This is a genomic window from Mucilaginibacter sp. P4_G9 (genome assembly GCF_056400985.1).
In genome coordinates this window covers 1-40,415 of the sequence record NZ_JBFUKF010000010.1, presented here as the reverse complement: position 1 = coordinate 40,415, position 40,415 = coordinate 1, and the positions used below count along the sequence as shown (strand labels likewise).

Genomic DNA, 40,415 nt, shown 5'->3' with positions numbered 1-40,415 from the left:
GCTTTGTACTGCGAAACAAGCTCATTTTTCATTACTTATTAGCTTCGGCATACTTTTTAAAGTTGTCAAGAATTGCCTGCCATCCTCCCTGCTGCATTTCTATGGGGTTAGTAGTTTCGGGCTCAAATGTTTCTATCAGCCGGGTTGTACCATCCTGGCTAATAAAGTCAACTTTTACTTTCCGGCCATCATCCATCGTGTATGCAATCAGGCTGTATTCCTTTACGTTGGTATAAACACCTCCAAAATCAAAACTGAAACTACCATCTTTGGCGGCCATGGTGGTTTTAAACTTACCATCCTTGCGCAGGTCATTGTCGGCATAAGGGGCATGCCAATCGTCAGATGCATTGCACCACTTAGTAATATGCTCTGGCTTTGCCCAAAAATCCCAAACTTTTTCAACAGGAGCGTTTACTGTACACTCAACTGTGATGGCTGTTTTATTTAGCGTTTCCATTTTTCAATTTATTAAGATGATTTTCCTTTGATAAAATTAGGGCAATTTTTCAAAGTATTAAAGTGCAAATGCGACATTTTTGGGGTGTAAGCCCCCTCTAAATCTCCCCCGGTAGGKGAGACTTTTTGACCTTCAATGTTTTAAAAGATTTGTCATCCTGAACGCAGTGAAGGATCTACTCGCAGACTGTACAGGGCGAATAAGCATGGCGAATAATAGATGCTTCACTACGTTCAGCATGACAAAAGAGTTTCTTGTCCCCTCGGGGTCTCTCGCAGAGGACCCTGAGGTATCGTAATCACCTCACATAAACGCGGCTTTCGCGAACAATACGGGCTTGTACAACCGCAGGGTCCTCTTTGAGAGACCCTGCGGAGACGGAACATATTTTACTAAAAAAGCCGCCTGTAAATACAAGCGGCTTTCTAATTTTATAAGCAGGTACTGTTTAATCCTCGTTTACAAACGAACGCAGCATCCAGGTATTTTTTTCGTTAAACTGCATAAAACGGTTCACCATATCGTTGGTACCATCGTCGCCTGCTTCGGCGGTAATGTCCAGTATTTCTCTTTCTTTAGCAATTAAAGCAGCCAGGTCTTCAATAATGGCTTTAACCATCAGGGTATCTTTTAAACCTATTGTTTGTATTTCTTTAATCTGCGAGGTTGTGATATAATCTTTAAAAGTGCTATAAGGTGGTTTACCTAACGACAGGATCCGCTCGGCCAGCTCATCAATGGTAAGCAGCGCGGCAGTGTACAACTCTTCAAACTTAATGTGCAGGGTAAAAAAGCTTGAGCCTTTAACATTCCAATGGCAGCCACGCAGTTTTTGATAATGGATATGATAATTGGCTAACAGGTCGTTAAGATGGTCAACAACAGGTTTTACTTTTACTTCTTCTAAGCTTATTTCTTCGGCGTTCATATGAATAGTGATTTTAGTTTTTTTAACACAGGATTGATAGCATTGTTTGGTAAAATTAAACAGTTTGAATATAATAAATCATATTTGTAAACTTTATGACAAAGCTGCTACCATTCATTCAACACCAATGCAAGTACGCCATATGGCGCATGGAAATTGATGAAATAAGCAACATTATATTCCTGGAGGTACGCAGCAGCGAAGATAAAAAAGTGACTTTCACCTCGATAGAACTCACCAGCGGAGCCCTGAACTTTAGCAACCTGAGCACACCCGAAAGATGGCTCACCGGCATCGAGGCGGCTTTTAACGGCGTACTGCTCATCCACAATTATCAATCAGAAACCGGGCCTGCACATAAAGGCCTGGTGGCCATTGATGGTGTTAACGGGCAAATACTTTGGAGCAATTATACCCTGGCTTTTGACCGCCTCACAGTAAACGGACCGGTAGTTTACAACGCACAAATTCAGCCTAAGAAATTATTACTGGCCGATATAAAAACCGGGACTGCTTTAAGGGCCTATCAGTCGGTTATTGATACAGAATTGGATAACCATATTGTAAGCGCGCAAATACTCCCTGCCCAATTTTTAAAACATGTTGCTGTGCCCGCAGATCCTTTCGGAAATACGGTACATTACATGGAGCACAATAATTATAGAATTGTATCTTTGCACACATTTTTGGCCGAACAAATGGAGCAGCATCTTTATATTTTTAATGATGAAAACGCTGTTGTTTACCACGATTTGTTGCAAACCAATATACAAAAATTGCAACCCGAGGCGTTTGTAGTACATAAGAATAAACTGATCTACCTTAAAAACAGGTCAGCGTTAATAGTTTTAAATTTATAAAACACTGTATTGTAACTTATTATGAAATTAAAGATCCTTTTATTGATCGCCCCCTTACTCACATTTTCTATATCGCTTTTTGCAAATACCGCTGTTGATTCTATCGGCGTTGAAAACCAGAACGGCAAAAAAGTTATTATTCACAAACTTGATCCAAAAGACAACTATTACTCTATTGGCAGGCGCTATAATGTAAGCCCCAAAGTAATTATACAGTTTAATAACAATGCCCCGCTAAGAATTGGAAGTACTATTAAAGTGCCCACCGAGCAGCCATTTGCCGAAACAACCGCGCAAACAGCGGCACCTGTACAACAAACCAAACCAACAGTTCAACCGCCAGTTGTACAGCAAAAACCACAGGTACAACCGCCAGCTACCAAGCCACAGGCACAACAACCGGTATCACAACAGCCGGTAACACAGCAACCAGTTGCCCAACAGGCAACACCTGCCGTACAACAACCCGTAACCAGTACACCAAAACCAACTACGCCTGCTCCTCAGCAAACTGCTGAGGTTAATCAGGATAATGTTCAACAGTACAAAGTATCGGCCGGGGAAACGTTATTTTCAATAGCCAAGCGCTTTAATACTTCGGTTGAAGATATCAGGAACCTTAACAGCTTAAGCACTGATGATCTTAAACCCAGCCAGATCATTAAAGTGCGCAGCGGCATGCCTCCCGAAGACAGGACAGTAGCCAAGCAGGATGCGCTAAAAACCGATTCATCAACCATGGCCATTGACAGCGCTGATGCCAAATTTAAAGCCAATCGTTTTGGTTTGTATGAAAAAAACGAAAAGGGTGTAGCCACATGGGTTGATGATACCAGCCTTGACCCTAAAAAAGAATTGGTTTTACACCGTACAGCCCCTATTGGTACCGTTATTAAAATCACTAACCCCATGAACAACCATACCACCTATGCAAAAGTAGTTGGCAGGTTTACCGATAACGAAGCCAACAAAAACGTGCTTATTGTAATGACCAAGAACACTGCCGATGCTTTAGGTGCTTTGGATAAACGTATAAATGTGAACATCAGCTACGGCAGCCCTAATGAATAAACCTTATATTATTGGAATTGCCGGCGGAAGTGGCTCTGGCAAAACCTTTTTTTTGAAGTGTTTCCTGGAGCATTTTACGCCCGATGAGGTATGCCTGGTATCACAGGATGATTATTACATCCCGGTGGCCCATAACATGACCAAAGAGGAGAACAAACTGTATAACTTCGATTTGCCGGATACCATTGATCATCAGCATTTCCAGGAGGATATCAGTAAGCTTTTAAATAAGGAAGCCATTCTTAAGCACGAATATACTTTTAATAACCCCGACGCCATTCCCAGGGTACTTGAAATTAAGCCCGCGCCCATTTTAATAGTAGAAGGCCTGTTCATTCTGCATTTTAAAGAGATTTCTGAACTGCTGGATATGAAGGTATTTATTGATGCCGATGAAGATATAGCCCTGCAGCGCCGCCTTAAACGCGACCTGATAGAACGGGGTTATTCGCATGACGATGTGATGTATAAATGGCTGAACCATGTAGTACCCGCATATAAAGAATACTTATTGCCCTACAAGGATGAATGTGACCAGATAATCACCAATAACAATCATGTTGCCGATGACATTATAAGCGTAACAGAGGAGATATCTGCAAAATTGAGAACGAAGCTATTTTAATTTGAAGATTTGGTAATTTGAAGATTTGAAAATGCTTTTCTGCTTTAATTTTCAAATCAGCACATATTCAAATTTTCAAATTCATTAATTGCCTATAATTTTCCGGGTTTGGTCATAGTAGTCGGCCTTGGTAATTACACCGGCGTTAAACAGGTTTTGTAATTTGAGCAATTCGGCTTCCACTTTAGGGCAGCAATCAGATGTACCTAACCTGTAACTTTTTAAAGGGTCTTTTACCGTTTTAAGTCCCCATACCAGCGAAACTATCCAACCGATGATGGTCCATCCTAAAAAGATGTTGAGTAACAATACCGACCTGTAATTACATTTTTCGCAAGCTAATATTGACGGCAGAAAATATATGGGTGTTGCAATTACTAAAAATATAAAAAGCAGTATTAGTTCGGGAAGACCTATCATATAATTTAATTAAACTAAGAACTTATACGCAATATAACAATTAAATGACACATATATTATAAAAAAAACCTCAGAATTTTCATTTTTTTTGATATTAGAGCGTAATCTCCGGTATCTCTCCTTCCACAATCAGCTTCCCGGATGTTGCCTTTATTATTTCCTCTACGGTTACGCCGGGGGCGCGTTCCAATAGTTTAAAGCCACCTTCGGGCAACACATCAAAAACGCCCAGTTCAGTCACAATTTTTTTCACGCAATGAACACCTGTTAAAGGCAAACTACATTGAGCCAGTAGTTTGGACTCCCCTGCTTTGTTTACGTGCTGCATAGCTACAATAATGTTTTCGGCCGATGCCACCAGGTCCATAGCGCCGCCCATACCTTTTACCATTTTACCGGGAATTTTCCAGTTGGCTATATTGCCATTTTCGGATACCTCCATAGCGCCCAGGATGGTGAGGTTAACCTTCCGGGCCCTGATCATCCCAAAACTCATAGCCGAATCAAAAGTGGCTGATCCGGGCAACATGGTGATGGTTTGCTTACCCGCGTTGATCAAATCCGCATCTTCCTCACCTTCAAAAGGGAATGGCCCCATCCCCAGTAAACCATTTTCTGATTGTAATACCACATCCATCGTTTCGGGTATGTAATTGGCCACCAGTGTAGGGATCCCTATCCCCAGGTTAACATAATAACCGTCTTTTATTTCTTTAGCAATCCGTTTTGCTATTCCTTGTTTGTCTAACATCTATTTGATTTGAAAATTTCTCAACCCGTCATTGCGAGGTACGAAGCAATCCCCGACTTACAGGCCGATCTGCATAGTTTGGGATTGCTTCGTACCTCGCAATGACGGCATTTATGGTTTCTTTTATCCTTGTTCCTTCATCCTTCAATCCTTATTACTTTGACCTCACTGTCCTGTGCTCTATCCGCTTCTCATAATCTTTCCCCTGGAAAATCCTGTGTACGTAAATCCCGGGCGTGTGGATATGATCTGGCTCTAACTCACCCGGCTCAACAAGTTCCTCTACCTCGGCTATGGTTATTTTACCGGCCATGGCCATTACAGGGTTAAAGTTGCGGGCGGTTGATTTGTAAACAAGATTACCCATGGTATCTCCCTTCCAGGCCTTTACAATAGCAAAATCGGCATCAAAGGCCATTTCCATCAGGTAGTCCTTGCCATTAAAATTACGCACTTCTTTACCTATAGCCACTTCGGTACCTACTCCGGCCGGTGTAAAAACAGCGGGCATGCCATAACCGGCAGCCATACAACGGGTAGCCAGGGTACCTTGCGGTATCAGGTCTACCTCCAGTTCGCCGCTCAGCAACTGGCGTTCAAATTCGGCGTTTTCGCCTACATAGGATGAGATCATTTTTTTTACTTGCCTTTGCTTCAGCATCAGGCCGATGCCAAAATCATCGACCCCGGCATTGTTGGATATACAGGTGAGTTGCTTTACCCCTTTTTTAACAAGGGCTGCTATACAATTCTCGGGCAAACCGCACAAACCAAAGCCACCCAGCATCAGGGTCATACCATCCTCAATATCGCGGATGGCCTCGTCGGCACCACTAACTACTTTATTCATGTTCAATAATTGGTTACTCAAAACTACTAATAAGAAAGATAAAAGATGGAAGGATAAAGGATAAAAGACGAATTGGTTATCGGCTTTTTTAATGCAGTTGGGCTCGGTTTATGCTTTAATAAACTAAACAATCTAAAACAATTGGAAAAATACGGCATTATATTATATATCAACTTATAAAAACCTATGGTACTAAACGACAAAGAGTTTTTGGATGAAGATAAAAACCATTCGGAACCACAGGAAAACAACGAGCCCAATGCTTACCGCGTAGACGATGATAATTTAACGGAGGACGACCTGCAACATGGCTTCCCTGCATCAAAAAACGATATGAAAAAACAGGATGCCCCCGGAATGGAAGGCCATGGCATGGGCGGGCAAAACTTTGAAGAGAACAGCCTCACTCCTTCTGGCGATGATGAGGCAAATCCATTGCTAAACATTGCGTATATCAATGCTCATTTCAAACAAACCCAACCCGCTGAAGAGCACCTGGAGAATAGTCATTTTAAAGATCCGGACCAGCCGGACCAATCAAGCGATGACGCCGCTGCAGTTGCGTTAGCAAACAGACGACCTGATGAAGGCAGCGATGGCACTACAAACATCTGCCGGCAACCTTACAAGGAAGGCACTACCGATAACGATGGCAATAATAATGGGTGAAAAATGGGGCCAGATAAAGGATAAGCAGATAAAAATCTTGTCTATCACGCCTAATCCTTAAATCGTGTTACCACTTCACCGTTTTATCCATGAAGGCTATCAGATCATCGGCCATAACCTGTTGCTCTTTAGCGCTTGGGTGGCCACCGGTATTTTTGTAGGGGATCATATGGGTATAAATGGCTTTATCATTTAAGCCGGCAACAGCCTTTTCGATGTATCCCGGCCACGGCGATCCTTCTTTGGTAGCATCCATACTCCCCAGGATACAAAGAATCTGCGCTTTGGGATATTTTTTCCGGATGTTTTTTACCATTTCGCGATAGGCTTTCACAATTTGCTCTTCTTCTGGCTTTTTTGTGCCAAAACGTTCTTTAAACTGTGGGTTATCGGGCAATTTCACTATCCACGAATCATTTTGGAACAGGTTGATTACTACCACATCCGGTGTATACCTGGTAAAATCCCATAAACTCGTCGGATCGGTTGGGTCCAATCGGTTATACATCTCGGGCATAATGAGCGGGAACCAGCTTACCAGTACGCCTATGCCACTTTTAGCGGTGCAAACATACGAGGCATCATAATGGCGCGCGGTTATGGCTGCATAGCTTATATAACCATTTTCGTAAGGTGCGCTCCCCCTATCCTGCCCGGTGGTATCCTCTACAGCGTAACCGCAGGTAATGGAGTTACCAAAAAATTCGATCTTATGTTTTTTAACCGGCGGCGTAGCCAATACAGAAGCACCTTTATCTAAAGCAAACTGGTAAAAAGTGGTTTTACCCATCTCCCATTCGGTACGTTTAAATATCTCCAGGCTATGCGGACCGACAGGTAATCCCTGGGCCAGTGTATAGGTTTTCTTTACATTTTCAAGGTGAATTGTACTGCTTACTTTACCATCCAATACAACGGTAAAATAATTATCACCACGTTCGTCCTGTAAAATAACAGATGCCCCGGTACCATCAAAATTAATCTTCGCTGACGAACCTGTCCAGTAAAATTCGGCAGCTTCATCGGTCATGTTGATACGACCGGTATAGCGGATGTGTGCATCCTTGCTTTTGAGTACTAAACTTTGGGCGTTACAGGCAGAAAACGCTCCTGCCGAAAGCAGGAACAAAACAATAATGTATAATTTACGCATTTTAAAAACGGGTTTATCCCTCTAAATTTATGAAACTTAATACCACAAAACAAATCACCTGTAACATCCCCGTGAACCACCTATAACATCCTTGCCGACTACCAATGATATCTCTCCGAACCACCTATAACAACCCTTACCGACCAATAGCTAATGACAGCGGAGCAAAATGACCAATGACTAATGACCATTGACTAATGACTATTGACTAATCAACCGGTGTACCAAATTGCAGCAGGTAACCATTATAATCGTAAACAGCAAATTCGCGCATGCCATAATTAAAGGTTTTGATAGGATAACAAACTACGGCGTGGTCTTTTAACTCTTTCCAGATCTCATCAACCTTGTCTGTACGGATGTACAACGACCCGGTGAATTTTGGCATACCAAATGGCTCATGTTCATTTGGCAAAGCAAACATAAGCTCCACATCATCGCGGCTTACGGTTGCCCATCCCCAGTTATCATCATATCCTACACAGGTAAAACCAAAGCTGTTAATATAAAAATCAACACTTTCCCTAACCTGCCGGGTATATAACATTGGCGTAATGCTTTTTAAAGCCATATGATAATATTTTTTTATTTTAAATATACATAAGTTATTCCATCTCCGCCTCTATCGGCATGCTCGTCTTCCATGCGGTCAACCTGGTCGTACTTTTTAAGGTATTGCCTTATCATTTTGCGTAAAATCCCATCACCCTTGCCATGAATTATCTTCAGGTTATTAAAACCCATCATCAGGGCGCGGTCAAACAGCTTTTCAATGGCGTGCAGGGCATCTTCGGTACGCTGGCCGCGTACATCAATCTCCGGACTAAAATTAGCAAAGTCGCTGGTATGCGAATTCATGGTCCGCCTCACCTCTTTAGGCACTGATGATTTGCTCACTTTTTCTACCCGCTTCTTTTTGGCCACCGTTCGCAAATCGCCAATGGCAATTACCACGTTATCCTTTATCAGTTCAATCACCTGGCCTGTAGTTTCAGAATCAATTAGCTTCACCCAATCGCCGGGCTTCAGTTCCTCATCAACAGTTGCCGGGTTTGGTTTTGCAGGTTCAACTTTAACGGTATTCTTTTTAAGTTCTATATTCAGGTTCTCGCGCAGGTTACGGGTGGTTTCCTTATCGGCATTGCTGCTTTTTATTTCGGATATGGTATTTTCAACCAGCTTATTGGCATTCAGGATTATATTTTTAGCCTGGTCTTTTGCATCCCTTATTAACGCTTTTTTATTTTCTTCAAGATAGCTTTTCAGTTTTTCATTCTCGGCCTGCAGCTCGTTCACGCGGCGTTGCTGTTTATCCAGCTTTTGTTTGGTCTCAAATATCTCTCGTTTTTCGCGTTCCAGGTCAACCAGCAGGGTATCAACCTTTTTTTGTCCCTCGCTTATTTTGTTTTTGGCAAGGTTAAGCACATTCGCGGGCAAGCCAATCTTCTGGGCTATCTCAAACGCGTATGAGCTGCCCGGTTTACCAACTTCAAGCCGGTAAAGCGGCTTCATCTCCACATTGTTAAACAGCATCGATGCATTCTCAATCCCTTCGGTATTGCTGGCAAATATTTTAAGGTTGGAGTAGTGGGTGGTTACCATACCCTTTACCTTTTTATGGTTAAGCGATTCCAGCACGGCTTCGGCAATCGGACCGCCAAATTGCGGGTCGGTACCGGTACCAAACTCATCTATCAACACCAGGGTTTTACCATTAGCCTGCTCCACAAAATTTTTCATTTTAGATAGATGGGCGCTGTAAGTACTCAGGTCACTTTCAATCGACTGGTCATCGCCAATATCAACAAACAACTGCTTAAACACACCTACCACGCTGGCTTCGGCTGCGGGTATCAATAAGCCCGCCTGCACCATCATTTGCAACAGGCCGACCGTTTTCATACAAACAGATTTACCACCCGCGTTGGGCCCCGATACTACAATAATACGGGTACCCTCATCAATTTGCACATTTAGCGGCACAACCACTTTTTGCTCCTTTTTAAAATTGAGGAACAGCAACGGATGCCGGGCATTAAATAATTTAAGCCTGGGCTCGTTTACCACTTGCGGCATTTCGCCCTCTACATCAATGGCAAACAAGGCCTTGGCGCGCACAAAATCAAGTTTGGTTAGCAGACTGTGGTACGATAGCAATAACGGCGCATAAGGCCGCAATTCGGTTGTTAAGGCGGTTAATATTTTTACTATCTCGCGGCGGCGTTCAAATTCAAGGTCGCGCACGCGATTATTAAGGGTGAATACCTCCTCGGGCTCCATGTAAACTGTTTGGCCCGATGCAGATTCATCATGAATAAAGCCCTTGAGCTTGCGCTTGTTTTCGGCCAACAACGGGATACACAGCCTGCCATCGCGCACGGTTAGCGAGCCATCCGCAGTCCAGCCGCTGGATGAGGCATTTTTAAAAATCTGGTCAATCTTTTTACGTGCTTCCTGCTCGGCTTTGGCAATGCCCGATGTTATTTCTAACAGATCGCGCGATGCATTGGGCCTTATTTTTCCCTTGGCATCAATTACTAAATCTATTTTTTTAAGAATAGCCTTTTCTATAGGCAGGTGTTCAAACAGCGCCTCCAGGTTGGGGTATAATCCTTCGCGTTCGCTAAAATAAGCAATAACGGCAAACACCGTTTGCAGCGAGGCCTGCACCTGGTAAAATTCCTCCTCACTTAAAAAAACACCCTCAATACGGGCTTTATTGGCGAGTGACTTGATATCGAAAAAATGATGAATAGGCAGGGCGGCATCATTTACCAGGATATTTTTAAACTCGTTTGCCTGGCTTAAAAATTTGGCTATCTGGTCAAAATTGCTCATCACCTGGATCTTATCGACCATTTGCCGGCCCATATCACTCAGGCAATGTGCTTTTATTAACTCCTTAACTTCGGTAAACCCAAGCTTATCAACACTATTTAATGGGTACAGCATTAGGTTTTGGTCTATGTTTTAACTTTTTAAAAGAATCTATTTTTAATAGGATCCGCTGTTTTGCTTTTGCGTCTTTAACTGAATCGGCCTTTTGAATAGCAGTTTTTGGTTTAAGATTTGCTTTCCTGGCAGAATCGGTCTTTAATGAGTCGGCCTTGCGAACGGCAGCATTCTTTTGGGTTTGAATCCGGTTTACCGAATCGCTAAGGGCTTTAATCTGCAGATCAACCTTATCATATATGGCCATTAACTTATCAGGCTCTTCGCTGTAATAATCCATACTTTTCCTGAACTGTGCCGAATCGGTACCAAATTTTTTAAATACAGCCAGGTATTTGCCCATACCATATTTATACAAACTATCGGGCACTTGTGTATTATTGTATAATGAGCCATCTACCACGTGAATTTGCACCAGCAAACGTGCCATAACATTGGGCTGAATAAATTTATTGGGGACACTATCGCTTTTACAACCGCACCAAAAAAGCGTAACTGAAAAAAACAAGATTAAATATTTATGCATTCTGTAATTTAGCGGCTAATTAATTAAGCAAATTTACGGATAAATGAGCATTGCAGATAACATCAAAAGCTTAAAAAAAGAAACGGAGGCCAACAAGGTTATATTGTTAGCTGTATCAAAAACAAAACCGGCCGCCGACCTGCAGCAAGCCTACGACGCCGGGCAGCGTTTATTTGGCGAAAACCAGGTACAGGAACTGGTTGAAAAATATGAGCAATTACCTAAAGATATTGAATGGCACCTGATAGGGCACCTGCAAAGCAATAAGGTAAAATATATTGCCCCGTTTGTGAGCATGATACAGTCTGTTGATAGTATTAAGCTGCTCCAGGAAATAAACAAGCATGCCCTTAAGGCAAACCGGGTAATTGATTGCCTGCTGCAAATTTACATTGCCGATGAGGAAACCAAGTTTGGACTGGGTTTTGATGAGGCCATCGAACTGTTGAGATCAGAAGAATTTGCCACCTTCAAAAACATCCGCATCCGCGGTTTAATGGGCATTGCCACCAATACCGATAACGAAAAGCAGGTAAAAGAAGAATATTACGAACTGAAGACCTTTTTTGACGGAATTAAGATGAGCTATTTCAGAAAAGATGATAGTTTTAACATTTTATCGATGGGCATGTCTGCCGACTATAAACTTGCCATTGAACAGGGCAGCAACATGGTGCGCCTGGGCAGTACAATTTTTGGTACCCGGGTGATAAAGCATTGGAAGAATAACTGAGTTGGTGAGTGGTGAGTGGTGAGTGGTGAATAGTGAGTGGTGCATAGTGATTAACAGAATTAAGAAATTTACAGAATTGGAAAACGATCAAATAACAAACCAAACCAATCAAAAGCTCCCCCTTCAGGGGGCGGCGGGGGCTGAACTTCGCGTTGCCACTATTGAAGATTGTCCGCGGTTGATGGAACTGGTAAGTGAGCTGGCCCTATATGAAAAGGCGCCGGAGGAAGTTACCGTTACTTTAGATGAATTTATAAATGCCGGTTTTGGCGATAACCCGGTATGGAAGGCTTTTGTGGCCGAGGTTGACGGGGTAATTGTAGGCTTCGCGGTTTATTATATCCGCTACTCTACCTGGAAAGGTAATCGTATGTACCTGGAAGACCTGGTTGTGACCGAGGAATATCGTGGCAAAAAAATCGGCAGGCTATTGTTTGATCGTTTGATCCGGGAAGCCAAAGAACTGGGCTTTAGCGGCATGGTTTGGCAGGTTTTGGACTGGAACGAACCGGCTATTAACTTTTACAACAAATACGGAGCTACTATTGAAGCCGGATGGCTTAACGCATCGTTATCAAAAGAGCAGCTTCAGAACTTTTAGTTGTTTGAAATAAAACAAGCTGTAATTGTAAAACCCGGGAGACGTTGGAAGAGGGAAATGACGTTTTGAAAGATTTGTCATCCTGAACGGAGTAAAGGATCTATTCGCAGTCCGTACAGGGCGAAGAAGCATGGTGGAGAGTAGATCCTTCACTCCGTTCAGGATGACAAAATGTTTTTTTACAATATCTGGATAGAATAGACAGGAAGCTATGACGCGCTTCATTTAAGTTTCATAAACGGGTAAAATTTAAACAGCTTACAAGCATGAAAAATATCATTAGGCCCTGTTTTATTTTTGTTGCTTTTGCATTTGCATCGTGCCAGTGGGGTGTTCCGCCAAGAAAAATGGATGAAACGGTAAAGGATACGCTTACCTACACCTACAAAACCATTCATGAGCGTGCGGCAGATTGCGGCAGCAAACCGGATAATGGTTGTACCGTAGTGAAAATTAGTTACCCGGTTTTTGATAGTGCCAAAACATTAAATAATTTAATTGCCGGCAACCTTGCCAACTTATTTCCTGTAGATAAGAAGGCCGACAGCACCGTTGGGCAAATGACCAAAAACTTCCTGCGGTCATATGCTGACTTCAGGAACAGCGACCCAAAATCGGCCATGTTTTACACGCTGAATAGTTATGCAAAAGTAATTTACCAGGATTCGGGCCTTACAACGCTCGAAATTGGCGGCTATATTTTCCAGGGCGGCGCGCACGGCAGCTCGTTAACCACCTTTGTAAACTGGGATATTGACGCCAAAAAGAACCTTAAGCTTGATGATATTTTTGCTGCCGGTTATCATGATGAGCTTAACACTATTGCCGAAAATATCTTCAGGAAGAGTGAAAAACTGAGCGATACAGCATCGCTGGCCCGCGATTATTTTTTTAAAGATGGCAAATTCGCGCTCAATAATAATTTTTCGGTTACACCTATAGGTATCAGGTTCTTATACAACCAATACGAGATTAAACCTTATGCTGCCGGCATTACCGGCCTGTTTATCCCCTATTCATCCATTAAACATTTACTACGGCCAAATACCGTAATTAGTCAATATATTAAATAAATGCTTGTATTTAAATTCGGAGGGGCATCGGTTAAGGATGCCGATGGTATCATTAACCTGGCCAGTGTTGTTAAAAAATATGCAGGTGAGCAGTTACTCATCGTGGTATCGGCTATGGGGAAAACCACCAACGCGCTCGAAAAGCTTACCAAAGCCTATATAGACCGGGCTGATGATATGCATGAAATTTTTGATGAGATCAAACAATACCATTTTGATATTTTACACGGCTTGTTTGAAGCCGGTCACCCGGTATTTGATGATATCGCTAATACTTTTGTGGAGATTGATTGGGCCATTGAAGACGACCCCCAGGATAGCTACGACTTTATTTACGACCAGATTGTATCCATAGGCGAGTTGGTATCTACCCGCATTRTTACGGCGTATTTAAATAAAGCCGGTATAAAAAGCCAGTGGCTTGATGTACGCAGTTATATCCATACCGATAATACCTACCGCGAAGGCATAGTGCAATGGGATAAAACCAGGGCAAGTATCAGCGCCGATATCCCTTCCATGCTGCTTAAAGGCATCGTAGTAACCCAGGGGTTTTTAGGCGGCACATCCGAAAACTTCACCACCACTTTAGGGAGGGAGGGATCTGATTATACAGCATCCATATTTGCGGCGTGTTTGGGTGCCGAATCGGTAACCACCTGGAAAGACGTGCCCGGTATCCTCAACGCCGACCCTAAGTTTTTCGCGGATACCGTAAAGTTTGATGAGCTATCCTATTCCGAAGCTATCGAAATGACCTATTACGGCGCAAGCGTTATTCACCCTAAAACTATCAAACCGCTGCAAAACGCCAATATACCACTGCTGGTAAAGCCCTTTACCGATCCTGGCGCTCCCGGAACGGTGATTAAAGAAGATGGTGTAAACAGGTTTGAAAAGCCGGTCATTATACTAAAACAAAACCAGGTACTTTTATCTGTCTCCACAAAGGATTATTCCTTTATTACTGAGGACCATTTGAGCGAAATCTTTCGCCTGTTTGCCCAAAGCCAGGTAAAGGTGAATGTTATGCAAACATCGGCCCTTAGCTTTTCGGTTTGTTTTGATTTTTATGAAGAACGCTTTGAAAAGCTATTAACCAACCTGCAACAGGAGTTTAAAGTAAAATACAACAGCGGCCTTACATTGATCACCATAAGGCATTACAACCAAAATTCGTTGAAAGAATTAATAGCCGGTAAAACGGTGTTACTGGAGCAACTAAGCAGAAATACGGCGCAGATGGTGGTGAAGCAGGAAAGTTTTCGCTAAATATAACATGTAGAAACTTACGAAGCTTTAAACGGCGAAGCCCTTCAACGAGGCCAAAAACAATATCATCCAGTTAAAGCTTCGTAAGTTTAGTCCTGATTATCGCCCTGTATAAGCTATACGCTCATCAGGCTTTTAAATCATCTGTTTTTTCGACAAAATACCGCCAAACAACTGCGGCTATTATGCTTCCTAAAATCGGGGCAGCTATAAAAAGCCATAATTGCGAAATTGCAACTCCGCCTGCAAATATTGCCGGCCCTATACTTCTGGCAGGGTTAACAGAAACCCCTGTTACAGGTATACCAACTATGTGAATTAATACCAGGCTTAAACCTATAGCCAAACCGGCAAAACCACCATGAATATTTTTTGTTGAGGTAGAGCCAAAAATCACCAGCAGGAATATGGCTGTAAAAACCGTTTCGGCAATAAAACCCGATAGCAGCGAGTACTTTTGGGGCGATGCCATATCATAGCCGTTTTGGCCCAACCCGTTTGCAATATCAAAACCCGGCTTACCACTTGCAATAACGAATAAAATACCCGCACCTGCTACGGCTCCTAAAACCTGGGCAATAATGTAACCAAAGCTTTCTTTGGCTTTCATTCTTCCGGCCACTACCATACCAATAGTTATTGCCGGGTTAATATGGCAGCCAGAAATGTGACCTATAGCATAGGCCATAGCCACTACTGATAACCCGAAAGCAAAAGAAATACCCAAAAGCCCAACTCCGGTTGTTCCGTTGGCCCCCGCTATTACCGCGCTGCCGCAACCCATTAAAACAAGCACCATTGTTCCAATAAATTCTGCTAAGAATTTGTGATAGTTATTATTTTCCATGTTTTGATATTTTTAATAAAAATGGCTTAAAATATTCATAAAGCATAAAAAAAATAAAGATATTTTCCTTAAAATTAGACTATTAATCGTTTGCGAATTAAATAGATCAGCAGGAATGCTGCGGGAATGTTAATAGCCCTCCCGCTATGCTTCGGCAGGCTGCCGATGACAAGTTGTAGAAAAAGCCTTTTGTCATGCTGAGTTGTGGCTGTTGTTGGGTTAATTGATTGAATATTGCATCCTCAATCCACCACCAAAACCCCGTCAGCCATAATTTCGATATCCTTTTTTGGCTGGGTGATCTTTGCTATCTCGTTTTTGCTTTTGCCTGCATCAGCAGCGTAGTGCTGCAGTTTGGCTACCGATGTTTCATTCACATTGGCTTTACCTTCAACAACCACGGTTTTGCCAACAATATTTTGCGGCATAAAGTAGGCATAGTCTGTAAACCTCACCATTATTGGGTTGCCGGTTTGGCGGGCAATTTTCATAAAGCACCCTTTTTTGGTGCAAACCTCAACCACCTTGCCTGTCACCCTTCCATTATAAACAGAATCTGTAGTTAAAGCATCATTAAGGGCGGTAACATCTATAGCTTTATCGGCAGTAATGGCTTTGCCATAAGTTACGCCAGGTGCCGCCGGGGTAATTTTTGTTTGGGCAAAACTTATAACAGAGATGAATAATGCGGCTGTTAAAAGGATGAGTGCTTTCATGGTTTTAATGTAATAAATTAAGTGATGGTTACAAAATTAACAAACAAAACGGCCTTTTGCCTGCATCCCGCGGGATTTATATGCCCGTTTTTAGCCGGGATAAATTATATTTGGGCATGAAGGCAATGAAGATCATAAAAGACTCAACAACTATCGGGATAGGAATTTTATCGGCCGGGTTTGGCCTCAAAGGCTTTTTATTATCCAGCCATTTTATTGATGGCGGCGTAACAGGTGTATCTATGCTTATTGCCGATCTGTCGCCCATCCCTATTTCGGCACTTATTTTTGTTATCAATGTTCCTTTTTTATGGCTCGGTTACAAAAAACTGGGGTTTCCGTTTGCCTTAAAAAGCACACTGGCTATTGGCTTATTGGCCATTTGCCTGGCGGTTATCAAATTTCCGGATGTTACGCACGATAAGTTACTTACCGCCATATTTGGCGGGGTATTTATAGGCACCGGCAGCGGCCTGGCCATACGCGGCGGAGCCGTACTTGACGGTACCGAAGTGGCGGCTGTGCTGGTGAGTAAAAAAACACAGCTACTTAAGGTGAGTGATTTTATTTTGCTGCTGAATGTATTAATTTTTGGCCTGGCGGCATCTTTCCTGGGTGTTGAACGTGCCATGTACTCCATACTAACCTATATGGCTGCCGCCAAAATGATAGATTTTATATTGAATGGTATTGAGCAATACTCGGGCATTACGGTTATATCTACTCATAGCGAGGCTATCCGCCGGGCTATTACCATTACCCTTGGCCGTGGTGTAACTATTTACCAGGGCAAAAGCGGTTACGGTAAAGATGGCCATGTGAATGATCCGCGCGATATTGTTTTCACCGTGGCTACCCGTTTAGAGATCCCTTCATTAAAGCAAACTATCCTGCGCATTGATCCTAAAGCATTTATTGTTCAGCAGAGTGTGGAAGACACCACCGGCGGATTACTAAAACGCAAAGGGCTTCATTAATATTGATCCGTATGAGCAAACTAACACCTTTTCATGTTGCAGTACCGGTTTATGACCTGGAAGAAGCACGCAAATTCTATCGTGAAGTGCTGGGCTGCAGCGAAGGACGAAGCGATACCAATTGGACCGACTTTAACTTATACGGCCACCAGTTTGTGATCCACCTGAAACCTAAACCGGCAACAGCGGCTAAACACCATTTTAACCCTGTAGACGGGCATGATGTACCTGTGCCGCACTTTGGCGTTGTACTGGAATGGGACGACTGGACCAACCTGGAAACCAGGCTAAAAAAGCATAACGTTAAATTTGTAATTGGGCCCTACATCCGCTTTAAAGGCCTGCCCGGCGAACAAGCCACCATGTTCCTTCTTGATCCTTCGGGGAACGCGCTGGAGTTTAAGGCTTTTAAAGATATGGGGCAGTTGTTCGCGGTATAATTACCCGGGAAAGCCGTAATTCTTTTTCACAGCTTTAATCCATTCCCTGGCTATCAATTCGTGCCCGGCAGGCATTGGATGTACGCCGTCCCACATCCAGAACCCGGCGGGTGCTTTTTTGAGCGCCGCATTAAAGATGGCCTGCAAAGGAACAAAAACGGCATTGTGTTTTTGCGCCAGTTGTTTAGCCACCAATTGTCGCGGAGTTATTTCATCCTGCCAGCGTTTTAAATCGCTATTCACCTGGCCAACAGGCAAAATAAACGGCTCGCAAATCACAAGTTTAATATCGGGTAGCGCCGCTTTAGTTTGATTAAGCAGGTAATCGTAGTCGTCCCTAAACTGATCAACGGTAGTTGCATTGTTGTTGTGGATTACGTGGTGCACATCGTTTACACCGATCAGTATGCTCAGAACGTCGGGCTTTAAATCTAACGTGTCTTTTTGCCAGCGGGCTTGCAGGTCCCGTACAGTATGGCCGCTGATGCCACGATTTAAAAACATCATTTGCTGATCGGGATGATCAAACCAAAGCCTGGCTGATATGAGGTACGGAAAACTTTGGCCCATGATGTGGTTCCAATCTTTGTCATATGACCGCCCGCCATCGGTTATCGAATCGCCCTGAAAAAGGATGGTTTTGATACCGCTGCCATCTTTAAACAAGTTTGATAAAGGCGCCGCAAAAACATGAGGTACAGCAATGGTGCTTAATGCGGTTAAGGCAGCCTTTTTTATAAAGTCGCGTCGTTGGTTCGTTTTATTTTGGGTCATTCCGCAGTATGTTTCAGCAGTAAGTAAGTTGCCGTTCCTGGTTTCGATAAAGCTGATTAAATTTTTGAGCCTGTTATTTTATACAACATCCCTTTTTTAGTATTAAAACTGGTTAAATAGCCGTTAGCTGTTTTAACCGACCGGGCTTGTAGCCCGATAATTTTTACCGGTACGTGCGTGCGCAGTTTACATGTGCCACCGGTTACTGATAAAACCGACGCGGTAACTATCTGCTTGTTTTTCCAGTTCATGGCTATCTCGAAATTGCCACGTGCTTTTAAACCCGAAATATTCCCTTCGGCCCAGGCATCGGGGATGGCGGGTAGCAGGCTAATCTCGCCCGATTGGCTTTGAACCAGCATTTCGCACATGCCGGATAATGCCCCAAAGTTGCCATCTATCTGGAACGGCGGGTGGGCATCAAAAAGGTTGGCGTATGAACCGCCGCCATTGGCATAATTGGTTTTTGACGACCCGGTGAGCTTTAACAGGTAATGTATCATTTTATAGGCATGGTTGCCATCCAGCAATCGTGCCCAAAAGTTAATTTTCCAGGCCAGACTCCACCCCGTGCCGGCATCCCCTCTAAGCTCCAAAGTTTTTTTTGCTGCTGCCGCCAGTTCCGGGGTCTCGATAGGAGAGATCTCGTGGCCGGGAAATACGGTGAATAAATGTGATACGTGCCTATGGTGCGGATCTGTATCTTCCCAATCCTTATACCATTCCTGCAGGTTTCCTTTTTTACCAATGTGTAAGGGGTACAATTGCTGGCGATAAGCAACCACCGAATCGCGAAAAGCCTTATCGGTGCCTAACTCACCTGCGGCATCTATAACGTTGGTAAACAAATCCCAGATGATGGCTATATCCATGGTAGTGGCTACAGATACGGTGCCTTGTTTGCCTTTATCGTCAATAAAACTATTTTCTGGCGATAGCGAAGGAGCTGTTACCAGGTACCCTTTGTAAGGAACTAAAAAATCCATGCAAAAATGAGCGGCGCCTTTCATGAGCGGATAAGCGGTATTCCTGAGATAGACCTTATCATTTGTAAACTGGTAATGCCACCATAAATGTTGCGATAGCCATGGCGATCCCATTGTCCAGTTGGCCCACATCGGGTCGCCGTGCCCTAAATCGCCAACCGGGTTTGATAAGGCCCAGATATCGCTGTTATGGTGCACCGCCCAGCCCCGGGTATGGTAAAATTCTTTGGCTGTAACCTGTCCCGTAACTGCGGCGTTTTTAATAAAGTTTATAAAAGGTAATTGCATTTCCGACAGATTAGCTGCCTCGGCGGGCCAATAATTCATTTGCACATTGATATTAGTGGTGTAATTTGAGCTCCATGGCGGTCGGATCTCCTTATTCCAGATGCCCTGCAAATTGGCCGCCGGTCCGCCCGGGCGCGAGCAGGAAATCAGCAAATACCTGCTGAACTGAAAGTACAATGTTTCAAATGAAGGGTCTTTAACCCCTTCCGAATAATTAAACAGGCGCTCATCTGTTGGCACCAATGCGTTTTTGTCACCGGCAGGGGCCGCAAGGTTAAATGATACCCGGTTAAAATATTTATGGTAATCGGCATAATGATGTTGCAATAACTCCGGCCAGTTATATTTTATGGCTTTATCTAAATAATCCGCTGCTAATTTGTGCTCGTCTTTACCTTCGTTATCGGGACATTTATCAAAGCCGTTAAAGCTGGTTGCCGCCGATAAAAAAATAGTTACATCAGTAGCGTTCTTCACCGTAATGCCGTTGGTATCGGCGCTTACCGTTCCGTCTTTATTAACCGCTTTTACCTGTAATTCATAGCGCATTCCACGGCAACCGGGTTTGTCATTTAGGGCAAGCGTATCTTTCAAGTTGACATAACTGGGCTGTAGGTGTGATGGGGCTTGCCCTTTCATTAAAATTTGGTTGTTGGATACAACAACGTTCTGATATTTTAACTCATTACCGGTACCTAAGGTGAAATTTAGCCGGCCTTTTTTATTTGCCGTAAAACGGATAATGATTACCTGGTCGGGGGCCGAGCTAATGATCTGCCTGGTATATTCTACGCCATCGATTGTGTAACGGGTTGTGGCAATGGCGTTCCTGATATCCAAATCGCGATAGTAGGTTGTCGGGATAGTATCTTTCAGCTGCTGGGTGATAGTAAGATTGCCCAACGGCAGATAGGATTCTGAAAAATAGCCCTGCATTTTTTTTGCATACTCATTGGCCTGGGCATAATCTTCGTTTTTTAGCAGTGCTTCCCTTGCCAGCAGCAAATTGTCATAAGCTTTAGGGTTTACGTTGGTACGTACGGGGCCGCCGGTCCACAGGGTGGCCTCGTTTAGCTGGATCAGTTCGCGGCCTACGCGGCCAAATACCATAGCACCCAGTCGTCCGTTGCCTAATGGCAGGGCCTCTGTCCAAACTTTTGCGGGTTGTTTATACCAAAGTTTTAAGTTTTGCTGGCAAAAGGCCGTCAGGGGTGCCAGCGCAATCAATAAGGTTGCTAATTTTTTATCCATAAAGCCAATGTGTAGATTTATAGCAGCTAAATTATAAAACTTAATTGGCTTTAAATATGCAATGTTATGAGCGCTATTAACTAAAGGCTTACCCTGTTAATCCACAACTTTTACAGGGTGCTTATGCTCATCAATTGCTACAAAGGTAAATGTACCGGTGATGGCCTTTTCGCGTACAAAGGAGTACATCTCTTCAATAAAGATCTCTACCAGTACTTTCATACTGGTATTGCCAATGTGCGATACAGTGCCCACCAGTTCGATGATGGTTCCTGAGGGGATGGGTTTGTTAAAATCTATCCTGTCGGATGATACGGTTACCATTTTTTTACGGGTAAAACGGGTAGCGGTTATAAAAGCCACTTCATCCATCATAGCCATTGCCGAGCCGCCAAAAAGCGTATCGTAATGGTTGGTATTATTGGGGAATACGGTTTTAAAGATCCGCGTTTCTGATGCTTTGATTCTTTCTTCTGTGGTCATTTGATAGTGTTGAAGGCCTAAGTCTAACAAAAACCGTCATTGCAAGGCACGAAGCAATCCCAAATTGGCAGAGCCGCTCTGTAAGCAGGGGATTGCTTCTTAATCTCGTAATGACGGTAATTTAATATTTTCTGGTTGCTTACGCTGTTCTTAACTTACCCCATTTTAACAGGGTAGCGCCCCATGAAAAGCCGGCTCCAAAGGCGGTAAATATCATGTTATCGTTGTATTTAAAGTCGTCTTTAAAATCCCAAAGGCAAAGCGGTATGGTGGCAGCGGTGGTGTTTCCGTATCTATCGATATTTACTTTAACGCGGTCTTCGGGCAGGCCCAGGTTTTCGCCTACGGCATGGATGATCCTGTAGTTGGCCTGGTGCGGTATCAGCCAGTCAACATCATTTATTGTCATGTCGTTGCGTTTCAATACCTCGGTACAGGTTTCTGTCATTCCTTTTATAGCAGCTTTAAACACTACCCTACCCTCCTGGCGAATGAAATGCTGATTTTGTGCAACAGACTCGGCTGTAGCCGGGATCTTTGAGCCACCACCCGGAACCAGCAGGTATTCCCTTCCATGTCCATCGGTTTTAAAAACACTATCTACCAAACCAACATCTTCGGTAGTTGGTTCAAGCAAAACGGCTCCGGCCCCATCTCCAAAAAGAATACAGGTATTGCGGTCCTTATAGTTGATGATAGCACTGTTTTGATCGGCGCCTACCACAATCACTTTGTTGTACCGGTTGCTTTCAACCAAACTGGCGCCCAGGGTATAGGCATATAAAAAGCCGCTGCAGGCAGCGTTAACATCAGTAGCCCAGGCATTGGTTAAACCCAGCTTATCGCAAACAATGCTGGCGGTTGATAAAAGTATATGATCGGGGGTTGAAGTAGCAATTATTAAGCAGTCAATTTCTCCCGGTTCCAGACCTGCATTTTCTAATAAGTTTTTTACGGCATAGGTAGCCATATCTGAGGTAGCAAGTAACGGATCGTTTAAAATCCTCCTTTCCTTTATTCCTGTTCTTGATACTATCCACTCACTATTAGTATCAACCATATTTTCTAAATCACTATTACTCAATATATTATCAGGAACAAAACCACCAACACCTGTTATAACCGCGTTACTTTTTAATCTCATAAATGCAAAAAATCTGAAAAAACAGGCAATTATACACAAATTGCCTGTTTTAACGGGTCAGGATACTATTGTTTCTACAACTAACTGACGAAGTTGTTTCGCTGCCTGTACCATATTTATGAGTGCGGTCTGCGTTTCGGGCCATTTCCGGGTCTTCAATCCGCAGTCGGGGTTAACCCATAAATTACCTGCCGGCAGTAATTCTGATGCTTTCTCCAGCAAGCTTACCATTTCGCCAACCGTGGGTACCCGCGGCGAATGGATATCATAAACTCCCGGACCAATCTCGTTTGGATATTTAAAATCGGCAAAGGCCGCTAACAGCTCCATTTGCGAGCGCGAGGTTTCTATCGTGATCACATCCGCATCCATATCGGCAATGTTGCCAATGATATCGTTGAATTCGCTATAGCACATATGCGTATGGATCTGGGTTTCGTCCCTTACCCCGCTGGCCGAGATGCGGAATGCGCGTACTGCCCAGTTGAGGTAATTTTGCCAGTCCTTTTTACGCAAAGGCAAGCCTTCCCTAATGGCAGGCTCATCTATCTGAATCACTTTGATGCCGGCCGCTTCCAGCGCCACAACTTCGTCCCTGATGGCCAAAGCTATCTGGTTAGTGGTTTCGGACCGTGGCTGATCATCGCGTACAAACGACCATTGTAATATAGTTACAGGGCCGGTAAGCATGCCTTTCATTAGTTTTTGGGTGTTTTGCTGCGCAAAACTGCTCCACCTAACGGTCATATCCGCCGGGCGGCTCACATCGCCATAAATAACCGGTGGCTTTACACAGCGGCTGCCGTAGCTTTGTACCCATCCGTTTTTGGTGAACAGGAAACCATCCAAACGTTCGCCAAAGTATTCCACCATATCGTTGCGCTCAAACTCGCCATGTACCAATACATCAAGGCCTATCTCTTCCTGCCAGCGAATGGCGTCAATGGTTGTTTTTTCTATTTCGGCATCATATTGTGCAATAGTTAATTCACCTTTTTTGAATTTTGCCCTCAGCGAGCGGATATCATCAGTTTGCGGGAACGATCCTATGGTAGTTGTAGGGTACAGTGGTAATTTAAAGCGCTGCTGCTGTATTTTCTGACGGGTGATGAATCCGCTTCCACGCCGTGCGTCGGCATCGGTAATGGCAGCAACACGTTGTTTTATTTCCTGCTTATGAATAAGTTTGGAAATATTGCGGCTGGAGGTAGCACGCAGGTTATTGTGCAGCAATTCGTTATCGCCGTCAACAATAAGCGCCAGCTCATTCACTTCATTCAGTTTCTGTTTGGCAAAGGCCATCCAGTTTTTTATTTCGGGAATGATGGCAGTTTCCAGGTCAAGATCAATTGGTGTATGCAGTAACGAAGAGCTTGGCGCTACCATCACCCTATCTTTCCCCAATACGGCAATTGCTTTTTTAATATGCGTTAGTGAGCGCACATAGTCGTTTTTCCAGATGTTGCGGCCATCAACAACACCCAACGAAAGGCTAAGTTTATCGGGTATCAGCGAAAGCACTTTGTACAGCTGATCCGGCGCACGCACCAAATCAATATGAATGGCGCTTACCGGCAAAGTAACAGCCAGTTCGGTATTCTCATGCAGACTTTCAAAATAGGTAGCAAGCAGCACTTTAATATCCGGGCAGTTTTTGCTGATCTCCATATAAGCATAGGCATAAGCTTCTTTTTCTTTTGGGCTGAGATCAAGCGCCAGGAAAGGCTCATCTATCTGTACCCATTCGGCGCCATAGCTTTTCAGCCTTTTTAATACTTCTATATAAACGGGCACCAGTTTTTTAACCAGGTCGATCTTATCAAAACCAGTTTGTTTTTCTTTACCTAATAAAAGATAGGATACCGGGCCGATCAATACCGGTTTTGGTATGTTGCGGGTGTGTTGTTTGGCAAGGATAAACTCATCAAACACCTTTTCGCTAAAGAGCCTGAATTGCTGGTTCTGTACAAACTCCGGTACAATGTAATGGTAATTGGTATCAAACCATTTGGTCATTTCCATGGCAGTAACATCAAGGCCATCTTTTTGATAACCGCGGGCCATGGCAAAATACAGGTCGATCTCGGTATTGGTTTTGTTTTGGGTTAAAACCGGGGTATAACGCTCCGGGATATTGCCCAGCATCAGCGAGGTATCCAGCACCTGATCATAAAAGCTGAAATCGTTACAGGGGATAAGATCGATACCGGTATCAACCTGGGTTTGCCAGTTTTGCAAACGGAGCGTGCGGGCAACGGCAAAAAGATCATCACGGCTGATTTTACCTGCCCAGTACTGTTCACTGGCCTTTTTGAGTTCACGGTGGGCACCTACACGAGGATACCCTAAATTGTTTTTGAGCATACGCATAAAACTTTTTTGGTTAAACATTAATTTGAATTAATGCTCCTTACGGTTTTCGGTATACTTTCGGAGGAAATGGTAATAAAAGGCAAAAGCATAACATACAGGCATACGGGTGTCATGTAGGTCATTCTTTTTCTTTGACTACTGCTTCATTGCGCGAAAGCATTGTCTTTATACATTGGGGCAAGTATCCTGGCTTGTAACATTGTTGCCGTCCTTCTCAACCGTCAACCGACGATCAATGGACATTGTTAAAGGCAACAACCTTGTATGTTACTTACAGTTGCGCGACAGCCCGTGATTTACACACGGTTCCTTATTAATCCCTGTGCTTTAAACACCGGGAACCACTCTGCAGAAAAAAAGTAAAGAACTTTATTGGGCGTAAAGATGGGAATAAATGTGCAGATTTCAGATTACAAATGCGCAGATGATGTTTTTGATTTGAAAATTTGGGGATTTGAAAATGGTTTATGATTATTTCAATCACAGGACGATTAAACCAGCAATGATATTTACGTTTATCCAGAAAGAATAACCCATTCATCGACACAATCACACCACTAACCGACACTTCATAAGTTTCCTTAACCGCTACAATTACTTTTGATCAACAATCAACAGAACTTATATCATACCCCTAAATAAATAAAATCATGGAACGCAAAAACTTTTTAAAAAGCCTGATGATAGGCGCGGTGTCTACATCAGTATTGGTTGAGGCCTGCAAAAAGGAATCTACAACTACTACAACCAGCAGCACATCGGGCACAAGTTCATCATCAGGCAGTTCATCCGGGTCAAGCTCCAGCTCAGGCACTTGCAGTGTTATTGAAAGTGAAACCGAAGGGCCGTTCCCTACTAAAAGTCCGGCATCTTATGTTCGCAGTGATATTACCAGCGACCGTACCGGTTATAAGATGACTGTTAAAATTACTGTCAACAATAGTAATAACAGTTGTAACGCGCTTTCTGGTGCTTTGGTTGATATATGGCACTGCGATAAAGAGGGCAATTACTCTGAATACGGTGGCAGCGGAATGCAAACCACAGACTACACTGCAGTTCACTTTTTACGCGGCAGACAAACTACCGATTCAAACGGGTTGGTAACATTTACTTCAATTTTCCCGGGATGGTATTCGGGCAGGGCCACGCATATCCATGTGCATGTGTACAACTCGGCAGGTACATCATTAAAAGTAACCCAGATAGCTTTCCCCGAAGGTACCGGTACCGCGCTGGCAGCTGTTGCAGGTTATAGTAAAGGAATGAGCGGCTACACCTATAATGCAAGCGACAATGTGTTTAGTGATGGTTATACGCTTGAGACGGCTGCCGTAACCGGCAACACCACCGATGGCTTTGTGCTTTCAATTAGCATGAGCGTACCTGCATAATACAATTGTCCTTTTTCACCCCTATTAGTTCTATCATGCAACCAAAGGCGCTATTATATTTAGCGTCTTTATTTTTTACAATTATGAGTACCCGTATCATCACCCTGTGTTACCGAAAGATTATTGATGCAAACTCCGCTAAACAGTGGGATAAGCTGGTATTTGAAGCATCTTACCTTGAATTTAAAATGCAGGCCCAGAATTACAGCATAGGAACATCATTTACCACCTACGCCGAGCTGCTAAGGCACGTTCCAAACGCCCAGCAGCTTGCCGGCATGGTTACACCATCTGTAACCGGGTATGTACAACAATTAGCAGGCATAGTGCCCGAGATACTGAACAATGTGGGGAAACGCTTTTTGAAATTTAATAAATTTCAGCTCGAGATCATCAACTCCGATATCAACGATAAAGCAAAACATCAGCTGGCTATAAATTTTTATACCGAACCACTCCTCTGGCACGACACTGTGGAGAGCTTTTTGCTTGTATCTGACTATAAACCAGAACAAGCAGCAAACGAAGAAACGCTTACCAACCTGTTCCAGGTGCAACCATATGTAAATATATACTCACTCAAAAATCAATACTAAAATGGAAAAGATCTCACCCGGTCAAATTTACCTTGCCGACCAGCGGGGTGTAACCGAAACCAACGTTTTTAGAAGATGCTGTAGTTTTAATTACGGCGATCATTTTAATGAACACCGCGAAGCTTTTGGCAGCCTAAAAGTATTTAACGATGAGATCCTGGCAGCTAATAAGTCGGTTACCCTAACTGTTGCCCATACTTGTTATTTTGTAATTGTACCCATAACGGGCGAATTACTTGTTAAAGATACGGAGGGTAAAAGCAGTATAATAGATGTGGGTGAGGTACATATAAACTATACAAACGCAGGCGGTATTTTAGAATTGATTAACATTTACCAGGAAAATTGGGTGAACTTTTTGTACCTGCAAATAAACGCCGACGGTGATGAATTCCCTATTTTAAATGAGACATTTGGTTTTGATTTTGCTGACAGGCAGAATGAACTGATAACGATAATTCCGGCTGATCGTAAATTGCCGTTTAAGCTAAGTATTGGTCAGTTTACAGGGCGAAAGGATGCACTTTATCATTTAAAAAATATCAATTCTTTGCTTTTCGCCTTTAATATAACCGGGGCGTTTGAGCTACAGGGCCGCTTAATGCATGAGCGTGACGGGCTGGCTTTATGGAACCTGGAGGAAGCCGATATGGAAGCACTAAGTAATGATGCGGTGATATTGATATTAGAGATGACCGACTAAATTTTAAACTATATATACAATAAAACAGGCTCCCTGGTTGTCCATCCCGGGAGCCTGTTTTTTATTCTTTAACGGCTGGTTCGTTATTAACCTTACCGTCGTTAAATGCTTTTATCCCCTGGCCCATACCGCGCATTAACTCGGGAATTTTTTTGCCGCCAAACAATAACAGTACTGCAATAATGATGAGTATTAACTCAGGTGCTCCTAATCCGCCCATAAATTTTGATTTTAAATGAATGATACAAATAATAAATCCTTTGTATCATCAAAAATATAAAAGCAGAATCTGCCATTTGATATAGTATCGGTGAACCGGTAATTTGTATCGATTAGCCCCGGTTGTAAAGTCAGGGAACAGCGTGGAAAGAATAATATTTGTTTAGATCAAATTTACGATGTTTTAAACCTTCGTAAATATGTTCAACTATTCAATTCGTGTAATTCCGGCCTCAATTCGTGAATTCGCATCCGTTCAATTTGTGTAATTCGCACCCCCTTCAATTCGCATTCAGGCTAATTAGATGCAAGCGCGTTTACCGGAGGTTGCTGAAGTGTTTGTTCTGTAGCTTTTTTGAGTTTTATTTTCCTGATGTAGCGAATCTGCAATAAGCCCATTATTACCGCTACAAGCCCCTGTCCTAAAACGGTATCGGGTACGCCTATTTTTTGAGATATGCCCCCTACCAGCAAACCACCAAGCGGCTGCATCCCAAAAAAAGCCATCGCATAAAAACTAATCACCCGGCCGCGCATAGCCGGGTTAACAGTGGTTTGAATTAATGTATTACTCATGGTAATCTGGGCCATCATACCAAAGCCRATAACTGCGGCAAACAGCAACGCTAAAGGATAGTAATGTATATGCGAAAAAGCCACCAGCGCTGCACCAAAAACCAGCGTGCTAAAAGCCAGTACTTTTTTAAGGTTAAGCCCCGGTTTTAGCGAAGCCAGGAAGATGGCCCCGAAAAGTGCGCCCAAGCCGATTACGCTATCTATTACCCCGAATGTGGAAGCCGTACCTTTAAAAATATCCTTGGCATAAACCGGGATAAGCGTACTAAAAGGAAGTACCATGAAGCTGGTCATACCCAGCATCAGCAGCACAAGCCTGATGGACGGCGTATTTTTTATATAAGTAAATCCTTCTTTTAGTTCGAAGAAGATATTCTGCCTATGCGATTTTGGTTCGGATTTTGGCAGCTTCATTAACATTAAGGAGCCAATTACGGCTATAAAGCTGGCCGCATTGGCCCCAAAACATATAGTTTCGCCAAATTTTTCCAAAGCCAAACCCGCCAGTCCGGGGCCAATTAATCTCGACAAATTCATCATGGATGAGTTAAGCGCAAGTGCATTTGGCAGGTCGGCTTTGTTGTCTACCATCTCGTAAACAAGCGCTTGCCGGGCAGGTACATCAAAAGCATTGATAATGCCGAGCACAGCACTCAGGGCAATGATCTCCCATGCAAAATAATGACCAAAGAACACCAGCGCGGCCAGCAACAAAGCCTGGATCATGGATGCGGCCTGGGTAACAAATAATAATTTATAGCGATTATACCTGTCTGATACCACCCCACCCAAAAACGACAATAAAAAAGATGGAAACAAACTGGCAAAAAGCGAAACACCCAATAAAAATTTAGAGTGTGTTTGCGAATAAATCAGCCAGCTTACGGCTGTTTTCTGCATCCAGGTACCTATTAATGATATGGATTGCCCGGTAAAATAAAGCCGGTAATTGCGGCTTTTAAAAGCGTTAAACGTATTAATATTCATTACTCACCCTGTCCCCCTCTCCCAAAGGAATTATTCAAAATCAACAATTTTAGTTAAAGGCCCTATTGCCTTTTTAAGTAGTTCCTGTTCCTCCGCGGTACATGTAGCCTCAATAGCATCGTAAAGCCATACATTACGCTCGGCCCGAACCTGCTCCAGCACAGACCGGCCAAGATCAGACAGACTGATTATAGCCTTGCGTTTATCTGTTTCGGATATGCGCCTGTTGATCAACCCACGCTGTTGCAGGTTACCCAGTATTTGAGACATGCTTTGCGTGGTTATTTTTTCCATCGCAGCCAGTTCATTCGGCAATAATTCGTTATGCTGATAGATCAGCGCCATGGTCGATCTTTCGGTTAATGATAATTTATCGGCAGTTATGGAATGTTTACGCAATACCTTAATCAACCGGCCTACAACCGTACGGAGATCTGCAGCCAGCTGGATATCTTTTTGTTCAGTCATTTTTATTATTAAGTAAACTTGTAAGTTTACCTTACAAATTTAGAAAATATTTTATCTTTTATATGTCATAATGAAAATAAGATCATGATTGCAGCACCTGCATTGGTACTGCTACAGGGCAAAACAACGATCTGTATCATTTATTACCCTTAATCATTTTGTAATTTTGTTTTGGATCGAGCAAAAATCTTATTTTAATTTAAATAAACGGGCATGAACCCCAAACACGATATAACATCATTAGAAGACATCAAACTACTGGTTGATACCTTTTACAACAAAGTTGCCGAAGACGCATTGTTAGCCCCTGTTTTTAACGAACGGCTGGGCGAGAGGTGGTTGCCGCACCTTGAAAAAATGTATACTTTTTGGCAAACCCTATTGCTGCAAGAGCAAACCTACAGCGGTGCACCTTTTCCGCCGCATGCAAAACTACCGGTTGATGAAACCCACTTTGATGAATGGCTGCAGCTGTTTACCCAAACTGTAGACACTCTTTTCAGCGGAGAAAAAGCAGATGAAGCTAAATGGAGGGCAGGCAAAATGGCCGAAATGTTTCGGTTTAAAATAGCTTACCTTAAAAATAACCCACTGAATATATTGTAGGTTGCAAATTAGGACGGGGAATATGCAGGCCATTTTCGTAAATTCGCCCTGTGCCTCCTCCTGTAAAAAAAACTCCTGCTAAAAGCCCATCAACGGTAAAAAGGAAACCTGTTGCCAAAAAGAAAACAACAGCAGGTTTAGCAACCGGATGGAAGGTAGCTTTTGCTGGCCTACTGCTTATCCTGCTTTCGCCTTTTTATTATGGTTATATTTTAAAAAGCGCAACTGCTACCTGGCGATGGATCCTGGATGCGGGGCAAAATACCAGTTACCGTACCTATAAAAGTTTCAATGTACGTATCCCCAACAATTATACCGTGCATGGCATTGATGTATCATCGTACCAGGGTAAAATAAACTGGGCAAAAGTAAAGGCCATGAACGAGGATGGCGTACATATCAAGTTCGCTTTTATTAAAGCTACCGAAGGTGTTTTAATGACCGATCCTTATTTTCAACGCAACTGGCGCGAAGCGCCAAAAGCCGGTATCATTTGTGGGGCATACCATTATTTTTTACCGCAGAAAAGCGGCCTATGGCAGGCGAGATTTTTTTTACAAACCGTAAAAATTGAAAAGGGCGACCTGCCCATGGTGGTTGACGTAGAAAGACTATACCGTACCACCCCCGAAAAAATGCGTGCCCAGCTTACTTTATTTATTAACCAGGTAGAAACAAAAACCGGTGTAAAACCCATCATTTACACCAACATCAGCTTTTACCAGGATTACCTGCGGGGCTATTTTGATGACTACACACTATGGATTGCTCACTATTACCAACCCGAATTAAAGATAAGCAGTAAAACCAACTGGCAGTTTTGGCAACACTCGGATAAGGCCCGTATTAACGGCATTAACCAAAAAGTAGATATGAGCATTTTTAAGGGCGATAGTACGGATTTGGAAAAAATGCTGGTGAAATAAAAAACATTTCAATAATCGTTACAAAAGGAGCCTCTCGTTTTTAAGAAGAGGCTTTTGTACAAACCGTTGATTTTTTTGATTACACTGGTTCCATTTTCAAATCGTCAAATTTTCAAATTGATGTTTTATACAGTTGGATTAGCGGCGTAGGCAGCCCAAAGCTCATCCACTGTTTTACCGGTTTCATTTTTCCAGCTATCATTTGTAAAAGTGTGGGTGCGTAACCGGGCATCAAATTTCTTTACCAGGTTTGGTTTTACATTTTTCTCCACCCAAACTAAAAAGCGTGCCGTAACACGATAGGCATTATCATAGTTTTGCGTTGGCTTATAAGCAGGTAATGTCCATTTGGCGCCCTCATTATCCACACCAAATTTAAAGCGGGCAAAATCGGCAATGCCTTCGGTTAGCCAGCCAGGACCATTACTATCGCCATAATCCTGTACAATATGCATTACCTCGTGGGTAACAACATCAATATCTTTAGGATGCTTTGTCATGTATTTTGAGCCGAACACCACCCTGGCGTCGGCGGTTGCCGCAACCCCATCATAGGCGGTATCAATAACAAAGGTTACATTCCTGGTAACCTTTTTGTTGTACTCTTTTTCGAGCTTTGGGTATACTTCAAAAAATGTTTCAACCAGTTTATTTATAACAATTTTATCAAATGTTGCATCCTGATTTATAACCGTTAGTTTATAGCCCTTTTTATTAATCACCTCGGTTAACTGGGCATGGCCGGCGGCACAAAATGCAAAAAGCCCAATCAGGTTAAAAAAAAATGCTCTCTTCATTGTTTTATGTATATAGTTAGTTGTTTAGCGCTAAAAATCTTGTTTTACAGTTACAGTAGAATCCCGCTCCACCAGCGTTGCGGGTATTTGAAGCTTGGTTTTGGAAATATCGCACTTTTCGGGGCTCATTTGCGACAATAACATATCAATTGCTGATTTAGCAATTTCATAAGTAGGCTGCCTTACGGTGGTAATGCCCGGAGGATATAGATTAAAGATCTCGTTATCATCAAAACTAACTATCGCCAGTTCACCGGGAACATTTAGCTTAAGCTCACTGATACTCTGCAGGCCCATTATACCCAGGTAATTGGTGGTAAAAAACACAGCATCCATTTGCTGCTGCTTTATAAACGTTTTAATAGCATGTACAGATTCTTCCGTATCGGCATCAAAAGGCAATTTAAAAATATTTCTTTTGCTTTCCTTAATCCCATTTTTCTTTAAAGCATCCTTATACCCCTGCATCCTATCCTGTAACTGGATGAGGTCAAGATCGGCCGTTACAAAACCAATATTACGATATCCTGAATTGATGAGGAACTGAATAGCATTGTAAGAACTGTTGTAATTATCAACCAGCACATGCGGAATATCAAGACCGGGGAAATAGCCATCTATTAACACTACTGGTTTTTCATTGGCCACAAGGTTTTGTATCTCTTTCTCCAACCCTTTCAAGGGTGTTATAATATACCCATCAACCAATTGCTGCGAAAGCATTTTGATCACATCCTTTCCTTTTTGAATATTATTATTGGTGCTACAGTAAATAACACCATAGCCCGCTTTTTCGGCCTCCTCCTCAATTACTTTAGCCATAGCTCCAAAAAATGGCCCGCCAATGGTTTCCACAATTAACCCGATAACCTTTGATACACCTGTACGCAAGCCAACAGCCATCCTGTTGGGCTCATAACCGTTTTTATGAGCCACATCCAATATTTTTTCACTGATCTCTTTACTTATACGCCCCTTTCCGTTTAAAACAAACGATACCGTGGTTATTGAAGTATTGGTAAGTTTTGCAATATCCTTTATTGATATTTTCTTATYGATCATGCTGCTTTAAATTTCCGATAACCCGCTACCTATAAACGCAGGTACTGCTGTTCATCTCCAAAATTATAAATTAATAGTACAGTAAGGCCATTATCCTCTCCGCTTAAACCCTGTTAACAATATTTAACCTTTTTGAAAAAGTTAATCAGCACCTTTTGGGATGATTTAAAACAGGCTTTGGCAAATGCTCAAGAATAAAAAAACCGGCCTGTTGCCAGGTCGGTTTTCATATGGGTTTCACCTATTCTTTTTGTAAGATACAGGCTAAATGCAAAAAGACAATCAAACTATTTTGTTGCCATTACATTCGTATTTTTAAACAAAGGRTTTATTTTAAAATAAGTTCCGCCGGTAAAACTGATCATGTAAGCAGATTTAAAGTGAGTACTTTTCTGGTAATAATCGGTACTTATAATTTGCGCTCCGGATTTTTGGGCAGCTTCAAATGATCGTTTATCATCATTACGCGCCTCTTCGGTATCAGAGTCGGCCCGGGTACGAATAATGTAACCTTTTTTTACCAGCCTTTTTATTGCTGCCAGGTCCTTTTTAGCATTATTCATAATATGGATAGCTGCCTCGGGAGTGCCGGGCAGTGCATCGGCAAACAATACACGGCCTTTAAGGGATGGATGGCCGGCGATGTAGGCTGCTCTTTTAGTTCCTTTTTCGTCGAGTATAAAAATAAATTTACCTTTTGCAGCTTTTAGTGTTGGCCAATTGTTGTGCAATACGGCTGTTTCAAGGGTTTTATACTTTCCGCGAACATCATCGGGTGTTATTAAATATTGTTTGCCCAGGTTATCTAATATAGCTTTATCAAGCTGGGCAAATGTTTTTGAGGTAAATTTTTCTGGAATTGAAAAGCCAGGTTTCTTCATTGGCTCATCCTTGGCGTTCATGGTAATAAAAATAGGATTATGATCGGGATGAGCATCGCTCCAGGCTTTTAGTTCCTGCAGGCAAAGTTTAAAGGTTAAACAATTACTGCGATAATCAATATCCTGTATATGAAAAACCTTAAAGCCCGGCTCTTTCATTACACCTTGTGTATCATAAGGTGGTTGTCCGGGTACCCAGTCAAGCCCTTTAGGGTGTGCATATTTGCCCCCTTTGGCATCGGCATAAACATCTATCTCCAGTGCGTTAAGGCCCAGGTTAAGCTGGTCTGAAAGGCCAATGTGATTATAATCAATTTTATTCATCCCGATAGAATCCCGTTTTTGCAAAAACCGGAATAGTTTAGGATCAATAGATTGTTTGTAACTGTTATGCGATCCTATTACCTGGATCTTGTTTATAGTTATATCGTCGGGCTCATTTTTTAAAAATGAAAGAGGAAGTAAAAAACTGATCAGGAATCCGCTAATGATTTTCATTTTATATTTGTTTTGCTATCAGTTAAAAGCATAATAAGCGCAAAAGCCAAAACTTTTGCGCTTATTGTTTATTATCAACACAAATTAGTAACCGGGGTTTTGAACTAATTTAGGGTTAAGTTTAATTTCGGTTGATGGTATAGGATACAACCTGCGGGTAATATCTTTATTCATGCTCAGTATATCATTTGGCAGCGGGTACTCCACTTCAAATTTACCGTAACGAATAAGATCATTACGGCGCCATGCCTCCCATGAAAACTCGCGGGCACGCTCATCCAGTAAATCATCCAAGGTAAAGCCTGCTCCTGTAGGCGCATTTGCACGTGTACGGATCTTGTTTATCAAAACATCCGGGGTTTGCAGTTCGCCGTTAACGGTGGTAGCTGTAGCGCCGCGCAAAATAGCTTCGGCTTTCATCAGCATCACATCGGCCAAACGCAAAACAGGTACATCGTTACCATTTAGGCGGGTGGCCTGGATAATGGAAGGATCGGGATAATATTTAAGGGAACGTACACCTTCTGATTGGCTTGCAATGGTGTTTCCTAAATCCATAGGTTTGCCCGGTACCAGGGTTAGTTTAGGCTCAATATAAATTTGAGTTGTGGTACCAGGGTAGTACACTGGCTGCGTGGTAAAGCCGCCAGCGCCATCCGGTGCAAACTGCGGCCCGGCCAACCATGTTTTTGAACGAACATCATTAGGCAGGTTAAAGCGGTTGTAAAACTCGGGCGTGGTGCTCATGGCAATACTTAAGCCTACGTTAAATCCATAAGCCTGTACCAGGTAGTAAAAAAAGCCAAACCTGGTAAACTGGTTACCCGGAATCTGCTGATCGTAAGGAATAGCAAATATGGTTTCGTTAATTTGAGGACCATTGTTTGGCAAAAATATATCCCTGTATTTTAAATCAAGGCTATAGTTGTTATTCTTTAAAACACTATCGGCCATGGCAACAGCGCCTGTATAATTAGCGGTACCAGTATAAACCTGCGCATTAAGGTACATTTTCTCTAACAAAGCAAAAACCATGGCTTTGGTAGGCCTACCATAATACAAGGTTGCGTTACTGCCTGTTTTAGCCGGCAGCAGTGGCAACGCGCTTAACAATTCGCTTTCAATAAACTGGTATACTTTGGCCCGTGATTGTGTTGCTGGCTGTACAGTTACCGGAAACTCGGTAATAATAGGCACGTTACCGTACAAATCCATCATGAAGTAATTATACAAGGCGCGCATGGCCTTAACTTCTGCAGATGAAGTTGCCTTTTTTGTTGCCGGTGATGAGGAAGCGTCAATAGTGCTAAGTATCCGGTTACATGTGTTTATACCGCCAAAACCCCACTGCCATATACCTATTACGTTAGGGTGATCAAATGTCCAGGAATGGTAATGTAATTGCCTGTACTGGCCGCCGTCATCAAAGTTACCATCGCGGGCAGGCAGTATAGCCTCATCTGTGGATAGCTCCTGCATACGCCAGTAAGGCACGGCAAATTGCGACGAAAGGTTTGAATAAATGGTACCCAGCAGCGCGTTATAATCTGCATCAGTAACCGGAAAATTTGATTTTACGTACTGCGACTCGACAGGTACATCTAATTTTGTGCATGAGGATGTACCCAGGATGGCAATCGCTGCGGCACATAATATTAATATCTTTTTCATCTGTATATCTTTAGCTGAATTTTTTAAAATGATGCATTTACACCGAAACTGAATGTGCGGGTTTTAGGATAAAAATCCTTGTTATCAATACCAGGGGTTAAACCGCCAATATTTACTTCGGGATCAACACCCTTGTATTTGGTTATGATAAAAATGTTATTGCCCGATGCATAAAAACGCAGGCTTTTAATAGCCTGGATATGTGGCTTAATGGTATAACCTATGGTAGCATTATCCAAACGCAGGTATGAGCCGCTTTCCAGGAAACGATCTGACACCAGGTAACCATTAATATCTTTAAACGATTCGCCAAGGGTGTATCTCGGGATGTTCTGGAATTTGGAATCGGCCGGGTTGTTTAAAGATGCAAGCGTAGCATTCAGGATCTGGCTGCCATAAACGCCACGGAACAGGAAGTTAAGATCGAAATTTTTGTAAAAGAAACTGTTGTTCCAGCCATAAATAAGCTTGGGCTGCGCGCTGCCTGTTATACGCTGATCTGTAGTAAGTGGCTGCGATGCGGTGGTTGAACCATCGGCCTTTTGATATGTACTTACGCCATTTTCATTTTTACCCAAATAGTGCCACAGGTAATAAGTGCCAATTGCATAACCTGGCTGTATGATCTGGCTGCTTAAAAATGACTGACCCTTACCACCTAATTGCGCGGTTAAAATATTGTTAATGGTAAATTGATTGTTTGACAAGCTTACCACCTCGTTTTTATTGTGCGATACGTTAAACGATGTACGCCAGGTAAAACTATTGGTTTTTACAGGGATGGCATTCAGCACAACCTCGATACCACTGTTTTTTATTTTACCTACGTTGGCTGTTAGTACCGGGTAAGGATACTGGGTTGATGATACCGAATAATCGGTGATCAGATCGGATGTTGTTTTGATATAATAGTCAACCGAGCCCGTAATCCGATTTTGCAGTAATCCAAAATCCAGACCGATATTGGTGGTTGCTGTGCTTTCCCACTTTAGGTCGGTATTCTCATTACGTACCGGGCCAATAGAGTTGGTGATTACACCGTTGCTTAAAAATTTACCCCCGCTGCCGTATATTAACCGGGCAGTAAAGGCATCAAAGCCCAGGCTATTTCCTGATACACCGTAACCGGCCCTCAGTTTCAGATCACTGATTACGGGCATGCCTTCCATGAATTTTTCGCTGATGATCTTCCATCCGGCAGAAACCGCGGGGAAATATCCATGACGCTGGTTTAAACCAAATCCCGATGAGCCGTCCTCTCTTAATGAAGCCTGCAACAGGTATTTATCTGCATACTGATAATTTACACGCCCGTAATATGATATCAATCTTAAAGTTGAAATGTAAGCCGGGTTAAAAATAATTTGCGACAGGCTTGTAGGGTTCGAGAACGACAAGTTATTGTACGTTAAATTATCATTTGAAAAACCCTGGGTTTGTACACCAAAGCCATCATTGGTACGGTCCTGCTGGTACGAGTAACCGGCCAATGCTTTAATGGAGTGCTGACCGAAAACCTTATCGTAATTAAAATAAGCTTCAACCACGTTGCTGGTATTGGTGTAAGCGGCACGGTTAGCTACGCCATTTGCACCAACAAAAATGCCCGATTTGCTGTTATAGTAGGTATTTACATTGTTTTGCTCTTTTTGGGTCGATCCCGTCAGCGTAAACTTTAAACCAGTTAAAATGTCGACCTGGGCAATACCGTTTATCAGGGTTTTATTGTTGTCGGTTTTGATAAAGTTATTATCGATTAATGATAACGGGTTTAAAGTACCACTGCCTGTACGGGCAAAGTTTTCTTTATAAGTTCCGTCGGGGTTAAACGGACTTACCGTAGGCAGGTAAAACAATATGCCTGATAATACCTGGCTTTGCACAATATCGTTGTTTTTGGTAGCGCTGTTGGTTAAAGTTAAACCCAACTTAAGTCTGTCATCAAAAAAACGCTGGTTAATATAGCCTTTGTAAATAGTACGCTCTAAACTGGTATTTTTAAGGATGCCATTATTTTTCAAATAGTTTACGCTTACGCCATACTCCGAATTGGTACCTGCACCGCCATATGCAAGATTATGATTTTGTGAATAGCCCGTACGCTCGGCAAGTTTTTGCCAGTTAGTATTGGAGCCGTCATCATCTAATGGCTGTTTCAATGGCACCACACCGTTATCGGCCAGGTATTTACGCAGCTCATCGCCGGTAAGCATATCAATGTTTTTTGATACCTTTTCCATGGCGCCGTAGGCGCTGTAGGTTAGCCTGGTTTGACCAGCCTTTGCTTTGCGCGTGGTAACAATAATTACTCCGTTTGAAGCACGTGAACCGTAAATTGCTGTTGATGATGCATCTTTTAACACATCAATACTTTCAATATCGGCAGGTGCCAAAAGGTCAATAGACGCTCCAGGAACACCATCAATTACATAAAACGGCTGTTGTGCCGCACCGGTGCGGAAAGTTGAAGGGCCTCTTAAAATGGTTGCGGGCGGTTTGTTGGGGTCGCCGCTTTTGGTAATGTTTAAACCAGCTACCTTACCCTGCAAAAGCTCGGCCGGAGTAGTTAATACACCCTGGTTAAAATCTTCGGCTTTTACCGAGGTAATTGCGCCGGTTACATCTTTACGGCTTGATGTGCCGTAACCAACAACTATAACATCTTTTAACTGTTTAATATCAGTTACCATGGTAACGTTAATGATTTTTTTGTCGCCTACGGTTACTTCTTTGGGTACCGAACCCAAGAACGAAAATTTTATTACGTCATCGGCTCCGCTTACAGTAACCTGGAATGCGCCGTTGCCATTTGTTGATGTGGCTTTTCCCGAACTTTTAACAGTTACAACTACACCTGGCAGGGGTGCGTTGTTCTCGTCGGTAACAGTTCCTTTTATTGTTTTATCCTGCGCAAATGCACTTGCCGAACCAATCAGCATGTACAGCAAAAGCATAGCTGCCTTTGGCTTAAAATCATAAAACAACCTTAAAATAAGTCTGTAGTTTTTTTTCATAAGTTTTAGTTAAATTTTTAAACCCCTTTTTGCATGTAAGAAAACTGCCTGCTAAAGAATATTAGCAAGGCGATATTTGCTGCAAAAAAAAGCTTATGGTGTTAGCTGGAAATAAATTGTGTATTAACTTATTCGCAAGTAAAAATTAATAATTAGGTTAGATATAATTGGCCTTAAAGCTAATAATTAAATTATATTGAAGAAAATTTTATAAGAAAGTAAAACACGTTAATCTATGATTAACATATTTTTAACATACTGCTGTAATTCAGAGGGTAATATTATTTGGAAATGACCGTAAAGAGGGCGGCTTAAATTTTATTTATGAATGTTTTATCCTTCAAAATGAACCATTTATCCGCGACATTGCCTTTGTAAGATTTTGCGGAACCTGAAGGGAAAATAGCGTTTTAAAAGATTTGTCATCCTAAACGCCGTAAAGGACCTATTATTCGCCATGCTTCTTCGTCCTGCACAGTCTGCGAATAGATCCTTCACGTCGTTCAGCATGACAAAAAGGTCTTTGTTGCAAAAATGTTACAGGTAGTGATAAAATCGAAGGGGCTCTGAGGGTGGGAAACGACAAATCGGCGAAAGACTTACGAAGTAATTATGTAAGAAAAGCATAGCGCAGTGTATGCGGTCATCCTCTTAGAGAGAGGGCCGAAATTTAATTTTAAAGCGATAACTTAAAGTTTCGCAATGATTAACAATTAAATAACTGCGCTATGCTACGTACAAATTTGCAAAAACAAAATGATTTTACCGGCCAGGACTTTTATATAGGGCTGGAT

The 40,415-nt window shown here is 42.6% G+C and carries 39 protein-coding genes and 1 riboswitch; of the genes, 15 read left to right on the top strand and 24 right to left on the bottom strand.

Annotated features, from left to right (window positions below):
* Nucleotides 1-31 precede the first annotated feature (31 nt).
* Nucleotides 32-460 carry an SRPBCC family protein gene (locus AC1DPZ_RS02460; RefSeq protein WP_477401010.1) on the bottom strand — a complete coding sequence of 143 codons (429 nt, stop codon included), beginning with the start codon at nt 458-460 and terminating at the stop codon, nt 32-34.
* A 448-nt stretch (nt 461-908) separates the two neighbouring features.
* Nucleotides 909-1,388, bottom strand: a complete 480-nt coding sequence (locus AC1DPZ_RS02455; RefSeq protein WP_477401008.1) for a Dps family protein — start codon at nt 1,386-1,388, stop codon at nt 909-911.
* A 95-nt stretch (nt 1,389-1,483) separates the two neighbouring features.
* On the opposite strand from AC1DPZ_RS02455, the gene AC1DPZ_RS02450 reads away from it, so the two are divergent.
* The 3 genes from AC1DPZ_RS02450 to AC1DPZ_RS02440 are packed head-to-tail and all read left to right on the top strand — an operon-like array spanning nt 1,484 to nt 3,944.
* Complete coding sequence (locus AC1DPZ_RS02450) at nt 1,484-2,248, top strand: DUF4905 domain-containing protein (protein WP_477401007.1); 765 nt, start codon at nt 1,484-1,486, stop codon at nt 2,246-2,248.
* A 21-nt stretch (nt 2,249-2,269) separates the two neighbouring features.
* The gene (locus tag AC1DPZ_RS02445; protein WP_477401005.1) at nt 2,270-3,319 is read left to right on the top strand and encodes a DPBB and LysM peptidoglycan-binding domain-containing protein; all 1,050 of its coding nucleotides are present in this window, start codon (nt 2,270-2,272) and stop codon (nt 3,317-3,319) included.
* Complete coding sequence (locus tag AC1DPZ_RS02440; RefSeq protein WP_477401004.1) at nt 3,312-3,944, top strand: uridine kinase family protein; 633 nt, start codon at nt 3,312-3,314, stop codon at nt 3,942-3,944. The genes AC1DPZ_RS02445 and AC1DPZ_RS02440 overlap by 8 nt, the downstream gene beginning before the upstream one ends.
* Before the next feature lie 84 nt (nt 3,945-4,028).
* Here AC1DPZ_RS02440 and AC1DPZ_RS02435 read toward each other — a convergent pair whose 3' ends face one another.
* The 3 genes from AC1DPZ_RS02435 to AC1DPZ_RS02425 all read right to left on the bottom strand — a co-directional run bounded on the left by AC1DPZ_RS02435 (nt 4,029) and on the right by AC1DPZ_RS02425 (nt 5,965).
* Nucleotides 4,029-4,364: a superinfection immunity protein gene (locus AC1DPZ_RS02435; protein ID WP_477401002.1), complete on the bottom strand. Its 336-nt coding sequence runs from the start codon at nt 4,362-4,364 to the stop codon at nt 4,029-4,031.
* Nucleotides 4,365-4,458: 94 nt separating this feature from the next.
* Nucleotides 4,459-5,115: a 3-oxoacid CoA-transferase subunit B gene (locus AC1DPZ_RS02430; RefSeq protein ID WP_477401001.1), complete on the bottom strand. Its 657-nt coding sequence runs from the start codon at nt 5,113-5,115 to the stop codon at nt 4,459-4,461.
* A 154-nt stretch (nt 5,116-5,269) separates the two neighbouring features.
* Nucleotides 5,270-5,965, bottom strand: a complete 696-nt coding sequence (locus tag AC1DPZ_RS02425) for a CoA transferase subunit A (RefSeq protein ID WP_477401000.1) — start codon at nt 5,963-5,965, stop codon at nt 5,270-5,272.
* Nucleotides 5,966-6,151: 186 nt separating this feature from the next.
* Here AC1DPZ_RS02425 and AC1DPZ_RS02420 point away from each other — a divergent pair, with 186 nt between their 5' ends.
* Entirely contained in the window at nt 6,152-6,634 is a 483-nt protein-coding gene (locus tag AC1DPZ_RS02420; RefSeq protein WP_477400998.1) for a hypothetical protein, read from the top strand.
* A gap of 67 nt (nt 6,635-6,701) precedes the next feature.
* Here the strand turns inward: AC1DPZ_RS02420 and AC1DPZ_RS02415 are convergent, their stop codons facing one another.
* From AC1DPZ_RS02415 to AC1DPZ_RS02400, 4 genes are all read right to left on the bottom strand, one after another.
* Nucleotides 6,702-7,787 carry an SGNH/GDSL hydrolase family protein gene (locus AC1DPZ_RS02415; protein ID WP_477400996.1) on the bottom strand — a complete coding sequence of 362 codons (1,086 nt, stop codon included), beginning with the start codon at nt 7,785-7,787 and terminating at the stop codon, nt 6,702-6,704.
* Between the two features lie 208 nt (nt 7,788-7,995).
* Nucleotides 7,996-8,358, bottom strand: coding sequence for a VOC family protein (locus tag AC1DPZ_RS02410; protein ID WP_477400994.1), 363 nt, complete (start codon nt 8,356-8,358; stop codon nt 7,996-7,998).
* A 14-nt stretch (nt 8,359-8,372) separates the two neighbouring features.
* The gene (locus AC1DPZ_RS02405) at nt 8,373-10,739 is read right to left on the bottom strand and encodes an endonuclease MutS2 (protein ID WP_477400993.1); all 2,367 of its coding nucleotides are present in this window, start codon (nt 10,737-10,739) and stop codon (nt 8,373-8,375) included.
* Nucleotides 10,720-11,265 (bottom strand): DUF4296 domain-containing protein, encoded by a 546-nt coding sequence (locus AC1DPZ_RS02400; protein ID WP_477400992.1) that lies wholly within the window; start codon nt 11,263-11,265, stop codon nt 10,720-10,722. Before AC1DPZ_RS02400 ends, AC1DPZ_RS02405 begins: the two co-directional genes overlap by 20 nt.
* Before the next feature lie 43 nt (nt 11,266-11,308).
* Between AC1DPZ_RS02400 and AC1DPZ_RS02395 the strand changes: the two genes are divergently transcribed.
* The 4 genes from AC1DPZ_RS02395 to AC1DPZ_RS02380 all read left to right on the top strand — a co-directional run bounded on the left by AC1DPZ_RS02395 (nt 11,309) and on the right by AC1DPZ_RS02380 (nt 14,944).
* Nucleotides 11,309-11,998 carry a YggS family pyridoxal phosphate-dependent enzyme gene (locus AC1DPZ_RS02395; protein WP_477400990.1) on the top strand — a complete coding sequence of 230 codons (690 nt, stop codon included), beginning with the start codon at nt 11,309-11,311 and terminating at the stop codon, nt 11,996-11,998.
* 181 nt (nt 11,999-12,179) lie between these two features.
* Nucleotides 12,180-12,599, top strand: a complete 420-nt coding sequence (locus AC1DPZ_RS02390) for an N-acetyltransferase family protein (RefSeq protein ID WP_477401013.1) — start codon at nt 12,180-12,182, stop codon at nt 12,597-12,599.
* A 266-nt stretch (nt 12,600-12,865) separates the two neighbouring features.
* Nucleotides 12,866-13,672: a DUF3298 and DUF4163 domain-containing protein gene (locus tag AC1DPZ_RS02385; protein WP_477400988.1), complete on the top strand. Its 807-nt coding sequence runs from the start codon at nt 12,866-12,868 to the stop codon at nt 13,670-13,672.
* Complete coding sequence (locus AC1DPZ_RS02380; protein ID WP_477400987.1) at nt 13,673-14,944, top strand: aspartate kinase; 1,272 nt, start codon at nt 13,673-13,675, stop codon at nt 14,942-14,944.
* A gap of 127 nt (nt 14,945-15,071) precedes the next feature.
* On the opposite strand, the gene aqpZ is transcribed toward AC1DPZ_RS02380, so the two are convergent.
* Together aqpZ and AC1DPZ_RS02370 are read right to left on the bottom strand one after the other, a co-directional pair.
* Nucleotides 15,072-15,791, bottom strand: coding sequence for an aquaporin Z (aqpZ, locus tag AC1DPZ_RS02375; protein ID WP_477400985.1), 720 nt, complete (start codon nt 15,789-15,791; stop codon nt 15,072-15,074).
* Between the two features lie 242 nt (nt 15,792-16,033).
* Nucleotides 16,034-16,507, bottom strand: a complete 474-nt coding sequence (locus AC1DPZ_RS02370; RefSeq protein WP_477400983.1) for a DUF4920 domain-containing protein — start codon at nt 16,505-16,507, stop codon at nt 16,034-16,036.
* Between the two features lie 125 nt (nt 16,508-16,632).
* On the opposite strand from AC1DPZ_RS02370, the gene AC1DPZ_RS02365 reads away from it, so the two are divergent.
* Together AC1DPZ_RS02365 and AC1DPZ_RS02360 are read left to right on the top strand one after the other, a co-directional pair.
* Complete coding sequence (locus AC1DPZ_RS02365; protein ID WP_477400982.1) at nt 16,633-17,484, top strand: YitT family protein; 852 nt, start codon at nt 16,633-16,635, stop codon at nt 17,482-17,484.
* A gap of 11 nt (nt 17,485-17,495) precedes the next feature.
* Nucleotides 17,496-17,924 (top strand): VOC family protein, encoded by a 429-nt coding sequence (locus AC1DPZ_RS02360; protein ID WP_477400981.1) that lies wholly within the window; start codon nt 17,496-17,498, stop codon nt 17,922-17,924.
* Here the strand turns inward: AC1DPZ_RS02360 and AC1DPZ_RS02355 are convergent, their stop codons facing one another.
* The 5 genes from AC1DPZ_RS02355 to metE form a co-directional block, all read right to left on the bottom strand.
* Nucleotides 17,925-18,698: an SGNH/GDSL hydrolase family protein gene (locus AC1DPZ_RS02355; protein WP_477400980.1), complete on the bottom strand. Its 774-nt coding sequence runs from the start codon at nt 18,696-18,698 to the stop codon at nt 17,925-17,927.
* A gap of 56 nt (nt 18,699-18,754) precedes the next feature.
* A complete protein-coding gene (locus tag AC1DPZ_RS02350; RefSeq protein ID WP_477400979.1) occupies nt 18,755-21,223 on the bottom strand; it encodes a glycoside hydrolase family 95 protein in 2,469 nt (822 codons plus the stop codon).
* 96 nt (nt 21,224-21,319) lie between these two features.
* On the bottom strand, nt 21,320-21,706 hold the full coding sequence (locus AC1DPZ_RS02345; RefSeq protein ID WP_477400977.1) for an acyl-CoA thioesterase: 387 nt from the start codon (nt 21,704-21,706) through the stop codon (nt 21,320-21,322).
* 139 nt (nt 21,707-21,845) lie between these two features.
* Nucleotides 21,846-22,850, bottom strand: a complete 1,005-nt coding sequence (locus AC1DPZ_RS02340) for a beta-ketoacyl-ACP synthase III (protein ID WP_477400975.1) — start codon at nt 22,848-22,850, stop codon at nt 21,846-21,848.
* A gap of 57 nt (nt 22,851-22,907) precedes the next feature.
* Entirely contained in the window at nt 22,908-25,214 is a 2,307-nt protein-coding gene (gene metE / locus AC1DPZ_RS02335) for a 5-methyltetrahydropteroyltriglutamate--homocysteine S-methyltransferase (RefSeq protein ID WP_477401012.1), read from the bottom strand.
* Nucleotides 25,215-25,382: 168 nt separating this feature from the next.
* Nucleotides 25,383-25,584, bottom strand: a riboswitch (cobalamin riboswitch).
* 289 nt (nt 25,585-25,873) lie between these two features.
* Between metE and AC1DPZ_RS02330 the strand changes: the two genes are divergently transcribed.
* From AC1DPZ_RS02330 to AC1DPZ_RS02320, 3 genes are all read left to right on the top strand, one after another.
* The gene (locus AC1DPZ_RS02330) at nt 25,874-26,617 is read left to right on the top strand and encodes a dioxygenase family protein (RefSeq protein WP_477400974.1); all 744 of its coding nucleotides are present in this window, start codon (nt 25,874-25,876) and stop codon (nt 26,615-26,617) included.
* 83 nt (nt 26,618-26,700) lie between these two features.
* Nucleotides 26,701-27,213 (top strand): hypothetical protein, encoded by a 513-nt coding sequence (locus tag AC1DPZ_RS02325; RefSeq protein WP_477400972.1) that lies wholly within the window; start codon nt 26,701-26,703, stop codon nt 27,211-27,213.
* Between the two features lies 1 nt (nt 27,214).
* Complete coding sequence (locus AC1DPZ_RS02320) at nt 27,215-27,916, top strand: pirin family protein (RefSeq protein WP_477400971.1); 702 nt, start codon at nt 27,215-27,217, stop codon at nt 27,914-27,916.
* A 61-nt stretch (nt 27,917-27,977) separates the two neighbouring features.
* On the opposite strand, the gene tatA is transcribed toward AC1DPZ_RS02320, so the two are convergent.
* The 3 genes from tatA to AC1DPZ_RS02305 all read right to left on the bottom strand — a co-directional run bounded on the left by tatA (nt 27,978) and on the right by AC1DPZ_RS02305 (nt 30,166).
* On the bottom strand, nt 27,978-28,136 hold the full coding sequence (gene tatA / locus AC1DPZ_RS02315) for a twin-arginine translocase TatA/TatE family subunit (RefSeq protein WP_477400970.1): 159 nt from the start codon (nt 28,134-28,136) through the stop codon (nt 27,978-27,980).
* Nucleotides 28,137-28,432: 296 nt separating this feature from the next.
* Entirely contained in the window at nt 28,433-29,698 is a 1,266-nt protein-coding gene (locus AC1DPZ_RS02310) for an MFS transporter (RefSeq protein ID WP_477400968.1), read from the bottom strand.
* Between the two features lie 30 nt (nt 29,699-29,728).
* Complete coding sequence (locus AC1DPZ_RS02305) at nt 29,729-30,166, bottom strand: MarR family winged helix-turn-helix transcriptional regulator (protein ID WP_477400967.1); 438 nt, start codon at nt 30,164-30,166, stop codon at nt 29,729-29,731.
* Nucleotides 30,167-30,379: 213 nt separating this feature from the next.
* Here AC1DPZ_RS02305 and AC1DPZ_RS02300 point away from each other — a divergent pair, with 213 nt between their 5' ends.
* Complete coding sequence (locus AC1DPZ_RS02300) at nt 30,380-30,772, top strand: group III truncated hemoglobin (protein WP_477400965.1); 393 nt, start codon at nt 30,380-30,382, stop codon at nt 30,770-30,772.
* 50 nt (nt 30,773-30,822) lie between these two features.
* On the top strand, nt 30,823-31,698 hold the full coding sequence (locus tag AC1DPZ_RS02295) for a glycoside hydrolase family 25 protein (protein ID WP_477400964.1): 876 nt from the start codon (nt 30,823-30,825) through the stop codon (nt 31,696-31,698).
* A gap of 125 nt (nt 31,699-31,823) precedes the next feature.
* On the opposite strand, the gene AC1DPZ_RS02290 is transcribed toward AC1DPZ_RS02295, so the two are convergent.
* From AC1DPZ_RS02290 to AC1DPZ_RS02270, 5 genes are all read right to left on the bottom strand, one after another.
* A complete protein-coding gene (locus AC1DPZ_RS02290; protein ID WP_477400962.1) occupies nt 31,824-32,495 on the bottom strand; it encodes a basic secretory protein-like protein in 672 nt (223 codons plus the stop codon).
* Between the two features lie 30 nt (nt 32,496-32,525).
* Nucleotides 32,526-33,557, bottom strand: coding sequence for a LacI family DNA-binding transcriptional regulator (locus AC1DPZ_RS02285; RefSeq protein WP_477400960.1), 1,032 nt, complete (start codon nt 33,555-33,557; stop codon nt 32,526-32,528).
* A gap of 287 nt (nt 33,558-33,844) precedes the next feature.
* Nucleotides 33,845-34,936, bottom strand: coding sequence for a phosphatidylinositol-specific phospholipase C1-like protein (locus AC1DPZ_RS02280; protein ID WP_477400958.1), 1,092 nt, complete (start codon nt 34,934-34,936; stop codon nt 33,845-33,847).
* An 84-nt stretch (nt 34,937-35,020) separates the two neighbouring features.
* A complete protein-coding gene (locus AC1DPZ_RS02275) occupies nt 35,021-36,607 on the bottom strand; it encodes a RagB/SusD family nutrient uptake outer membrane protein (RefSeq protein ID WP_477400957.1) in 1,587 nt (528 codons plus the stop codon).
* 23 nt (nt 36,608-36,630) lie between these two features.
* A complete protein-coding gene (locus tag AC1DPZ_RS02270; RefSeq protein WP_477400956.1) occupies nt 36,631-39,621 on the bottom strand; it encodes a SusC/RagA family TonB-linked outer membrane protein in 2,991 nt (996 codons plus the stop codon).
* Nucleotides 39,622-40,415 lie beyond the last annotated feature (794 nt).

What these genes read in the sequence shown, in the direction of transcription:
- AC1DPZ_RS02410 (WP_477400994.1), bottom strand. Translation starts at nt 8,358, where the DNA reads ATGGCTTTAAAAAGCATTACGCCAATGTTATATACCCGGCAGGTTAGG.
- AC1DPZ_RS02415 (WP_477400996.1), bottom strand. Translation starts at nt 7,787, where the DNA reads ATGCGTAAATTATACATTATTGTTTTGTTCCTGCTTTCGGCAGGAGCG.
- AC1DPZ_RS02420 (WP_477400998.1), top strand. Translation starts at nt 6,152, where the DNA reads ATGGTACTAAACGACAAAGAGTTTTTGGATGAAGATAAAAACCATTCG.
- AC1DPZ_RS02305 (WP_477400967.1), bottom strand. Translation starts at nt 30,166, where the DNA reads ATGACTGAACAAAAAGATATCCAGCTGGCTGCAGATCTCCGTACGGTT.
- AC1DPZ_RS02430 (WP_477401001.1), bottom strand. Translation starts at nt 5,115, where the DNA reads ATGTTAGACAAACAAGGAATAGCAAAACGGATTGCTAAAGAAATAAAA.
- AC1DPZ_RS02340 (WP_477400975.1), bottom strand. Translation starts at nt 22,850, where the DNA reads ATGAGATTAAAAAGTAACGCGGTTATAACAGGTGTTGGTGGTTTTGTT.
- tatA (WP_477400970.1), bottom strand. Translation starts at nt 28,136, where the DNA reads ATGGGCGGATTAGGAGCACCTGAGTTAATACTCATCATTATTGCAGTA.
- AC1DPZ_RS02330 (WP_477400974.1), top strand. Translation starts at nt 25,874, where the DNA reads ATGGAACGCAAAAACTTTTTAAAAAGCCTGATGATAGGCGCGGTGTCT.
- AC1DPZ_RS02270 (WP_477400956.1), bottom strand. Translation starts at nt 39,621, where the DNA reads ATGAAAAAAAACTACAGACTTATTTTAAGGTTGTTTTATGATTTTAAG.
- AC1DPZ_RS02390 (WP_477401013.1), top strand. Translation starts at nt 12,180, where the DNA reads ATGGAACTGGTAAGTGAGCTGGCCCTATATGAAAAGGCGCCGGAGGAA.
- AC1DPZ_RS02400 (WP_477400992.1), bottom strand. Translation starts at nt 11,265, where the DNA reads ATGCATAAATATTTAATCTTGTTTTTTTCAGTTACGCTTTTTTGGTGC.
- AC1DPZ_RS02355 (WP_477400980.1), bottom strand. Translation starts at nt 18,698, where the DNA reads ATGACCCAAAATAAAACGAACCAACGACGCGACTTTATAAAAAAGGCT.
- AC1DPZ_RS02370 (WP_477400983.1), bottom strand. Translation starts at nt 16,507, where the DNA reads ATGAAAGCACTCATCCTTTTAACAGCCGCATTATTCATCTCTGTTATA.
- AC1DPZ_RS02435 (WP_477401002.1), bottom strand. Translation starts at nt 4,364, where the DNA reads ATGATAGGTCTTCCCGAACTAATACTGCTTTTTATATTTTTAGTAATT.
- aqpZ (WP_477400985.1), bottom strand. Translation starts at nt 15,791, where the DNA reads ATGGAAAATAATAACTATCACAAATTCTTAGCAGAATTTATTGGAACA.
- AC1DPZ_RS02350 (WP_477400979.1), bottom strand. Translation starts at nt 21,223, where the DNA reads ATGGATAAAAAATTAGCAACCTTATTGATTGCGCTGGCACCCCTGACG.
- AC1DPZ_RS02360 (WP_477400981.1), top strand. Translation starts at nt 17,496, where the DNA reads ATGAGCAAACTAACACCTTTTCATGTTGCAGTACCGGTTTATGACCTG.
- AC1DPZ_RS02440 (WP_477401004.1), top strand. Translation starts at nt 3,312, where the DNA reads ATGAATAAACCTTATATTATTGGAATTGCCGGCGGAAGTGGCTCTGGC.
- AC1DPZ_RS02290 (WP_477400962.1), bottom strand. Translation starts at nt 32,495, where the DNA reads ATGAAGAGAGCATTTTTTTTTAACCTGATTGGGCTTTTTGCATTTTGT.
- AC1DPZ_RS02320 (WP_477400971.1), top strand. Translation starts at nt 27,215, where the DNA reads ATGGAAAAGATCTCACCCGGTCAAATTTACCTTGCCGACCAGCGGGGT.
- AC1DPZ_RS02325 (WP_477400972.1), top strand. Translation starts at nt 26,701, where the DNA reads ATGAGTACCCGTATCATCACCCTGTGTTACCGAAAGATTATTGATGCA.
- AC1DPZ_RS02275 (WP_477400957.1), bottom strand. Translation starts at nt 36,607, where the DNA reads ATGAAAAAGATATTAATATTATGTGCCGCAGCGATTGCCATCCTGGGT.
- AC1DPZ_RS02365 (WP_477400982.1), top strand. Translation starts at nt 16,633, where the DNA reads ATGAAGATCATAAAAGACTCAACAACTATCGGGATAGGAATTTTATCG.
- AC1DPZ_RS02385 (WP_477400988.1), top strand. Translation starts at nt 12,866, where the DNA reads ATGAAAAATATCATTAGGCCCTGTTTTATTTTTGTTGCTTTTGCATTT.
- AC1DPZ_RS02450 (WP_477401007.1), top strand. Translation starts at nt 1,484, where the DNA reads ATGACAAAGCTGCTACCATTCATTCAACACCAATGCAAGTACGCCATA.
- AC1DPZ_RS02445 (WP_477401005.1), top strand. Translation starts at nt 2,270, where the DNA reads ATGAAATTAAAGATCCTTTTATTGATCGCCCCCTTACTCACATTTTCT.
- AC1DPZ_RS02460 (WP_477401010.1), bottom strand. Translation starts at nt 460, where the DNA reads ATGGAAACGCTAAATAAAACAGCCATCACAGTTGAGTGTACAGTAAAC.
- AC1DPZ_RS02345 (WP_477400977.1), bottom strand. Translation starts at nt 21,706, where the DNA reads ATGACCACAGAAGAAAGAATCAAAGCATCAGAAACGCGGATCTTTAAA.
- AC1DPZ_RS02405 (WP_477400993.1), bottom strand. Translation starts at nt 10,739, where the DNA reads ATGCTGTACCCATTAAATAGTGTTGATAAGCTTGGGTTTACCGAAGTT.
- AC1DPZ_RS02455 (WP_477401008.1), bottom strand. Translation starts at nt 1,388, where the DNA reads ATGAACGCCGAAGAAATAAGCTTAGAAGAAGTAAAAGTAAAACCTGTT.
- metE (WP_477401012.1), bottom strand. Translation starts at nt 25,214, where the DNA reads ATGCTCAAAAACAATTTAGGGTATCCTCGTGTAGGTGCCCACCGTGAA.
- AC1DPZ_RS02300 (WP_477400965.1), top strand. Translation starts at nt 30,380, where the DNA reads ATGAACCCCAAACACGATATAACATCATTAGAAGACATCAAACTACTG.
- AC1DPZ_RS02395 (WP_477400990.1), top strand. Translation starts at nt 11,309, where the DNA reads ATGAGCATTGCAGATAACATCAAAAGCTTAAAAAAAGAAACGGAGGCC.
- AC1DPZ_RS02425 (WP_477401000.1), bottom strand. Translation starts at nt 5,965, where the DNA reads ATGAATAAAGTAGTTAGTGGTGCCGACGAGGCCATCCGCGATATTGAG.